The 57156-nt window shown below is 70.1% G+C and carries 46 protein-coding genes and 1 riboswitch (1 of these 47 only partly in view); of the genes, 23 read left to right on the top strand and 23 right to left on the bottom strand.

Translation table 11 applies throughout. The features are described from left to right. Both ABE505_RS11740 and ABE505_RS11735 read left to right on the top strand, forming a co-directional pair. Positions 1–376, top strand: partial view of an RNA polymerase sigma factor gene (locus ABE505_RS11740; protein WP_346444440.1) — the 3' portion only. It extends 185 nt beyond the left edge of the window; the window shows 376 of its 561 coding nt (coding positions 186–561); its start codon lies beyond the left edge, outside the window; its stop codon occupies positions 374–376. Then, positions 373–1434, top strand: a complete 1062-nt coding sequence (locus ABE505_RS11735) for a FecR domain-containing protein (RefSeq protein ID WP_346444441.1) — start codon at positions 373–375, stop codon at positions 1432–1434. Before ABE505_RS11740 ends, ABE505_RS11735 begins: the two co-directional genes overlap by 4 nt. 36 nt (positions 1435–1470) lie before the next feature. Here the strand turns inward: ABE505_RS11735 and metE are convergent, their stop codons facing one another. Both metE and ABE505_RS11725 read right to left on the bottom strand, forming a co-directional pair. Then, positions 1471–3789 (bottom strand): 5-methyltetrahydropteroyltriglutamate--homocysteine S-methyltransferase, encoded by a 2319-nt coding sequence (metE, locus tag ABE505_RS11730; RefSeq protein ID WP_346444443.1) that lies wholly within the window; start codon positions 3787–3789, stop codon positions 1471–1473. A gap of 209 nt (positions 3790–3998) precedes the next feature. After that, a riboswitch (cobalamin riboswitch) is annotated at positions 3999–4231 on the bottom strand. A gap of 18 nt (positions 4232–4249) precedes the next feature. Beyond that, the gene (locus ABE505_RS11725) at positions 4250–4960 is read right to left on the bottom strand and encodes an NAD(P)H-dependent oxidoreductase (protein WP_346444445.1); all 711 of its coding nucleotides are present in this window, start codon (positions 4958–4960) and stop codon (positions 4250–4252) included. A gap of 112 nt (positions 4961–5072) precedes the next feature. Here ABE505_RS11725 and ABE505_RS11720 point away from each other — a divergent pair, with 112 nt between their 5' ends. After that, positions 5073–6002, top strand: a complete 930-nt coding sequence (locus ABE505_RS11720; protein WP_346444447.1) for a LysR substrate-binding domain-containing protein — start codon at positions 5073–5075, stop codon at positions 6000–6002. 15 nt (positions 6003–6017) lie between these two features. On the opposite strand, the gene ABE505_RS11715 is transcribed toward ABE505_RS11720, so the two are convergent. The 12 genes from ABE505_RS11715 to ABE505_RS11660 form a co-directional block, all read right to left on the bottom strand. After that, complete coding sequence (locus tag ABE505_RS11715; RefSeq protein WP_346444449.1) at positions 6018–6197, bottom strand: oxidoreductase-like domain-containing protein; 180 nt, start codon at positions 6195–6197, stop codon at positions 6018–6020. A 31-nt stretch (positions 6198–6228) separates the two neighbouring features. Continuing rightward, on the bottom strand, positions 6229–7068 hold the full coding sequence (locus ABE505_RS11710; RefSeq protein ID WP_346444451.1) for a phosphatase PAP2 family protein: 840 nt from the start codon (positions 7066–7068) through the stop codon (positions 6229–6231). 1 nt (position 7069) lies between these two features. Beyond that, positions 7070–8038 (bottom strand): transaldolase, encoded by a 969-nt coding sequence (locus ABE505_RS11705; protein WP_346444452.1) that lies wholly within the window; start codon positions 8036–8038, stop codon positions 7070–7072. A gap of 31 nt (positions 8039–8069) precedes the next feature. Continuing rightward, the gene (locus ABE505_RS11700; RefSeq protein ID WP_346444454.1) at positions 8070–9260 is read right to left on the bottom strand and encodes a CoA transferase; all 1191 of its coding nucleotides are present in this window, start codon (positions 9258–9260) and stop codon (positions 8070–8072) included. A gap of 128 nt (positions 9261–9388) precedes the next feature. Continuing rightward, positions 9389–11299: a beta-L-arabinofuranosidase domain-containing protein gene (locus ABE505_RS11695; RefSeq protein ID WP_346444456.1), complete on the bottom strand. Its 1911-nt coding sequence runs from the start codon at positions 11297–11299 to the stop codon at positions 9389–9391. Then, positions 11292–13493: an SUMF1/EgtB/PvdO family nonheme iron enzyme gene (locus ABE505_RS11690; protein WP_346444457.1), complete on the bottom strand. Its 2202-nt coding sequence runs from the start codon at positions 13491–13493 to the stop codon at positions 11292–11294. The genes ABE505_RS11695 and ABE505_RS11690 overlap by 8 nt, the downstream gene beginning before the upstream one ends. A gap of 27 nt (positions 13494–13520) precedes the next feature. Continuing rightward, complete coding sequence (locus tag ABE505_RS11685; RefSeq protein ID WP_346444459.1) at positions 13521–14474, bottom strand: PfkB family carbohydrate kinase; 954 nt, start codon at positions 14472–14474, stop codon at positions 13521–13523. Between the two features lies 1 nt (position 14475). After that, positions 14476–15756 carry a serine hydrolase domain-containing protein gene (locus ABE505_RS11680; protein WP_346444461.1) on the bottom strand — a complete coding sequence of 427 codons (1281 nt, stop codon included), beginning with the start codon at positions 15754–15756 and terminating at the stop codon, positions 14476–14478. A 23-nt stretch (positions 15757–15779) separates the two neighbouring features. Then, positions 15780–18002: a TonB-dependent receptor gene (locus tag ABE505_RS11675; protein ID WP_346444462.1), complete on the bottom strand. Its 2223-nt coding sequence runs from the start codon at positions 18000–18002 to the stop codon at positions 15780–15782. 204 nt (positions 18003–18206) lie between these two features. Then, the gene (locus tag ABE505_RS11670; protein WP_346444464.1) at positions 18207–19109 is read right to left on the bottom strand and encodes a LysR family transcriptional regulator; all 903 of its coding nucleotides are present in this window, start codon (positions 19107–19109) and stop codon (positions 18207–18209) included. 104 nt (positions 19110–19213) lie between these two features. Then, positions 19214–21616 (bottom strand): sodium:solute symporter, encoded by a 2403-nt coding sequence (locus tag ABE505_RS11665; protein ID WP_346444466.1) that lies wholly within the window; start codon positions 21614–21616, stop codon positions 19214–19216. Next, positions 21603–22490 (bottom strand): CoA ester lyase, encoded by an 888-nt coding sequence (locus ABE505_RS11660; RefSeq protein WP_346444468.1) that lies wholly within the window; start codon positions 22488–22490, stop codon positions 21603–21605. Before ABE505_RS11660 ends, ABE505_RS11665 begins: the two co-directional genes overlap by 14 nt. Before the next feature lie 258 nt (positions 22491–22748). Between ABE505_RS11660 and ABE505_RS11655 the strand changes: the two genes are divergently transcribed. Then, positions 22749–23468, top strand: coding sequence for a response regulator transcription factor (locus ABE505_RS11655; protein WP_346444470.1), 720 nt, complete (start codon positions 22749–22751; stop codon positions 23466–23468). Between the two features lie 4 nt (positions 23469–23472). Here ABE505_RS11655 and ABE505_RS11650 read toward each other — a convergent pair whose 3' ends face one another. Next, on the bottom strand, positions 23473–24837 hold the full coding sequence (locus ABE505_RS11650; protein WP_346444472.1) for an ATP-binding protein: 1365 nt from the start codon (positions 24835–24837) through the stop codon (positions 23473–23475). Positions 24838–25003: 166 nt separating this feature from the next. Here ABE505_RS11650 and ABE505_RS11645 point away from each other — a divergent pair, with 166 nt between their 5' ends. The 9 genes from ABE505_RS11645 to ABE505_RS11605 all read left to right on the top strand — a co-directional run bounded on the left by ABE505_RS11645 (position 25004) and on the right by ABE505_RS11605 (position 35390). Continuing rightward, positions 25004–27457 carry a YadA-like family protein gene (locus ABE505_RS11645; RefSeq protein WP_346444473.1) on the top strand — a complete coding sequence of 818 codons (2454 nt, stop codon included), beginning with the start codon at positions 25004–25006 and terminating at the stop codon, positions 27455–27457. 47 nt (positions 27458–27504) lie between these two features. Beyond that, a complete protein-coding gene (locus ABE505_RS11640; protein WP_346444475.1) occupies positions 27505–29460 on the top strand; it encodes a S8 family peptidase in 1956 nt (651 codons plus the stop codon). Between the two features lie 182 nt (positions 29461–29642). After that, entirely contained in the window at positions 29643–30965 is a 1323-nt protein-coding gene (locus ABE505_RS11635; protein WP_346444477.1) for a M20 family metallopeptidase, read from the top strand. Further along, positions 30962–31765: a DUF4261 domain-containing protein gene (locus ABE505_RS11630; protein WP_346444478.1), complete on the top strand. Its 804-nt coding sequence runs from the start codon at positions 30962–30964 to the stop codon at positions 31763–31765. The genes ABE505_RS11635 and ABE505_RS11630 overlap by 4 nt, the downstream gene beginning before the upstream one ends. 43 nt (positions 31766–31808) lie before the next feature. Next, a complete protein-coding gene (queF, locus tag ABE505_RS11625; protein WP_346444479.1) occupies positions 31809–32639 on the top strand; it encodes an NADPH-dependent 7-cyano-7-deazaguanine reductase QueF in 831 nt (276 codons plus the stop codon). A gap of 73 nt (positions 32640–32712) precedes the next feature. Continuing rightward, the gene (locus ABE505_RS11620; protein ID WP_346444480.1) at positions 32713–32985 is read left to right on the top strand and encodes a LysM peptidoglycan-binding domain-containing protein; all 273 of its coding nucleotides are present in this window, start codon (positions 32713–32715) and stop codon (positions 32983–32985) included. 36 nt (positions 32986–33021) lie between these two features. Beyond that, positions 33022–33492: a hypothetical protein gene (locus ABE505_RS11615; protein WP_346444482.1), complete on the top strand. Its 471-nt coding sequence runs from the start codon at positions 33022–33024 to the stop codon at positions 33490–33492. Positions 33493–33753: 261 nt separating this feature from the next. Continuing rightward, a complete protein-coding gene (locus tag ABE505_RS11610; RefSeq protein ID WP_346444484.1) occupies positions 33754–34023 on the top strand; it encodes a helix-turn-helix domain-containing protein in 270 nt (89 codons plus the stop codon). Next, entirely contained in the window at positions 34020–35390 is a 1371-nt protein-coding gene (locus tag ABE505_RS11605) for a HipA domain-containing protein (RefSeq protein WP_346444485.1), read from the top strand. The genes ABE505_RS11610 and ABE505_RS11605 overlap by 4 nt, the downstream gene beginning before the upstream one ends. A gap of 71 nt (positions 35391–35461) precedes the next feature. Here the strand turns inward: ABE505_RS11605 and ABE505_RS11600 are convergent, their stop codons facing one another. Together ABE505_RS11600 and ABE505_RS11595 are read right to left on the bottom strand one after the other, a co-directional pair. Continuing rightward, positions 35462–36166 (bottom strand): aspartate/glutamate racemase family protein, encoded by a 705-nt coding sequence (locus ABE505_RS11600; protein ID WP_346444486.1) that lies wholly within the window; start codon positions 36164–36166, stop codon positions 35462–35464. A 381-nt stretch (positions 36167–36547) separates the two neighbouring features. Continuing rightward, a complete protein-coding gene (locus tag ABE505_RS11595; RefSeq protein ID WP_346444488.1) occupies positions 36548–39163 on the bottom strand; it encodes an AAA family ATPase in 2616 nt (871 codons plus the stop codon). 589 nt (positions 39164–39752) lie between these two features. On the opposite strand from ABE505_RS11595, the gene ABE505_RS11590 reads away from it, so the two are divergent. From ABE505_RS11590 to ABE505_RS11580, 3 genes are all read left to right on the top strand, one after another. Then, positions 39753–40445 (top strand): hypothetical protein, encoded by a 693-nt coding sequence (locus tag ABE505_RS11590; RefSeq protein ID WP_346444490.1) that lies wholly within the window; start codon positions 39753–39755, stop codon positions 40443–40445. 110 nt (positions 40446–40555) lie between these two features. Continuing rightward, on the top strand, positions 40556–40879 hold the full coding sequence (locus ABE505_RS11585; protein ID WP_346444491.1) for a SymE family type I addiction module toxin: 324 nt from the start codon (positions 40556–40558) through the stop codon (positions 40877–40879). A 318-nt stretch (positions 40880–41197) separates the two neighbouring features. Beyond that, the gene (locus tag ABE505_RS11580; protein WP_346444515.1) at positions 41198–43429 is read left to right on the top strand and encodes an NADP-dependent isocitrate dehydrogenase; all 2232 of its coding nucleotides are present in this window, start codon (positions 41198–41200) and stop codon (positions 43427–43429) included. Between the two features lie 353 nt (positions 43430–43782). On the opposite strand, the gene ABE505_RS11575 is transcribed toward ABE505_RS11580, so the two are convergent. Both ABE505_RS11575 and ABE505_RS11570 read right to left on the bottom strand, forming a co-directional pair. Further along, positions 43783–44808 carry an NADP-dependent oxidoreductase gene (locus ABE505_RS11575; protein ID WP_346444493.1) on the bottom strand — a complete coding sequence of 342 codons (1026 nt, stop codon included), beginning with the start codon at positions 44806–44808 and terminating at the stop codon, positions 43783–43785. 75 nt (positions 44809–44883) lie between these two features. Next, positions 44884–45834 carry an aldo/keto reductase gene (locus ABE505_RS11570; RefSeq protein ID WP_346444495.1) on the bottom strand — a complete coding sequence of 317 codons (951 nt, stop codon included), beginning with the start codon at positions 45832–45834 and terminating at the stop codon, positions 44884–44886. Between the two features lie 167 nt (positions 45835–46001). Here ABE505_RS11570 and ABE505_RS11565 point away from each other — a divergent pair, with 167 nt between their 5' ends. From ABE505_RS11565 to ABE505_RS11555, 3 genes are all read left to right on the top strand, one after another. Further along, positions 46002–46853: a methyltransferase gene (locus tag ABE505_RS11565; RefSeq protein WP_346444496.1), complete on the top strand. Its 852-nt coding sequence runs from the start codon at positions 46002–46004 to the stop codon at positions 46851–46853. Between the two features lie 99 nt (positions 46854–46952). Then, positions 46953–47495 carry a pseudouridine synthase gene (locus tag ABE505_RS11560; protein WP_346444497.1) on the top strand — a complete coding sequence of 181 codons (543 nt, stop codon included), beginning with the start codon at positions 46953–46955 and terminating at the stop codon, positions 47493–47495. A 118-nt stretch (positions 47496–47613) separates the two neighbouring features. Beyond that, positions 47614–48822 carry a HAMP domain-containing sensor histidine kinase gene (locus ABE505_RS11555; protein WP_346458279.1) on the top strand — a complete coding sequence of 403 codons (1209 nt, stop codon included), beginning with the start codon at positions 47614–47616 and terminating at the stop codon, positions 48820–48822. Positions 48823–48835: 13 nt separating this feature from the next. On the opposite strand, the gene ABE505_RS11550 is transcribed toward ABE505_RS11555, so the two are convergent. Then, a complete protein-coding gene (locus ABE505_RS11550; protein WP_346444500.1) occupies positions 48836–50509 on the bottom strand; it encodes a M28 family peptidase in 1674 nt (557 codons plus the stop codon). A gap of 90 nt (positions 50510–50599) precedes the next feature. Here ABE505_RS11550 and ABE505_RS11545 point away from each other — a divergent pair, with 90 nt between their 5' ends. Next, a complete protein-coding gene (locus ABE505_RS11545; RefSeq protein ID WP_346444502.1) occupies positions 50600–51340 on the top strand; it encodes an ABC transporter ATP-binding protein in 741 nt (246 codons plus the stop codon). A 23-nt stretch (positions 51341–51363) separates the two neighbouring features. Next, a complete protein-coding gene (locus ABE505_RS11540; protein WP_346444517.1) occupies positions 51364–52821 on the top strand; it encodes a glycine betaine ABC transporter substrate-binding protein in 1458 nt (485 codons plus the stop codon). Positions 52822–52824: 3 nt separating this feature from the next. Here the strand turns inward: ABE505_RS11540 and ABE505_RS11535 are convergent, their stop codons facing one another. Together ABE505_RS11535 and ABE505_RS11530 are read right to left on the bottom strand one after the other, a co-directional pair. Continuing rightward, positions 52825–53424 carry a hypothetical protein gene (locus ABE505_RS11535; protein WP_346444504.1) on the bottom strand — a complete coding sequence of 200 codons (600 nt, stop codon included), beginning with the start codon at positions 53422–53424 and terminating at the stop codon, positions 52825–52827. Between the two features lie 43 nt (positions 53425–53467). Beyond that, entirely contained in the window at positions 53468–54082 is a 615-nt protein-coding gene (locus ABE505_RS11530; protein ID WP_346444506.1) for a hypothetical protein, read from the bottom strand. 358 nt (positions 54083–54440) lie between these two features. On the opposite strand from ABE505_RS11530, the gene ABE505_RS11525 reads away from it, so the two are divergent. Together ABE505_RS11525 and ABE505_RS11520 are read left to right on the top strand one after the other, a co-directional pair. After that, on the top strand, positions 54441–55736 hold the full coding sequence (locus ABE505_RS11525; protein ID WP_346444508.1) for a HipA domain-containing protein: 1296 nt from the start codon (positions 54441–54443) through the stop codon (positions 55734–55736). After that, complete coding sequence (locus ABE505_RS11520; protein WP_346444510.1) at positions 55717–56043, top strand: helix-turn-helix transcriptional regulator; 327 nt, start codon at positions 55717–55719, stop codon at positions 56041–56043. Before ABE505_RS11525 ends, ABE505_RS11520 begins: the two co-directional genes overlap by 20 nt. 22 nt (positions 56044–56065) lie before the next feature. Here ABE505_RS11520 and ABE505_RS11515 read toward each other — a convergent pair whose 3' ends face one another. Further along, positions 56066–56884, bottom strand: a complete 819-nt coding sequence (locus tag ABE505_RS11515; RefSeq protein ID WP_346444511.1) for a rhomboid family intramembrane serine protease — start codon at positions 56882–56884, stop codon at positions 56066–56068. Positions 56885–57156 lie beyond the last annotated feature (272 nt).

The raw sequence follows: 57156 nt of genomic DNA, 5'->3' as shown, positions 1-57156 counted from the left end.
CGCCCCCCGTCTGGCCGGATTGGCGAACGTCGAGGCGTTCGTGATGCGCATCGCCTCCAATCTGCTGCGCGACCGCTTTCGCCGCGACCGCAGCCATCGCAAGTCCGATCATGTGCCGATCGAGGCGGTCGCCGCGGCCTGGCAGAGTGAGGAGCCGTCGTGCGAATGCGTCTACGCAGACAAGGCGCGTCTGCAACGGTTTCTGCAGGCGCTCGATGCGTTGCCGCCGCGCTGCCGCGAGGTCTTCTTGCTGCAGCGATATGATGGGCTGACCTACAGCGCCGTCGCCAAGCGGCTCGGCATCAGCGTGAGCGCGGTGGAGAAACACATGATGCGGGCCCTGATGCACCTGGATGCGACCCTGGACGAGGCATGAAGCCTGAGCTCGAGCTGATCGAAGGCGGCGATCCGATCCGGCGCCGCGCAGCCGCGTGGTTTGCGCGCCTGCGCGCCGACGACGTGCACGGCACCGACCTGCGCGCCTGGCAGGCGTGGATCGACGCCGACCCGCGCCATCGCGCCGCCTACGAGCGGCTGGAGCAGTTGTGGACCGGGCTGGGCACGCACGCGCCGCATCCCGAGATCGCACGCCGCCTGGACGCCGTCGCGGCGCCCCAGCGCGCGCCCCGCCCGCGCGCCCGCCGTCGCTGGCCGGTCGCCGCAGGTCTGGCCGCCACCCTCGCCCTCGCGCTGCTCGGCGCCTGGCAGCTGCTGGTGCCGGCCGCGCCGACCGAGCGTGTCTACGCCACCGGTGTGGGCGAGCGCCGCGAGCTGACGCTCGAGGACGGCACCCGCATCAGCCTGGACACCGACAGCCGGTTGCACGTCGCCTTCGGGCCGCGCGCACGCACGGTGGTCCTCGACCGCGGCCGCGCGTTCTTCCGCGTCGCCCGCGAGCGCCGGCCACTGACGGTGCACACCACGCACGGCGGCCTGCGCGTGGTCGGCACCGAGTTCGAGTTGAATCGCCGCGCCGATACGCTGGACGTCGCCCTGATCCAAGGCGAGGTCGTGCTGCTGCCGCTCGATGGCGGCAGCAACGGCCGGCCTGCCCCGTTGCTGGGCCTGGTCGCCGGCCAGACCGCGCGGCTCAGCCGCGATCTCGACACGCCGCAGATCGGCACCTTGCGCAAGCTCGCCGCGCCGGCCTGGCTGTCGGGCCGGCTGGTGTTCGAGGACGCGACGCTGGCCGAGGTCGTGGCCGAGTTCAACCGCTACAGCCACGAGCGGATCGTCATCGAGGACGCGTCGCTGACAGAGCTGCGCGTGACCGGTGTGTTCCGCAGCGATGCGCCGTTGGCCTTCGTCGGGGCGCTGTGCGAGGCCTATCCGATCGTGGCCGACGCCAGCACGCCCGGCCGCCTGCAACTGCGCCGCGACCCGGCCCAGCGGGCGACCGGCGATGCCGGGCGCCGCGACGTCGGCCGGCGCTGACGGCCGCGTCGCGACATCCGGCATCGGCCAGTGCGGTCAGGCCGGCACGGCGGGGGCCGCCTCGGTCCGGCCGCGATCGGCATGCGCACGCAGCGTGCGCGCCGCCGCGACCAGCGCTGACAGCGCCGCGCGTGTTTCCGGCCAACCGCGCGTCTTGAGCCCGCAATCGGGATTGACCCACAGCTGGGCGACCGGAATCGACTCGGCCGCCCGGCGCAGCAACGCGGTCATCTCCTCGACATCGGGCACGCGCGGAGAATGGATGTCGTAGACGCCCGGGCCGATGCCGTTGGGATAGCGGAACCGCACGAAGGCCTCGAGCAATTCCATGCGCGAGCGTGAGGTCTCGATCGAGATCACGTCGGCGTCCATCGCCGCGACCGCCTCGATGATGTCGTTGAACTCCGAGTAGCACATGTGGGTGTGGATCTGGGTGGTGTCGGCCACGCCCGAGGCGCTGATGCGGAAGCTCTCGACCGCCCAGTCCAGATACGCCGCCCAATCGGCGCGCCGCAGCGGCAGGCCCTCGCGCAGCGCCGGTTCGTCGATCTGGATCACGCCGATGCCGGCCGCCTCCAGGTCGGTCACCTCGTCGCGCAAGGCCAGTGCGATCTGCCGGCAGGTATCGGCACGCGACTGGTCGTCGCGCACGAACGACCATTGCAGCACTGTCACCGGGCCGGTCAGCATGCCCTTCATCGGCCGCGGGGTCAGCGACTGCGCGTAGCGCGACCAGCGCACGGTCATCGGCGCGGGGCGGGCGACATCGCCGTAGATCACCGGCGGCTTCACGCAGCGCGAGCCGTAGCTCTGCACCCAACCGTTCTTGGTGAACGCGAAGCCATCGAGCTGCTCGCCGAAGTACTCGACCATGTCGTTGCGCTCGAACTCGCCGTGCACCAGCACATCCAGCCCGAGGTCTTCCTGCACGCGCACGCACTGCGCGATCTGGTCGGCGATGAACGCATCGTAGTCGGCCTGGCTCAGCTTGCCGGACTTGTGCGCTGCACGCGCCTCCCGGACCTCGAACGTCTGCGGGAACGAGCCGATCGTGGTCGTGGGCCACAGCGGCAGCGGGCGCAGCGCATCCTGCGCGGTCCGACGCGCGGCATAGGGCGTCGCGCGACGCGACGCGGACGCGTCGAGTGCAGCCACCCTCGCGGCGACCTCCGGCCGCTGCACGCGGGGCGAGGCGCGCCGCGCGGCGATCGCATCGCGCGCCTTGGCCAGCGCCGGCTCGGCGGCATCGGGATCGGCCAGCGCCTCGGCCAGCAGGCGCAGTTCATCGAGTTTCTGCCGGGCGAAGGCCAGCCAGCCACGCAGTTCGTCATCCAGCGCGGTCTCGCCCGCCAGGTCCACCGGCACATGCAGCAGCGAGCACGACGGCGCCAGCCAGACCGCATCGTCGCCGCGCGCATCGATCGCGTAGCGCGCCAGCACCAGCGCATCGTCCAACCGCGTGCGCCAGATGTTGCGGCCGTCGACGAGCCCCAACGACAACGTGCGCCCGGCCGGCAGCGCGCCGAGCACCGCATCGAGTTGTTCGCGCCCGCGCACCAGATCGACATGCAGGCCGTCGACCGGCAAGGACGCGGCCAACGGCAGGTTGTCGTCCAGCGCGCCGAAGTAGGTCGCCAGCAGCAGCTTCGGCCGCGCGCCCTGCGCCAGCGTGGCGTAGGCCCGATCAAAGGCCGCGCGCACCGCGGGGTCGAGGTCGAGCACCAGCGCCGGCTCGTCGATCTGCACCCAGGCCGCGCCGGCGGCGTGCAGGCGTGCCAGCAACTCGGCGTACACCGGCAGCAGCGCATCGAGCAGCGCGAAGCGATCGCTGCCGTCGACGGTCTTCGACAGCCACAGCAGCGTGACCGGCCCGAGCAGCACCGGCCGGGTCTCGATCCCCTCGGCCTTGGCTTCCAGGTACTCGCGCACCGGCTTGTCGTCGCGCAGCGCGAAGCGCTGGCCGGCCTGCAGTTCGGGCACCAGGTAGTGGTAATTGGTGTCGAACCACTTGGTCATCTCCAGCGCATGCAGGTCGATGCCGTCCTGCTGATGACCCCGCGCCAGCGCGAAGTAACCGGCCAGCGGATCGGCATCGGCCAGCGCGCGGTAGCGCTCGGGGATCGCGTCGAAGCCGAAGGCGGCGTCGAGCACCTGGTCGTAGAGCGAGAAGTCGTTGCTCGGCGGCGTGGCGACGCCGGCCTCGCGCTGCAGGCGCCAATGGCGCAGGCGCAGGTCGCGCGCCACTGCCTGCAACTGCGCGGCGTCGGCCTCGCCGCGCCAGTGACGTTCGACGGCGCGCTTGAGCTCGCGTTTGCGGCCGATGCGGGGAAAGCCGAGATTGGTGATGCCGGTCATGGTGGATGCGTCCTCAATGCGTGGGATTGAGGAACGAAGGGTCCGCATGGCGTGCACCGCGCCTGCGCGCGCCCGCCTGCCACACGGCCGACCTTCGCCCCCTCGGGCGAACCGGAGCCTGCGTGCGGACGTGCGGGACCGGCCGCGACGTGCGCGGCGCGATGCCCGTGCACCTCCCCGCGGAGGCCCCAGGTCGTACGTGCGCGCCTGTCGGTGCGCACGGCCAAGGCAGGTCTTCGGGCTCATGGACGGGCCACCTGCGAGGTGGTGGGCCTACTGCCCGTCGCTTCCCGGCCCGGACGGGCGCCAGTGCGTTGACGGGGGTCGTTTCCAGTTACCGCTGCGGGGCAGCGCCGGAATTGCCGCCATGCGGCGCACCGGCTTCCCTTTTAATCATCGCTTCATTCGCATGAAGAGATGAACCTTGGCGGCGACACGGTAGCCCCGGCCGCACGGGCGGTCAAGCGGGCGTGGCCGCGGCGGCCGTCTCCCGCGCATCGGCCTGGTCGGCAAGGCGATCGACCAGCGCATCGACCGCGGCCTCGGCGCGCGCGATCGAGGCCGCGAGCCGGGCATCGGCGAACTCGTCGTATTCCACCGCGACCCGGTCGACGTCGGTGATGCCCATGTAGCGCAGCGGCGTCATCACGCCCTGCTCGACCAGGTTGTCGCCGGCGTTGCGACCACCGGGGTCATAGTCGTGATCGCCGCGCGCACCCAGCAGCACGGCGCGGCGGCCCTGACCGGCCAGCATCGGCCAGTACGGCGCACCGGCGCGCGCGCGATCGAAACCGAAGGTGCGGCCCACGCGCACGATGTTGTCGATCCAGGCCTTGACCGGCGCGGGCATACCGAAGTTGTACATCGGCACCCCCATCACCACGAGCGGGCTGCCGAGCAGCTCATCGATCAGCGCATCGCTCTCGGACAGCCGCTCGATCATCCACGGCGTGCGCTGCGCCAGCGGCGTGAACGCAGCATGGATCCAGCGTCCGTCGACATGGGTCGGCGGCGTCAGGGCGAGATCGCGATAGACGATGCGATCACCGGGGCGCCGCTGTTGCCAGCGCGCGACGAAACGGGCGCCGAGCCGGCGGGTATGGGAGCCGTGCGGGACCTCGCCCGAACAACCGGGACGGGCACTGCCGTCGAGATGGAGCAAGCTGAGCATGATTCACCTGGCGAAGCTGGGAGAGAATGCGCACTGCGGCGCTCCGGCATGATTGGCGCCGGCCCAGAGCCCGACAAACGATGTTTTCTCGTCCGATGGATGAATTGCGCTCATGCACGATCGCCCCGCCCGCCTGCCACCGCTGAGCGCACTGCGCGCGTTCGAGGCCGCCGCCCGACGCCAGAGCTTCAAGGCCGCAGCCGAAGAACTGTCGCTCACGCCCACCGCGGTCAGCCACCGCATCCGCCAGCTCGAGGACTGGCTGGGCCTGCGGCTGTTCGCACGCCAAGTACGCCAGGTGCGGCTGACCGAGGCTGGGCAACGCCTGTACCCGAGCGTGCGCGGCGGCTTCGATGGCATCGCCACCGCCGTCGCCGACCTGCAACGGCAGACGCGCCGCCCCGCGGTCACGCTGAGCACGACCCGGGGCTTCGCCGCCCGCTGGCTGTTGCCACGCCTGCCGGCGCTCGCTGCGGCCGCGCCCGAAGTCGATCTGCACCTGCACGCGGCCGACGACCCGGTCCGGCTGGCCGCCGGCGGCACGGAGCTGGCGATCCGCTACGGCCCCGCACCGGCTCCGCAGGTCGAAACCTGGCCGCTGCTGCCTGGACGTTTCATTCCGGTCTGCACCCCCGGCCTGGCGCTGGCCGGCCCGACGGCGCTGGCGACCGTGCCGCGGCTGCGCTACGCCTGGCGACTGCAGGACGCCCACACCCCCGACTGGCCGCGCTGGTGCCGAACGGCCGGCCTGCCGGACACGCACGGCGGCGAACTCGGCTTCTCCGACGAAGCGCATGCCATCCAGGCCGCGATCGCCGGCCAGGGCATCGCACTGGCGAGCGTCGCCCTGGTCGCCGACGCCCTGGAAGACGGCGTGCTGCGGGCCCCGTTCGGCCCCGCGCTCGACGGCCACGACTTCCGCCTGCTGGCCGCGCCCGGTACCACGCACACACCGGCCGTCGCCGCCGTCGGCGCCTGGCTGCGCGCCGAAGCCAACGCGTTCCTGGACCGGCACGCCGCGCGCTTCGCAGCGGTCGCGTAAACCCGGCCGCGCGCGTCAGTCGACCCCAGGATGGCGCACGCGCCACGCGGCCAGCCGGGCGCGGTAGTCGGCCATCGCATCGGCGTGCAGGTCGTAGACGCAGATCGGGCAGCCGCTGTCGCAGCAGTCGCTCGGCAGCGGGGCCTCGGGCGGTTCGGGCCGCGGATCGGGGTCTGGGACAGGTGTCGTACTCATCGCGCGGCCATTGTCGCGCAGCTCGCCGGCCTCAGCGATCGTCGGCGGCCGGCAGCGGCGACAGGCGCAACGCGGCGGTCTGCGCGTCGCAGCCCTCGGGCCGGGCGCCGCGCGCACGTTGGGCGGCGACCTCGTCGCGCGCCGCCGCCAGGTCGGCCAGGAACGCCGGTTCGGCCTGCAGCCGCGCGAAGGTCGCGGCGCCGACCACCTGCCCCTGCACGATGTCGCTGTACCAGTGCACGTTGCAGACCAGTCGGCTCTCGCCGAAGCTGCGTCCGCGTTGCAGCAGCGGATCGGCGCGATCGGGGGCGACGGCGGTCAGCGCCAGCGCCCAGGTCCAGCCGATCGCGGTGTGGCCCGACGGGTACGAGCCGCTATCGCGCAGCTGCGGGACCTCGTCTGGCGTACACACCGGCGCGCCGTTGGCCAGGAACGGCCGGCGACGCTGCCAGTGCAGCTTGGCGGCGCGGCCGTCGATCGCGGCGTCGGCGAGGCTGCGTCGTAGCAACCGCACCAGATGCGGGGTATGGGTCGTGTCGATCGGCACGCCGAGCGCGCAGGCGTAGAGGTCGGCCGCCTGGGGAAAGTCGAGGTCGGCGTCGATCGCCGCCTGCCGCCAGCGCGGGGTCTCGCGCAGGGCCAGCGCACGCGCAGCGATGGCCTCATCGAGGGCCCGCGCGGCCGAATCGGGCGCCGGCGGCGCGGGCAGCAATGCGCGGCTGTCGAAGCCGGGCGCATCGAGGTAGCCGATGCTCGCCCCGGGGCGATGCTCGGGCACGACCACCGGCGCGGCCGCAGTAGACCGCGGGCCGCCGGCACAGCCGGCGACCAACAGCGCCGCCAGCACGCCCACGGCGCGCCGGACGCGCATCTCAGCCGGCCTGCAGCCGCTGGGCGATCGTCTGGCGCAGCGCGGCGAGATCCTTGGCGAACGCGGCGATACCGTCGCGCAGCTTCTCGTCGGCCATCGGATCGGCCTTGAGATCACGCGCGAAGCGTTCGGCGTCGACCGGCGGGTCGATCCGGCCATCGCCCTTGCCCGGCGTCAGCGCGCGCGCCAGCGGGCCGTGCTCGGCATCCAGCGCTTCGAGCAGGTCGGGCGAGATCGTCAGCCGGTCGCAGCCGGCCAGCGCTTCGATCTGCGCGGTCGAGCGGAACGAGGCGCCCATGACCACCGTCGGCGAGCCGCGACGCTTGAACCCAGCATAGACATCGCGCACGAAACGCACGCCCGGATCGTCGTCGATCGTCGCCGGCACCTCGCCGCGCGCGACGTGCCAGTCGAGGATGCGGCCGACGAACGGCGAGATCAGGAACACGCCGGCCTCGGCGCAGGCGATCGCCTGGCTGCGGTTGAAGATCAGCGTGAGGTTGCAGTCGATATCCTCGCGCTGCAGCTGCTGCGCGGCGCGGATACCTTCCCAGGTCGCGGCGATCTTGATCAGCACGCGATCGCGGCCGACACCGGCGTCCTCGTACATGTCGATGAACTGGCGCGCCTTGGCGAGCGTGGCCTCGGTGTCGTGCGACAGGTCGGCATCGACCTCAGTCGACACCCGGCCCGGCACCAGGCCGGCGAGCTTGCGGCCGACGCCGATCGTCAGGCGGTCGACGACCTGGCGGACCACCGCGTCGGCATCGCCGTCGAGCCCGCGCGCGCGCTCGAGCTCATGCTCGATCAGCTCGGCGTAGATCGGCAGGTCCAGCGCCTTGCGCACCAGCGTCGGGTTGGTCGTGCAGTCGACCGGCTTGAGCCGCGCGATCGCGTCGGCATCGCCGGTATCGGCGACGACGACGGACATCGTGCGCAGTTGGTCGAGCTTGGATGCGGCAGCGGACATGAACACCTCGGGTTGGGACGTGGACCGCCGCTCAGGCGGAATCGCCATTGTCGCGTCCCACGGCGCCCAGGGCCACCCTGACCGCCTCGGAATGCTGGCCCAGCGTGGGCGCGGCAAATGGGGCAGGCCCCGGCGTGCGGCCGAAGCGGATCGTCTGGGCGACGCCGCGGTAGCTGCCCAGGGTCGGATGCGCGATCGTGCTGACGATGCCCTCGGCCAGCACCTGCGGATGTTCGAACATGTCCTCGACCGCACGCGCGGCCGCGCACGGCACGGCATCGCCGAAATGCGCCTCCCAGTCCACCGCATCGCGCGCGGCCAGCGCCGCGTGCAACTGCGGCAGGATGTCGTCCGCATGCTCGGCACGCTTGCGCACAGTGTCGTAGCGCGGATCGGCGGCCAGCGCCTCGAGCCCGGTCAGCGCACACAGCGCCTGCCAGAACCGCGGTGTATTGGCCGAAATGTAGAGCCAGCCCGCACGCGTGGGATGCAGCCCGGTCACCCCGCCCGAGCGCATGTCGCGGCCGATGTCGAGCGCTTCGCCCTCGGCCCAGACCATGCGTGCGGACTGCATCGCCAGCGCGCTGCGCAGCAGCGAGACGCCGACGAACTGGCCTTCGCCACTGCGCTCACGCTCGTACAGCGCCGACGACACCCCGGCCGCCAACAGCGCTGCCGCGTAGTAGTCCACCACCGAGCCGTAGACCAGCTCCGGCGGCCCGCCGCGCTTGCCCTGCAGGGTGCAGATACCGGTCATCGTCTGCAGCACCTGGTCGTAACCGGCCTTGTCCTTCAACGGGCCGGTCTCCCCGTAGCCGGTGACCGCGCAGTAGATCAGCCGCGGGTTCATCGCCGACAGTGTCGGGAAATCGATCGCCAACCGCTCCGGCACGCCGGGCCGGAAGTTGTGCACCAGCACGTCGGCCTCGCGCACCAGCCGGTAGAGCACCGCGCGGTCGTCGTCGGCCTTGAGGTTGAGGGTGACGCCGCGCTTGCTGCGATTGATGCCCAGGAACGCCCGGCTCTCGGCGGCCAGCGTGGAGGGGTAGTTGCGCAGGTTGTCGCCATCCGGCGGCTCGACCTTGATCACGTCCGCGCCCTGGTCGGCCAGCAGCGCGCAGCCGTAGGGGCCGGCGATGTAGGCACTCAGGTCGAGTACGCGAACGCCGCTCAACGGGCCGGGCGCGCCAGCGCGACCATGGGCGAAAGGGGAATCCGTCATCTCGTCCGATATCCATTCAACGCGACAGCGCAGGTCCGGGGCAGTCTGCGCGACGCATGCGCCGCGAGCCATGCGCCCGGCCTATGTTCTCCCGCCACAGAAACTTGTTTGCGCATCGCACGCATCGTTCAGAGCGCGCCGCAATCGCCAGCGTAGGCACCGTCGTGCGACGGCGCCAGCCCGAGCCAAGTGGTGCGCCAGATGCGGTCACGGCGCTCGCCGATGCCGTAGTAGGGCGCGAAATCGATCGGCGCACGCTCGGCCAGATGCAGCCGCAGGCCCACCGCCTCGCCATCGCCCGCAGGCGGCAGTTCCTCGATCCGGATCTGTGCATCGTCATCGGGCAGGCGCACGGTCTCGGCGGTGCGATAGCCGTCGATCAGCCCGGTCGCATAGACCAACGGCCCACGACCGAAGGCGATGTAGTCCTGGCGCAGCACCTGCTGGCGCACCGGCGAGCCGTCGGGCGCGCGCGATTCCTGCACGTTGCGGTAGACGCGGCGATGCACCCGCGGGCGCAGCGGCAGGGTCAGCGCGACACTGTCGCCGCTGGCCCAGGTGCGTTCGATGCGCACGTAGTCGCCGACAACCAGCGGTTCGGGCCACGACTCACCGGCAACGGTGAGGGTCGCACCCTGCGCCCAGGCGGGAATGCGCACGCGCAGCGCGAAATGCGCCGGCTGCGCCAGGCGCAGTTGCAGGCCGATGTCGCCTTCGAACGGATAGCGCGTGTCCTGCACGACGGTCACCTCGCCCGCCCCGGGCAGCGTACACGTCGCCTCGCCCGGCCCGAGCAGATTGACGACGAGGCCCTCGGCATCGGTCGCGTACGCCACTGCCGGCAATTCCTCGATCGCCATCGCGCCGCTGGACTTGCAGCAGCGCCAGTAGTTGGTATGGATGCGGCGGCCGTTGGCGTAGGAGTAGTAGCACCAGCCCTCGCCGTCGGGCGCCTGCGCGCCGAGCAGGTCGTTGTAGGCGGTGCGCTCGATCTCCTCGGCATAGCGCGCCTGCCCGGTGATCGCCAGCAGTTCGCGGTTGAGCTGCAGCCAGGCCAGGATCGAGCAGGTCTCGACGTACGCCTGCGGGTCGAACACGAACGCAGGATTGAACACCTCGCGCGAGCGGTGGCCGATGCCACCGAACGGGCCGCCGCCCAGGCTCAGGTGGTGGTCGCGGATCGCCTGCCACTGCGCATCGAGCGCCTGGCGATGGCGCGGATCGCCGCTCGCACGCGCCAGCTTCGCCAGCCCGACCAGGTTCCAGCACAGCTGGTAGGCCTTGCCGGTGGCGATCTCCGATGGATCGGCGCCGGCCAGCGCGCGCTCGAGCAATGCCAGCCGCGGGTTGGCATCGGCCTGGGCGAGGATGCGCCGGGCCAATTCGAGGAACCGCGCGTCGCCGGTCGCGGCGTGCAGGTCCATGACCGGATCGAGCAGCACCGTCGCCGACATGCCGTGGTGGTTGCCGACCGTGGTGATGTCCAGCCCTTCGATGCAGAACGTGCGCCAGCACAGCAGGCCGATCCGGCGCGCGGTCTCCAGCGCACCCGCCTGCGGGAACCGCCGGTGTACCTCGAGCAAGCCCAGCAGCAAGTAGGCGTGGGTCCACACGTCCCAGGTGCGCAGTGCCGGCTCGCCGTTCCAGCTCTCGGGCTTGGGCGGCTGCGGCACCATGAAGCGCCGGTGCGGCGCGTAGGTGCCGAGGTACCCATCGTCTTCCTGCACCTGGGCCAGGTACGTGGCGACGGCGCGCACGCTCGCCTCGAGCGCGGCGTCGCCGCTGCGCGCGGCGGCCTTGGCCGCGGCCGCCAGCCACTTGCCGGCGTGCTCGCCGTACCAGTCGCCCTCTTCGTTGCCGGCGCGATGCGCCGGATCGAAGATCGCGATCGCCGGGCTGTCGGGCCCGGTGACGAAATGCGACAGCCGACCGCGGCGATTGGCGTCCAGCGCCGCGCCCAGCAGCCCGCGCAACCGCACCTGGGCGGGCGCTGGCGGACGCTGCGCGTCGCCAGCGGCGATGTCCAGCGCCTCAGCCATGGGGGCGCTCCGCATCGACCACGCAACGGAAGCCCACCGTGCCCGAGCGGTCCTTGCCCGGCGCCATCAGCAGGTACTTGCCGTGCTGGTCGAGCCGGTAGGCCTGCGGGAAGTACCAGTGCGAGGTCTGCGGCTGGTAGCTGCTGCCGCCGCGCAGGATCGCCGCACGCGTGTGGGTGTCGATGTACTCATCGGTCCATTGCCAGACGTGGCCGATCAGGTCCTCGACCCCGAACGGCGAGGCGCCCTGCGGATGCGCACCGACGTCGGCCGGCGGCAGCAGGCGGCGACCGCGGTTGACCCGCGGCACGCAGGTGTCGTGCCAGGTGTCGCCCCAGGGATAGCGACGGCCGTCGTGGCCCTGGGCGGCGTACTGCCATTCCCATTCGCGCGGCAGGCGCTTGCCGGCCCACTGCGCGTACGCGCGTGCGTCCTCCAGCGACACCCAGGTCACCGGCTTGTGCGCCCATCCCGGGCGCGGTGCGCCGTCGACCCAGTGCCGCAGGAAATTATGCGCATCGCGCGGCGCGTAACCGCTGTCGGCCAGGAACCGCGCGAACTGCGCGTTGGTCACCGGATGGCGGTCGATGTGGAACGTGGCCAGCGTCATGCGGCGGCGATGGTGCCGGCGCGGGCACGCTTCCCACGGGTACTGCACGTCCAGGCCTGACCAGTCGAAGCCCTCGATCTCGACGCCGCCGACACGGAACAGGAACTCGCCACCTGGGATCGTCACCATGCCCTCGGGCGCGGCGGCCCGCGGCGCGGTCGGCGCCACGTCGACGATCGCCTGCGGCAACGCCTGCCAGGTGGCCGAGTGCGCGCCGATCGGCGTGCGCGCCTGCGCGGCGAGCGTGGCCAGAATCGCGTCGAGGCCGTCGCTGTCGGCGCCCGGTGCCAGCGCCAGCAGCGCGCCGAAACCACGCCCTTCGAGCGGCAGCTCGATCACTGCCTCACCGTCGATGAGGCGCGGGGCGATCGGCTGTCCGCGCCACAGGTCGTAGTAGCGGGTGCCGTCGATGTGCGGCAGCGCGAGCTGCTCGCCGTCGATCGGGTACTCGTGGCGGTTGATCAGCGTCCACAGCGTGCGGTGCGCGCCGGGGAAGCGGCTGGCGAACACGCCGCGTTGCAGGCAGGGCTGGTACGGCGCCCAGTCCAGGCTCACCACCAGCTCGGGGAACGCACGGTAGATCGTCGCGATGCGCCGCAGCACTTCGGCATTGCGCGGGGTGAACTGGTTCCAGATGCCCCAGATGTTCTCCCAGGCGTTGTAGCCGATGCCGTTGAAGAAGCAGTACTGCAGGTCGTGCGTGCGGTCGCGGCCCCAGCGGTTCTCGTAGTTGACCATGTGCCGCGGCTCGAGCCACTTCCATTTCGACACCGGCGGCACCGGACCGTCGGGGGCCTTCTTGCCCCAACTCTGGACGTTCCAGATCAGCTGTTCTTCGGAGCTGATCGTCGATTCGGGCTGCAACACGACCGGTCGGCCGTGGCGCTCGCAGGCGTCGAGGAACGCGCGCGGCACGCCATTGAAGGTGTCGCCGTTGATGCCATCGGCGCCGACCGCCGCGACGATCTCAGCAAGGCCCTCCCAGTGGCTGGTGCCCGGGTCGCGGGTGCCGTGGTCCCAGGGCTTGGCGGGCAGGAACACCCGCACCCCGCGCGCCTGGAACGCCTGCACCGCGCGCCGCAGGCCGTCGAGCCCGCCGGGCAGGTCGTGCGCCAGGTCGAACTGGTTGCGGTCGTCGATGCCGATGTTGGGATACACGTACCAGATCAGCACCGAATCGATGCCGCCAAAGCGCGCGATCAGATCGTCGAGATAGCGGTCGACCGTGTACTCGGCGCGCTCGGCATCGTAGAAGTAACGGTCCTCGACCATCATCTGCGCGTGCACGAAATTGCGCTGCGCCCACAGCAGTTCGGGCCGGCGGTAGTTGGCGTCGTCGTAGCCGATCCGCACCAGATGCTCGCGGCGCCAGTCGCGCAGTTCGGCCAGCCAGTCGGCGGCGCTTTCGTTGGCGTCGATCATCCAGCCGCCGATGTCGGCGAACGGCCAGCCGGGCGCCTTGCCCGGTGTGGGCAGGTAGCGGCCGGTGGTGACGTGGGAGAACTTGTACTCGCTGCGCAGCGGCGCGGGGCCGTGGTCGGCCTGCTCGGCGTCGTCGAGCGTCTCGTAGGGGGAGGCGGTCATCGGGGGCATCTCGTCATGAAAGGGGGATCAGGGCGCCAGGCCGCAGCGTGCGGCCAGGGCGGCGCGGCCGTGTGCATCGCCGTTGCCGGCCAGCAGTGCCTGGACCTGCGCACGGGCCGGCACGCTCGCCTGCGCGCCGAGCGCGCTGCAGGCCAGCGCCGAGGCGGCGGCCGCGTCGCGCAGCGCGGCCGGCAAGGTGTCGCCACGGGCGAGCGCGGCGACCAGCGCGCCGCAGAAGGTGTCGCCGGCGCCGGTGGTGTCCACCGCCTCGACCGGAAACGCCGGCTGCAGATGCAACGCGTCGCCTTCGCGCGCCAGGCAACCGGCCGCGCCCAGGGTCACCACCGCGCACGGCACCGGCAGGCGCGCGAGCGCGGCGGCGAGGTCGCCGTCCTCGCCGACAAGCGTCGCCAGTTCGCCCTCGTTGACCACCAGCACGTCGACCAGGCGAAGCAAGGCCTCGGGCAGCGCTTGCGCCGGCGCGGCGTTGAGCACCACGCGCACACCGGCCGCCTGGGCGCGCGCCGCGTACGCGGCCACGCTGTCGAGCGGCGTCTCGAGCTGCAGCAGCAGATGGCCCACACCGTCGAGCGCGGGCAGGTCGCCGGGCGCGAGCGCGGCGTTCGCGCCCGGCGCGACGGTGATCGCGTTCTCGGCGCCATCGGCCAGGCAGATGAACGCCACGCCGGTCGGCAGCGCGACCTGGCGGCGGATGTCCAGCGACACGCCGGCCGCGCGCAGCGAATCCTCCAGCGGGCGGGCATGCGCATCGTCGCCCAGCGCCAGCAGCATCCGGGTCGGCGCGCCGCCCGCGCGCGCGGCCGCGACCGCCTGGTTGGCGCCCTTGCCGCCCGGGAAGGTGCCAAAATCGCGGCCGAGCACGGTCTCGCCGGGCGCCGGAATGTGCGCAGCGCGCACGACGAAATCGAGGTTGGCCGAACCGGCGACGAGGACCGCAGCGGCGGCCGGCGACTCACTCATATCAAAGCCCTTGCTGGACGAGGTTGTAGAACGGGATCGCCAGTCGCGGCAGGTCGCCTGGGACCTCGCGCGGCAGATGCTGGGCGAGCAGGATCGCGATCGCGTGCTGCGCCGGGTCGATGACGAAGTGCGTCGAGGCCGCGCCCGACCAGCCGACCTGGCCCGGCGCACCGAGACGCCCACGCGCGGCCGGGTCGAGTTGCACCGCCAGGCCCAGGCCGAAGCCTTCGGCCGGGCTGAACTGCGTATGCGGCTGCGCCAGGTGGCCGAGCTGGTTGCGCAGCATCGCCGCGACCGTCGCTTCGCGCAGATAGCGACGGCCGTCGAGCGCGCCACCGCCCAGCAGCATGCGGCACAGCCGCAGGTAATCGGCCGCGGTCGAGTACAGCCCGCCGGCGCCACTGGTGTAGGGATTGAGCGGCGCGCCGGGACTCGTCGCGCTGGGGCCGTCGGCCAGGCGCAGGCGGCCGTCGTCGCCCATCGTGGTGATGTCGACCACGCGCGCGCGCGCATCGGCCGGCACCGCGAACCCGGTGTCGGGCATGCCCAGCGGCTCGAAGATGCGCGTCCGCAGGAACGTATCCAGCGATTGCCCCGACACCACCTCGACCAGCCGCGCCAGCACCTCGGTCGCCGCGCCGTCGTAGGCGAACGTCGTGCCCGGATCGTGCTGCAGCGGCAACGCCGCCAGCCGCTGCACGTAACCGGCGAGATCGGGCGCGCCGTGCAGATCGGCCGCCTCGCGCAGCTGCAGCGCCGGACCATCGCCGATCGCGATCCCGCTGGTGTGGGTCAGCAGATGGCGGATGGTCAGCGCGCGCGCTGGCGCACGTCGCGTGCCGTCGGCCGCGAGCACGCGCAGGCCGGCGAACTCGGGCAGGTGCCGGGCGATGTCGTCGTCCAGGCCGATCCGGCCCTCGTCGCAGAGCATCAGCACCGCGACCGACACCACCGGCTTGGTCATCGAGTAGATGCGGAAGATCGCATCGGCGCGCATCGGCCTGCGCTGCGCCAGATCCAGATGGCCGGCAACGTGGGTATGCGGCGGCCGGCCGTCCTGCCACACCGTCGCCACCACGCCGACGTAGCCGGCATCGGCCACGGCGGCGTCGAGAAAGCGATCCAGCGGCTGCCAGCGCACCCCCTGGGGCGCGGCGTCCTCAATGGCCCAGGCCGGCGCGATCGCCGCCAGCAGCGCCAGTGCGGCCACCCAGGCGACGCCGCGTCGCGCGCCGGCGACTGGCCGCCGCCTGGTGTCCTGCTGCACCCGCACGTCCCGCATGACTTGCACCCGCTCGCGTTCGATCAGAACGCAATCGTATGGGTGAGCGACACCATGCGCCCGCGACCGGCCCAGTAGTTCTGCCAACCCGGGACCTGCGACCAGCTGAGGATGTACTGCTTGTCGAACAGGTTCTCGATGCCGAGCGTGAGCTTGCCGTAGCGGCCGGTGTCGTAGTTCACGCCCAGATCGACCAGCGTATAGCCCTTGGTGTTCTCTTCGTAGCTGAAGGCCTTGCCGTCGTACTCGCGCACGTCGCTGCCCGACAGATGGCGATCGAAGAGCTTGGTCGCGCCCAGCGTCAGGTCGGCATCGGGGGCGAAGTTCCAGGTCACCGAGACCGCGAGCTTGTCGGGGTTGGCATCGAGCACGCCCATCGGCTTGTTGAGGCCGCCGGCGCCGTAGCTGCCGTTGGGCGCCTCGGCCCAGAACGCGGTCTTGCCGCGAATCCGCGAATAGATGCCCGAGATCTTCCACTGCGGGTTGAAGCGGTACTCGCCGTTGGCCTCGAAGCCGCGGATGCGCACCGGTGCGCGCGCCATCACGAAGTCGTTGCTGACCGGATCGACCGACAGCGTCGAGCCGAACGGCGACTTGGAGTCGTAGTAGGACGCGCCGAACGCCGCCGAGTCGCCGCGCCAGTTGAAGCCGACTTCCTTGTTGGTGACGATGATCGGGTCCAGATCGGCGATGCGATCGACCGACTGGCCCGGCACATTGATGTTGCGCAGCGGGATGCCGATGTTGGCCAGGCCGAAGCCCTCGCCGTAGGACGCGAACATGGACCAGGCATCGGTGATGCGCCAGATCGCGCCGAGGTTCTTCATCGTCTCGGTGTATTCCAGCCCGCCACCCTTCACGAACACGCTGTTGCGATAGGCGGTGGTGGTGTAGCTGTCGACATGCAGCTCACCGTCCTCGCGGCGCAGGCCGCCGCTGAGCGTCACCGGGCCCACGTCCCAGGTCAGCTGCGCGTACGGCGCGACGCTGCTGTACTCCATCGGCGGCACCCACACGCGGTTGGTCAGCGCCAGCCGCTGCGCGGCCTCGTCCTTGACCACGTCGATGCCGGTGCGCAGTTGCAGGCCCGGCACGCCGAACAGGTCGCCGCGGGTCCAGCCGGTACGCAGGCCGCGCTTCTTGGACACGATCTCCGACTGGTCGTAGATACGCTTGCTCTCGTCGAAGCTGGCATCGACCTTCACCAACTGGCGGTCGTCCCCGTCCTCGGGCAGGTAGCGCATGGCCTGGTCGGCCCAGTAGACGTCGGCGGTGAACGTGCCGCCGAACAGATCGCCGTGGCTGTAGTTGAGCGCCGCCTGCTGGAAGTCGTTGAACTCGGTCAGCGAGCCCGCGATCTGGCCGCGCTCGGAGGTATTGGTGCTCGGGATCGGGCAGTCGACCGGGTCGTAGCGGCAGCCTTCGACCTGCTTGTAGTTGCCTTTGCCCTCGATGCGGAAGTCGCTCAGGCTCAGTTGCAGGCGCTGCACGCCGCCCTCGCCGAAGTTGGCGCCCAGCTTGGCGTAGAGGTTGCGCGACTCCGAATCGGCCAGCGAACCACTGGTGTTCATGCCGATGCGGCGGCCATTGCCGTCGTAGGAGATGCCACGGTCGATGTAAGAGGCGCTGAGCAACGCATCGAAGTCGTCGCTCTTGTAGGCGTGGTTGACGCCCAGCTTCCAGCCCGCGCTGTCGCTGCCCGACTGGGTCGAGTAGCGCGAGATCACCGTGGTCTCGTGGCCTTCAGCCGTCGGCACCTTGGAGATGTAGTTGATGATGCCGCCGGCCGCGCCGATGCCCTCGGACGCGGACGGGCCGTTGATGACCTCGATGCGCCCGACCAGGCCCATGTCGGTGAACGTGCCGTTGCGGTTGCCCTCGCGCAGCGGCGAGCCCTGCGGGATGCCGTCGAACAGGCGCAGCGCAATGCGGCCGCGCAGCGTCTCGCCCGAGTTGCTCATCGCCTGCGAGGACTCGGCGTAGCCGGGCACCGTGCGCGCCAGCACCGCGGTCGCGTCCTCGGTCAGCGCCAGCGTGTGGGCGACCTGCTCCTGCGACACCAGGCTGATCGCGCCGGGGATCTTGTCGATCGAGGTGGCCACGCGCGTGCCGGTCACGACCATGCGGTCCAGGTTCACGGCATCGCGGTCGCGGGTGCGCTCGTCGGCGTCGTCGGCCTGCTGCGCCCAGGCGGCGGCAGGCAGCAGCAGGATGCAGGCGATCGCGGCGGAAAGCGGCTTGATCATGTCGAAGTCTCTGAAGGAGTGCGTGGCGGCCGGGCATGCCGGCGGCGGCCTGGAGGCTGTGGAACCGGCGGCGCGATGCGTCCTCCGGTGGCCACAGAGACTAGGCGCCGGCGCAACGCCGATGAATCGCCTGCACGTATGTTCAAAGCGAAGTTTTTATTGCTTACGAGGCAAGCAAATATGTGTTGCGCCGCAACATTTCCTTCACTCCGAGACCGTGCCCTCATCGCGCGTCGGCGCCTGGGACACGGTGCGGCACTGTTCGCGCAGCGCGCCGACCAGCCGGCTGCGCACGCTGGCGGTCGACCACACGATGCCGATGCGCCGGGGCTCGGTCGGTTCGGGCAACGGCAGCCGCGCCAGCCGCAGCCCGGCCGGCCACGGCTGCTGCCAGTCGGGCACCAGCGACACGCCCAGGCCGCGGTCGACCATGACCGCGATCGCGTTGAGCGCGTTGAGCTCGAAGCGCTCGCGCGGCACGATGCCGACCCGACGCAGGTAGTCGTCGGCCTGGCGCCCGCCCCATTGATGGCGGTCGTAGCGGATCAGCGGCTCCTCGGCCAGCAGCGCATGCGGATCGCGATGGGCCTGGTGCTGCGGCGCGAGCACGATCAGCGGTTCTTCGCGCAGCACCTCCCAGTCGCAGGTCTTGGGCAGCGCGAACGGCGCCTGCAGCACGATTGCCGCGTCCAGGTCGCCGCGCTCGACCTCGGCGTAGAGCTCGGCCGAATAGCCTGGCTTGATGAAGACGTTGATCTGCGGCAGCACATTGACCATGCGCGCCAGCACATCGGGCAGCATGCCGGCCAGCGCGGTCGGGCAGGCGCCCAGGCGCAGCTCGCCCGACAGCGCCCGGTCGTTGGCGACGCTGCGCAGGTCGGCCACGTCGCGCAGCAGGTCGCGGGCACGCTGCAGGATCCGCGCGCCCGGCTCGGTCACGCAGACCGTGCGCCCGGCGCGGGCGATCAACGGCGCGCCCAGCTCGCGCTCGAGCGTGCGGATCTGCTGGGCGACGGCGGCCGGGGTGATGTTGAGGTAGCGCGCGGCGGCGGCCATCGAACCGCGGTCGACCACGTGCACGAAGGTACTGAGGAACTGGGTGTCCAAGGGCGCGGTCCTGGGGGGCGTCGACGGCGACGCGCCAGCCTACCTGTACCGCCGCCGCGGGCGCCCCCGCCCAAGGGCCTGGACGCGCGCGGACGCCCGCCGGTTCAGGCGTCGGCCTTGCGGGTATGGATGGTCAGCCCCTCGAGCGAGCGCGTCGGCGGGGCGAAGAACAGGCTGGCCACGTAGCCGATCACGATGCACAGCATGATCGAGATGCCGAGATAGAAATACGGGTGCACCAGGTCGAACGACCAGGCCAGCAAGGTCAGCGCGATGCTGCCGCCAATGCCGATCGCGACCCCCGGCGAGTTCGCGCGCCGCGTGAACATGCCCAGCGTGTAGGCGCCGGCGAAGCCGCCACCGAGCAGGCCGGCCAGCTCGATCGACACGTCGAACAGCGAATGGATGTCGTAGCGCGAGAGCACCAGCGCCAGGCCCATGCCGGTCAACCCGACCACCACCGTCATCCATTCGGCGAAACGCACGCTGCCCTTCTCGGTCGGCGCCTTGGCCAGCCGCGAATAGAAATCCACCGACAGCAACGTGGCGACGCTGTTGATGATGCTCGACAGCGTCGACATCGCCGCGGCGAAGATGCCGGCGATGATCAGGCCGGTCACCCCCACCGGCAGCTCGGCGGCGATGAACAGCGGGAAGGTCGCATCGATCGGCAGCAGCGGGTCGAGCCGCTCGGGGTTCTGGCGGTAGTACATCCACAGCGCGGTGCCGATGCTGTAGAACACGAAACCGCCGGGAATCATGATCGCGGCGAACACCCAGATCGAGCGGCCCGCCTCCTTGTCCGAACTGGTCGCCAGCGTGCGCTGCATCAGCACCTGGTCCTTGGGGAAGGTCAGCACCACGTCGAACACGACCAGGAAGATGAAGCCCCAGACCGTGGCCTTGGTCAGGTCGAAGCTGAAATCCAGCAGCTTGGTCTTGTGTTCGATCGCGACCGCCTCGCGCACCGCGTCCAGGTCGCTGCCCAGCGACACGAGGATGAAGATGATCGCGAAGACCGCGCCCCCCATCTTCACGAACACCTGCACGAAATCCGTCCACACCACCGCGCGCATGCCGCCCATCGCGGTGTAGATGATCGTGAACACCCCCATGATCATGATGCTCCACACCACCGGGATGCCGGTGATCGTCGCGATCGCCAGCGCCGGCAGGAACAGGATCACGCTCAAGCGGCTGCCGACCTGCATCGCGATCGCCAGCGCGCTGGCCAGCATCCGGATCGCGGGGTGGAAGCGCGTCTCCAGGTACGAGAACACCGACATCAGGTCCAGCCGGCGCAGCAACGGCACGATCCATACCGCGACGAACATCAGGCCCAGGACCGCGATGAGGTTGTTGGTCAGGTACTGCCAGTTGGTCTCGTAGGCCTTGGCCGGGATCGCGATGAAGCTGATCGAACTGGTATTGGTCGCGTACAGGCTCACGCCGGCCACCCAGAACGGGATGCTGCGCCCGCCCATGAAGAAGTCCGACTCCGACGCGGTCTGGTCCTTGAGGTAGAAGTAGCCGCCGATGCCGAGCATCGCGACCAGATAGACCACGATCACCACCCAGTCCAGCCAGTGCAGCAGGTGCTTGCCCGAGCGCAACTGCGCCGCGTGCAGGCCCCCGTCCGCCGACGCCCAGACCAGGCCACTGCGCCAGCCCGCGGCCAGGCGCGCCTCGCCGTCGAGCGTGGTCGGCAACACCGCCCAGGATCCGGTGATGGTGTGGAAGGTCTGCAGCGCCGGCTGCGCGCCCGGCGCCGGCCGCAGCAGGTACAGCACATGCGCCTGGCCGATCGGCTGGGCCGAGCCGTCCACCACCGCGCCGGGCAGCGCGCCGCGGTCCTGCCAGCCCTCGGCGGGCGTCCATTGCCGGATATGGCCGTCGACCGCGGTCAGGTACAGCGCGAACTTCTGCGCCACCAGCGACGACGGCGCGCTGCCATGCAGCCACGGCGCCTGTGCGATCCAGCCGGCACCGGGCGTGGTGCGCGACAGCGCGAAGAACCGCGCCTGGCCGTCGGCGTCCAGGCCGGCGGCGTACAGCACCCCGGCCAGCACCGCCAGGCGGGCATGGGCGAGCGGCTCGGGCAACGGCGGCAACGGCTGCACGACCAATGCGCCCGACACCTGCGCCAGCGTCGCGGCCTCCCGGGCCATGCCGCCATCGCCCAGCAACAGGTGCGCCGCGGCGCCGTCGGGCGTCGACGCCTGCAGCCGCGCCACCGACACCCCGGCCGGCAATGCCATCGCCTGCCAGCGACCGTCCGCGCCCTCGCCGTCATAACGCCACGCGCGGTGGCCCGCGATCGCCAGCGGTCGCTCGCCGAGCGTCAACAACGCCTGCGCGCGCGCGCCTTCGGGCAGCGCCGTCAGCGACGTCGCATCGACCGAGGCCAGGCTCTCGGCCTGCACCGGCAGCACGGCGAACGCGGCCAGCAGCGCCAGCAGCACGGCCAGCAGCCCCGGACGCCGCCCCATGCGGTCAGCGCGCCGCATCGCGTTCCACCTGCGCCAGCACGCGCTCGGCGCGCTTGAGATACGGCGCATCGATCATGCGGCCCTCGACCACGCACACGCCCAAGCCCTGCGCGCGCGCGGCCTGCGCCGCCTCGACGATCCGGCGCGCGTCGGCCTGCGCCCGCGCGTCGACCGAGAACACCGCGTGCGCCAACGGCACCTGTCGCGGGTGGATGCAGCTCTTGCCGATGAATCCCAACTGCTGCGCCATCGTTGCCTCGTGCTCGAACCCGACATCGTCGCGGAAATCGGCATAAGCGCCATCGCAGGCGAATACCCCCGCCTCACCCGCGGCCAGCGCCACCTGCAGCATCACCGCCTGCACGTGCGCGGCCACATCGCGCCGGATGCCCGCCGGCTCGAACAGATCGCCCAACCCCAGTTGCAACCCAGCCACACGCGGATGCGCGCCGGCGATCTCGGCGGCATTGCGCAGCGCGCGCGGCGTCTCGATGTTCACCAGCAGCGCCGGCGCGCGCCGCGCCGGATCGGCCGGCAACGCCGCTTCCTGCGCCTCGATGCGCGCGACCGCAGCGCACAGCGCCTGGGCCGAGTCCACCTTGGGCAGGTTGATCAGGTCCGGCGCGACCGGCAGCACTGCGGCGAGATCGGCCTCGAAATCGGCGGTGTCGGGCGCGTTGACGCGCACGATCGCCAGCGGCGTCGAGCTCGGACGCACGCGATCGCGCGAGGCATGTTGGCGCAGAAATGCGGCGACCGCGGCGCGGGCCTCGGCCTTGCGCGTCGGCGCCACGGCGTCCTCCAGGTCGAACGACACCGCATCGGCGGGGCCGGACCAGGCCTTCTGGAACAGGTCCGGACGCATGCCCGGCACGAACAGTTTGCTGCGCATCGGCCCTCCCGCAGATTGCCGCCCGAAGTGTGCGCGATGCAGACATGCGGAAAAGTCGCTCACACGATCTTCAGACGATAGTTTTCGTGACGTGTGCGCACACAACCGCGCTGTGGCCTCTCGCCCGCCACGCGCTGCTGCCGCGCTTGCCAGTCCAGCGGCGTCGACCCAAGATGGCGACGCCGCGGCCACGCGCCGCGGCCCCGTTGCTCGTTGTCCCGGACCGCCGCGATCGCACCTTCCGTCCCGCCGACCGCCATGTCCCCAACCCCAGCCGACAGTGCTCGCCCGCTGTGCGTCGCCCTGCTCGAGGACGACGACGTCCTGCGCGAGCGCATCCTGGTCCCCGGCCTGCGCCGGCACGGACTCGATGTGCGGCCGCTGCGCACGGCGGCCGCACTCACCGCACTGCTTGCCCAGGCGCCGGTCGACCTGGTGATCCTCGACATCGGCCTGCCCGACAGCGACGGCTTCACCGTCACCCAGGCGCTGCAGGCCGGGCACCCGCATCTGGGCGTGGTGATCCTGAGCGGACGCGGCGAACCGCCCGACCGGCTACGCGGTCTGAGCGGCGGCGCCGATGCCTACCTGGTCAAGCCGGTCGAGATCGACATCCTCGCCGCCACGGTCTTCAGCCTTGCGCGGCGCCTGGCGCGCGCCCCGCAGAGGGCCGAGGACGGCTGGCAGCTGCAACCCGACGGCTGGTGCCTGTTCGCACCCAATGGCCAGTCGACGGCATTGACCGGTTCCGAGCGCCATGTGCTGCGCGCGCTGTGGGCACAACCCGGGCGGCTGGTGACCCGCGAGGCCATCCTGGGCGCTGTGCCCGGCCGCGCGCGCGACGAGAGCGGCAGCGACCCGCATCGGCTCGACGTGCTCCTGCACCGGCTGCGGCGCAAGGTGCTCACGCGCACCGGCCTGCCGCTGCCACTGGACGCGGTGCGCGGCGAAGGCTACGTGCTGCGCCCGGCCGGCTGAGCGCTCAGTCCACCTGCGGCAGATCCAGCGTGAACCGCGTGCCGCTGCCCGGCGCACTGTCCACGTGCAGCGTGCCACCCGCCTCGCAGGCCATTTCCCACGCCACCGCCAGCCCCAGCCCCGTGCCTTCGCCCGCCGGCTTGGTGGTGAAGAACGGCTCGAATGCCTGGCGCATCACCTCCGGCGTCATGCCGTGGCCGGTATCGGCGACGACGATGCGTGCGCGGCCATCGCCGATGGCGCGCAACGCGATCTCGAAGCGGCCACCGCCGGGCATCGCGTCGCGCGCATTGGCCGCGAAGTTGAGCATCACCAGGTCCAGCTGGCTGCGATCGAGAAACACCGGCACCGGCGCCGGCGGCAGCTCGAGCACCACCTCGACTCGGCCATCGAACAGCTGCCGCAGCATCGGTGCCAGCTCGGCCAGCGCGCGTGCCGCGTCGAAACGCGCCGGCACGGCCAGCTCGCGGCGGCTGAAGCTGAGCAGCTTGCGGCTCAGCGCGATGCCACGCTGGGCGGCCAGTTCGATGCCCTCCAGCGCCGCGCCCAGGCGACGCGCATCGGGCTCGGGGTCGAAATCGAACTCGTCCAGCCGGTGCCGCTCGGCGGTGTAGCCGACGATCGCGCCGAGCACATTGTTGAAATCATGCGAGACGCCGCTGGCCAGGTGGCCCACCGACTCGATTTTCTGCAGATGCAGCATGCGCTCGCGCATGTGCTCGCGCTCGACCATCTGCTCGCGCAGTTGCTGCGCACTGCGCTGCGCACGCCGCAGCGTTTCGCGCAGTGCGGCCACGGTCCGGTCGAGCACCAGCGCGATCATCAGATAGCTGAAAGCCAATGACGGCAGGTTCTGGAACGCATGGCCGCTGCGCCCGGCGTCCAGCCCCCACGGGCTGGCCATGCCCAGTGCGAACACCAGCGGGATGCAGGCGTAGACGATCCACAGCGCGCGCCGGCCGATCACCAGCGCCGCGATCGTCAGCATGATCATCGGATAGGGATCGAAGGCCTGCAGCTGGTAGCCGAAGGCGAGATTGGCCGCGACCGCGCAGGCCATCAGGATCGCCAGGAAGGCACCGACTCCCTCGCGGAGCAGGCCGCGCCGGATCATCCACACCGCGACGCAGGCCGCGCCGGCGATCGCGGCATCGGTGCCCAGATCGACCACCAAGCGCGTACCGGTCATCGTCACATGCCCGCTGAGCAGGTGATAGGCCTTGTTGAGCGGAATTTCGACGCCGAGGAACAGCAGCAGCACCTGCAGCGCCGGCGCATTGCGGCGGTCGACCGGATCGTCGATCGGGACGCGACGCAGCCAGGCGACCGCGCGACGGCCGAAAGCGGCGAGTGGCGAGGCATGCGACATCGGGACGGCGGCTCCGGGGGAGCGGCGGTCCCCTGACCAGAATGAGAGTGGAGTGTAAGTCGACGGTGAGAAGCGGTGCATTGAGTCCGGCCATCGCAGCGGCTTAGATCGCAGTTCCAGCGCCTGTCATGGCGTTGTCATCCCGCCGCTACCGGAAAGCCAGACGATGTCCCAGCGCACCCGCCTCCCGCTTCCCCACCCTGCCGCCCGCCCTGGCGCGACACGTCCCTGCCTGCTGACGGCCGCCCTGCTGCTGGCCTTGTCGGGGCATGCGATGGCCGCGCCGCAAGCCGCCCCGGCCCTCGAAAAGGACGCGGCCGATACCGGCGCTGCCAGCGCCTCGGAGGCCCGAAGCGACAGCACCGAGACGACAGCATCCAGCGCTGAGGAGACCGCCGACGAAGCGCGCGTGGCACCGGCGTACTCGCTCGACGCCGCGGCCTACTACGTCGCTGTCAACGGCGCACTGGACGGCAGCGACGATGCCAGCGCCGAAGGCGCACGCGCAGTCGCGATGGGGCCGCGCGCCGCCGCGGGCGGCGGCGACTCGGTCGCCATCGGTCACCGCGCACGCTCCACCACAGCTGCGTCCATTGCGATGGGCGACGGGGCATTCGCCGACGCCACGGGCGCGATCGCCATCGGCGGCAGCTTCTTCGGCAGCCAGTTCAGCGATTCCGACGGCGCGCAGAGCACCGGCTTCGGCGCGATTGCGCTGGGCGCGGCAAGCAAGGCCAGCGGCGGCACCGCCACCGCGATCGGCTGGTCCTCGCAGGCGACTGCCAACGATGCCGTCGCCGTCGGCGCCACCGCCAACGCCGGGGCCGCCGGCGCCGTGGCCATGGGCCGCGCGGCGACGGCGACCCAGATCGAAGCCATCGCCATCGGCTACGGCGCGCAGGCCAACGGCTTCGGTGCGGCTAGCCTGGGGGCCTACGCGAACGCGGGCGGCTACGCTGCGCTCGCACTCGGCAGCGACGCGCGTGCACCCGGCAATGGCGGCATCGCAGTCGGCGACGGTGCGCTGGCCGCCGGCCAACAGAGCGTGGCGATCGGCGCCAGCAATGCCGGGGTGCCGACCCAGGCCGGCGGCCTGGGCAGCGTCACCGTCGGCGCCGCTTCCTGGGCACTGTCCGACTACGCAACGGCGATCGGCTTCGACAGCCATGCCGACGCGACCCGCAGCCTGGCGGCCGGCGCCAACGCCCTGGCCATCGCCGAGGATGCCAGCGCGCTGGGCGCGGGCAGCTACGCCGGCGCCGACTACGCGACTGCGGTCGGTGCCTCGTCGGCGGCCTGGGGCCTCGGCGCGACTGCACTCGGCAGCGGCGCCTTCGCGCTGGAGGCCGACAGCCTGGCGCTGGGCTACAACGCCACCGCCACCGCGATCGGCAGCGTCGCGCTCGGTGCCGCTTCGGTCGCCGACCGCGACCATGTCGTGTCGATCGGCAGCGTCGGCAACGAACGCCAACTGGTGAACGTGGCCGCAGGCGTGCTCGCGACCGACGCCGTCAACAAGGGCCAGCTCGACACCGCCATCGCCACGGTCGGCAGCGACGTCGGCGCGCTCGATGCGGCCAGCGTGAAGTACGACGACCTCGCCGCGAAGGATGCGGTGACGTTCGCCGGCGCAGACGGGACGAGGTTGCGCAATGTCGCCGACGGTGCGCTCATCGCCGGCGGCCTGGACGCGGTCAACGGCGGCCAGGTGTTCGGTGTCGGTGCCTCGCTGGCGCAGGCGCTCGGCGGCGGCGCGGCGATGACGGCGACCGGCATCGCCGGCCCGTCCTACGCCATCCGGGGCGAGCGCTTCGGTTCGGTGGGCGACGCCTTCGGCGCCGTCGACCGCGAGTTCGATGCCATCCGTGCGCGCTTCGACGCGATCGGCAGCGGCAGCATTCCGGTGGGCAGCGGCGACGGTCTGGCGATCGGCGAGGACAGCGTTGCCGCCGGCCCGGGCAGCACTGCAGTCGGCAACCAGGCCCAGGCCGGCTCGGGCGGGACCGCGATCGGAGCAGGTGCGGTCGCGAGTGCCGATGGGTCGGTCGCAATCGGCCAGGGCTCGGTCGCCGACGCCGCCAACACCGTGTCGGTCGGCAGCGCGGACAACCAGCGACGCATCACCCACGTCGCGGATGGCGTGGCCGCCAGCGACGCGGCCACGGTCGGCCAGGTCCAGGCCAGCGCATCCGCCAGCCGCAGCTACGCCGATGCCGGCGATGCACGCACCTTGGCCGACGCGAAGGCGCATGCCAATGCCGGCGACGCCGCCACGCTTGCCAGCGCGCGCAGCTACACCGATGACGCGTTCGCACGCGCGCTCAGCCGCAGCGACTTCGACGCGTTCCGCAGCAATGTCGACGACCGCTTCCACCGCGTCGATCGTCGTCTGGACAAGATCGGCGCGATGGGCACCGCGATGTCGCAGATGGCGGTGAACACCGCCGGGCTGTCGGGCGCCAACCGTGTCGGCGTCGGTATCGGTCAGCAGGGCGGCGAAGAAGCCCTCGCAATCGGCTATCAGCGCGCGTTCCGCGACAACCGCGCCAGCGTGTCGATCGGCGGTTCGATGTCCGGTTCGGAAAGCTCGGTCGGCGTCGGCGGCGGCTTCAGCTGGTGACCACCGGCGTCGCCTCGCGTCCCTCTCTATTCCAAGGAATTCCAACCATGTCACTGTCCTCCCGCTTCGTCCGCCGCAGCCTGCTTGCCGCCGCCCTGGGTGCGGTGATCGCGCCCGCACTGGCGGCGCCGCCGGCCACATCGCTGTCGGTCATGTCCACCGCCGATCCCGACGCGCCGCAGGTCGCCTATGACGGCCTGCTGGTCACCTACAAGACGGGCACCCCCGAACGCCGCAGCGCGGCCGCCGGCGCATCGACCGTGCAACGGGTCCTGCGCGCGCCCGCCACCACGTCGCAGTTCGCCGCCGTCCACCGCGCTGCTGCCCCGGCGGTCGCCTCGACCCGGCGTCTGGCGATCGGCGCCGACTTGGTGCGCCCGAACCGGCGCTTGTCCGGAGGCGAACTCGACACGCTGATGCGCACCCTCGCCGCCGACCCTGCGGTCGCGTACGTCGAGCCCAACCGCTACTGGCAGCGTCTGCGCACCGTGTCCGCCGCCGCCGCACCGGCGCCGAACGATCCCGGCTTCGAGGTGCAGTGGCATTTTCGTGCGCCCGACGGCACGATCGAAACCCTGGCCCCGGACCCGGGCGTCGCCAACCGCGGCGGCATCGACGTCCTCAACGCCTGGCAGTACGGCCGCGGCGCGGGCGTGGTCGTCGCGGTGCTCGACACCGGAATCACCGACCATCCCGACCTCGACACCTCGCTGGCCAATGCCGGCTACGACTTCATCAGCGACGCGATCAACTCCGGCCGGGCGACCGACGGCCGCGCAGCGGGCGGCTGGGACACCGGCGACTGGAGCCACGAGGATCGCTTCCTGGTCGCGAACGGCGGCTGCGTCCTGCCCGGCCAGCAGCGCGAAAGCAGCTGGCACGGCAGCCATGTCGCCGGCACCATCGCGCAGATCACCGACAACGCGCTCGGCATGGCGGGCGTCGCACCGGAGGCGAAAATCCTGCCGGTCCGCGTGCTCGGCCACTGCGGCGGCACGACCGCCGACATCGCCGACGCCATCGTGTGGGCATCGGGCGGCCATGTCCCCGGCGTGCCGGACAACCCGAATCCGGCCGAGGTGATCAACATGAGTCTGGGCGGCTACGGCACCTGCCCTGCAGACAGCACCTACGCCCAGGCGATCGCTTCGGCGCGCCAGCGCGGCACGACGATCGTCGTTGCGGCCGGCAACAACAACAGCGATGCCGCACTGTTCACACCCGCGAGCTGCCCGGGGGTCATCAACATCGCTGCGACCGGCATCACCGGCAAGCGCGCCTACTACTCCAACTTCGGCAACAGCATCACCCTGTCGGCACCGGGCGGTGGCGTCTTCCCGGACGACGGCACCAGCGGCCAATCGGTGCGCAGCGGCTTCGTCTGGTCGGCGGGCAACCGCGGCGCGACGACGCCGGGCGAGCCTGCGTACGTCGGCCAGTCCGGCACCTCGATGGCCGCCCCGCACGTCGCCGGCGTTGCGGCGTTGGTCATCAGCGCGGCGATACAGGCCGGCCGCCCGGTGCCCACGCCGCAGGAGATGCGCGAGATCCTGACCCAGACCTCGCGCGACTTTCCGGTGCGGCCGTTGCGCCAGATCGGCGTGGGTATCCTCGACGCCGCAAAGGCAGCCGCCCGCGGCGCCGGCAGCGCGGCCGGCGGCGACGAACCGACCGCGATCCGGATGGCGCGCGCGGTGCCGGTCACCGGCATGTCGGCCGCAGCCGATGCCGGTGTGCTGTACCGGATCGACGTGCCCACCGGTGCGCGCAACCTGCAGATCCGCACCTACGGCGGCCGCGGCCAGGCCAAGCTTCTGGTCCGTGTCGGCCGATCCCCGGCGCCGGACGGCAGCAATGCGTCCCTGCGCTCGTCGCGCCCCGGCACCACGCAAAGCGTGCAGGTGACGCTCCCGCTCAGCGACAGCTACTTCGTGCGCGTGGTCGGCGGCACCGGCGGCTTCCAGGGCGTGAACATGATCGCGACCTACTCGCCCGCGCCCTGACCCACTGCGCCGCGCGCACCCCTCCCTCGCACTCGCGGGGAGCGGGCGTCGCCGGGGCCACTGGCCGCGCCCTGGTCGAGCCCTCCCCCGCGCGCGGGGGAGGGTTGGGTGGGGGCCGCCCCGTCCGTCCGCAGCCAGAATCGCCTAGGATCGGGGTTCCCATCGCATCCAAGAGCCTGTCGATGACGCGACTCGCCGCCGCACTGTTGTGCGCCTGTACCGCCCTCCCCATCGCCGCTCACGCGCAGAGCGCGCAACGCCCCGAGGTCGCGCGCGCCGCGACATCGCTGCAAGCCAGCGTCGTCGACTGGCGGCGCGACATCCACCAGCATCCCGAACTCGGCAACCGCGAGACCCGCACCGCGGCCAAGGTCGCCGAGCACCTGCGCAGCCTCGGCCTCGACCCCAAGACCGGCATCGCCCACACCGGCGTGACCGCCGTGCTCAAGGGCGGCCGGCCCGGCCCGCGCATCGCGCTGCGCGCCGATATGGACGCGCTGCCGGTGACCGAGCGCACCGGCCTGCCGTTCGCTTCGACCGCGACCGCCGAGTACCGTGGCCAGACCACCGGCGTGATGCACGCCTGCGGCCACGACGCCCACACCGCGATCCTGATGGGCGTGGCCCAGGCGCTGGTGGCGATGCGCGACGAGTTGCCGGGCGAAGTGCTGTTCGTGTTCCAGCCCGCCGAGGAAGGTCCGCCGGAGGGCGAGGACGGCGGCGCCTCGATGATGCTGGCCGAGGGCATCTTCCGCGACTTCCGCCCCGACGCCGTGTTCGGGCTGCATGTGTTCTCGACCCTGCAGGCCGGCCAGATCGACGTGCGCGGCGGCCCGCTGATGGCCGCCTCCGACCGCTTCTCGATCGACGTCATCGGCCGCCAGACCCACGGCTCGCGGCCCTGGGGCGGCATCGACCCGATCGTCGCGGCGGCCGACCTCATCGGCACCGCGCAGACCATCGTCAGCCGCCGCACCAACATCTCCACGCTGCCGGCAGTGGTGTCGTTCGGCGCGATCGACGGCGGCATCCGCTACAACATCATTCCCGACAAGGTCGAACTGGTCGGCACCATCCGCACCTTCGACGAGGACGTGCGCAAGGCGATCTTCGCCGACCTGCAGAACGTCGCCACCCATGTGGCCGCCGCGCACGGCGCCACCGTCCAGACCCGCATCCCGGCCGAGGACGGCAACCCGGTCACCGCCAACGACCCCGCGCTGACCGCCCGCCTGCTGCCCAGCCTGCAGGCCGTGGCCGGCGCCGACAACGTCGTCGACCCGTCGCTGACGATGGGCGCCGAGGACTTCTCCTATTACGCCCGCGAGGTGCCCGGCCTGTTCTTCTTCGTCGGCGCCACGCCCAAGGGCCAGGACCCGATGCGCGCCCCGAGCAACCACTCGCCGGAGTTCGACCTCGACGAATCCGCGCTCGACCTGGGCCTGCGCGCCCTGCTGCAGGTCAGCCTGGATTATCTGCATGGCGACGCGGAGGCCGGCGCATGACCGCCAGCCTGGCCATGCTGCTGCAAGACCGGCCCGATCCCGCACTGACCGCCGAGGCACTGGTCGCGCAGATGCGCGCCGACTGGCCCGACCTCGACGCCGAACGCCTGCGCGCCGAGCCGCGGGATTTCGACATGCCCGACGGCCCGCTGAGCATCGACTACGGCGACGTGTCGATCCTGCTGATGCCCATCGCCGCCCCGATCGGCGACGACATCGCACAGATCGCCGAACACAGCCGGCTGTGGCCCAGCGCCGAACCCGCGCCGGTGGACTACACCGCGCATACCATCGTCACCGTCATGGCGTTCCCGCCCGAAGGCGCAGACCCCACGCTCGACGCGCTCGGCCGCGCCGCGTTGCTCAGCCGCGTGCTGGCCTCGGCGACCGCGCTGCTGGACACCGTGCGCGCGGTCTACTTCGGCAGCGCCAACCACATCGTCCTGCCGGCGCTCTTCCGCGAACTGGCAATGGCCCAGCTGCCCGAACCGATGCCGCTGGCGTGGGTGGCGTTCAACATCGGCGCGCACCCCGACGGCACCATGACCGGCCACACCCTGGGCATGGACATGCTCGGGCTGATGGACATCGAGATTCCCGAGACCGACGACAGCGCCGAGGACGTCTTCGACCAGCTGACCGGCATCTGCGCCTACCTGCTCGAGCATGGCCCGGTCATCGAGGACGGCGACACCCTGGGCGAGACCGAGGACGAACGCACCCTGGTCGAGTACGCGCCATCCGCCTACGGTGACGGCCGTCAGGTCATGCAGCTGCGCAGCGAACCCACGCGCCACTGAACGCGGCGCCGGGCGGTGCGGCCGGCGGCGGTAGAATCGGCGCATGTCCGATGTCCCCGCCGCGGCCGCGCCGCCCATCCCGCTCGGCCGCGAGGTCGCCTATCCGCGCCACTACGACCCGGGCCTGCTGTTCCCGATCGCACGCACCCTCGGCCGCCGCGAGATCGGCCTGGGCGACGCGCTGCCTTTTGTTGGCCACGACCGCTGGCACGCCTACGAACTGAGCTGGCTCGACGGCCGCGGCAAGCCCGTCGTCGCCACCGCGACCGTGCTGGTCCCGGCCGCCTCGCCGCAGCTGGTGGAATCCAAGTCGCTCAAGCTCTACCTCAACTCGCTCAACCACACCCGCTTCGACACCCCCGAGGCGGTGCGTGCGCGCATCGCCGCCGACCTCTCGCAGGCCGCCGGCGCCGAGGTCACGGTCGCCTTCGGCCTGCCGCCGATGGCCGACGACGCCGCGCAGGGCACGTCGATCGACGCCCTGGACATCGAGATCGCCCATTACGGCCCGCCCGATGCCGCGCTGCTGCGCGCCGAACCCGGCGAGATCGTCCAGGAACAGCTGACCTCCGCGCTGCTCAAGTCCAATTGCCCGGTCACCGGCCAGCCCGACTGGGCCAGCCTGCACATCGCCTACCGCGGCCCACGCATCGCCCGCGACGCGCTGCTGCGCTACCTGGTCTCATTCCGCGACCACGCCGAGTTCCACGAGCAATGCGTGGAGCGGATCTTCGTGGACCTCGTCGCCCGCTGCGCCCCGCTCGAGCTGTCGGTCAAAGCGCGCTACACCCGCCGCGGCGGCCTGGACATCAACCCCTGGCGCGCAACCCCCGGCCTCGCCCCGCCGACGATGCTGCGCGACACCCGTCAGTAGCCCCGGCGCGCGATGGATTCTTAACGCGGCAGGTGGGAGGCTGGCGGCGTCCCCGTCCTTGGAGGCTGCCGCGATGTCCCCGTCCAGGCCCCCCGGCCACGATGCCCCCGATTTCTCGCGCGTCACCGGCGGCGTGCGCAGCGTGGCCGAGGACGACGCGCAGGCCGGCGCGCCCGCGCCCGTGCGCACCCACGTCGTGCGCAAGGGCGATACGCTGTCGACCATCGCCGAACAGGTCTACGGCCGCGCCAGCCGCTGGCAGGCGATCTACGCCGCCAACCGCGACGTCCTCGACGATCCCGACCGCATCCAGCCCGGTCAGGTGCTGCAGTTGCCCGCGGACTGAAGCACGGCTCGCGCCCTTTCCTCTTCCGGAGTGCCCATGACCCGTCCCGTCGTTCCCGCCGCCTTGACCGTCGCGATGCTGAGCACCGTGCTGCTCGCCGCCTGCAACCGCGACGCGCCCGCCCCCGTCGTCCCCGCGCCCCAGGCCCCGGCCCCCGAGGCCCCGGCCGCGCCCGAGCCGCCGGCGCCCGCGCGCGTGACCAGCGTCGAACTGGGCAATGCCATCGACGGCGACAACCGCGTCGCCGCGCCGGCCTCCGAATTCGCGCCGACCGACACCATCTACGCCTCGGTCGGCGTCGACGGCGAGAGCGCCGCCAAGCTCACCGCGCGCTGGACCTACGGCGAAGGCCAACTGGTGCGCAATACCGACACCGACATCGTCCCCGGCCCGGACGTCATCGCATTCGACATCCAGCACCCCGACGGCTGGCCGACCGGCACCTACAAGCTCGAAGTGCTGCTGGACGGCACCGTGGTGGAGACGCGGGAGTTCGCGGTGCGGTAAGCGCGCCGCGACGCGACGGACTGAATGAAAAAGCGTCGGGCTTGCCCGGCGCTTCTTTATTGACGCCTGTCAGTCGGACCCTCGGTCTCGTTTGCCCTCATCCGGGGGCGTCGCAAACCAGACCGGTACAGCTCGAATCCTCATGAGCGTGAGGATTTCTGAACAAAACCCTGAAATTCGCGCGGAATCCTTGCGTTCATAAGGATTTTTCGGTTCGCGCGCGCTACTCTACGCGGAATCCTCACGATCGTCAGGATCCGCATGAAAGTCACGCTCAGGCATTCCGACGAACTGGGGCCTCTGGTCCGCGCCACGCGCAAACACCAAGGCATGCGCCAGGACGACACTGCCGAGAGTATCGGCGTCAGTGAGAACTTCCTGGCCAAGGTCGAGCGCGGCGGCGGCACCGTGCAGTGGGAGAAACTGTTCCAGGTGCTCACCGAACTGGGACTGCGCGTCGAGATCGACGTCCCGGACGCCGCCTGGACGCAGCTGCAGACCCAGGAGAAAAAGCGCGAGGCGCAATCATGAGCCCAGCGCCCATCGACTCTGCGCCGTCCGATCAGAGGGTCATCACGCTGGACGGCTTGGCGTACCCGGAGCGCGCATTGGTCGCCACACTGGACGGTCAGGCCGTGGGCACGCTGTTCGAGCATCGCAACCTGTGGCGATTCGCCTATGCACCATCGTGGCTCGAAGCACCACGAAGCTTCGACCTGTCGCCTTGGCTGCGCCGCGACCAGGGCACCATTCTTGACGGCAGCACCTCGCGCCCGGTGCAGTGGTACTTCGACAATCTGCTGCCGGAAGACCAGCAGCGCACCCGCATGGCGCAGGACGCCGGCCTGCGTGGCAGTGACGACTTCGCATTGCTGACCCATTACGGCGCCGAGTCTGCAGGGTCGTTAACCCTGCTCCCCCCGCACGTGACACTCGCACCCGGTGGTCGGGTCCCGCTGTCGGATGCCGACCTCTCACAACGCATCCGCAATCTGCCACGCCACTCGCTGGCCGGCGGCGCCGAGAAGCGCATGTCACTGGCCGGCGCACAGCACAAACTGGCGGTCATCGAAGATCGAGGCACGCTGTACCAGCCGACGGGCAGCGAGGCCTCCACCCATGTCCTGAAACCCGACAGCACCGATCCCGACTATCCGCACACCGTCATCAACGAGTACTTCGTGATGCGTCTGGCCCACGCAATGGGGCTGCTCGTGCCGCGGGTGCAGCGACGTTACGTGCCGGAGCCTGTATTCCTGATCGAACGCTTCGACCGTGTCGTCAACGATGCGGGGACGCGCCGCGTACATGCCATCGACGCATGCCAATTGCTCAACCTCCACCGTGGCGACAAGTACGCGGCAGGCAGTGTGCAAACGTTGGCAACCGTGATCACGCAGTGCCGTCAGCGACTGAACACACGCAGGCGACTGTTCGATTGGCTGGTGTTCAACCTACTGACCGGCAACGACGACGCCCACCTGAAGAATCTCAGCTTTCTGGTCAGAGCCGACGGTATCGACCTGGCGCCACACTACGACCTGCTCAGCACCGTGGCAGGACGCAGCTTTGCCTACAAACAGGCGGACGCGACCTGGCCCCAGGCGTCGACACTCGCCTGGGCGCTCCCCGGCATACAACGCTTTGCGGAAGTCACACCGGCCCGACTCGTCGATGCAGGCGTGCAGTTGGGTTTGCCGCCACGCATGGTGCAGCGGCGGCTTGTCGACATGGTCGCCAACATCGTGCCGTTGGCCGACTCGGTGATGCTGGAGATCGAAGCGGAGAATGCGCAATGGGCGCATGTCGCCGGAATTCGATTGCAGGGCGAAATGCGCATGGTGCGCACGATCATCGAGTTAGTTATCAAGGACATGGCGCGGCGGGTGAGCGCCTGAGCCCTGCGCTTGCTCCGGATCGGAAGCGGAATGTGCGCCGAGGTGCCTGCCGTGATGGAATCGGGCAGACATCACGAAGACGGCGACAGCGCCCACGTCGCGGCATGCACCGCATGCAGATGCGTCGTATCGAACAACGGCACCTGCGGCACGTGCTGCGGCTCGACCAGCAACGAAATCTCGGTGCAGCCCAGGATGATGGCCTGCGCACCCTCGGCCACCAGACGATCGATGATCGCCAGATACGCCGCGCGCGATACCTCGCGGACGCGGCCCAGGCACAACTCGTCGTAGATCACGCGATGCACCACCTCGCGATCGTCGGGCGCCGGCGTCAGCACCTGCAAGCCGTGCCGCGCCTCCAGCCGCGCGCGATAAAAATCCTGCTCCATCGTGAAGCGCGTCCCGAGCAGGCCGACACGATGCAGGCCCTGCGCCTTGATCGCCTCGGCCGTCGGATCGGCAATATGCAGCAACGGAATCTCGACCGCCGATTCGATGTGCCCGGCCACCTTGTGCATGGTGTTGGTGCACAAGACCAAGCCGTCCGCACCTGCCGCCTGCAGACGCTGTGCCGCATCCGCCAGCAACGCGCCCGCGGCCTCCCACTGCCCCGCATGCTGCAACCGCTCGACCTCGTGGAAGTCGACACTGAACAACACGATCCGGGCCGAATGCAGACCGCCCAATCGCTGCTTGATGGTCTCGTTGATCGTGCGGTAGTAGGGGATTGTGGATTCCCAGCTCATGCCGCCGAGCAGGCCGAGTGTCTTCATGGCAGTCCTCGATATGTGGCGCGCGGCGGAGGGCGCCATGTGCGCGTCGATGATAGGGCAGCCGGGGGCGCGTGACCTTCGGGCCATCAGTTGCCCTGCAGCGTGCGAAGGCCTCTGCGGGACTACGGCGCGATCGATCAGGTCGGTCTAGGTTCCCAAGCGCTCACCGCACAAATGTACGGCACGCTAAGTTCAGTCGTTACCTACCGGGCGAGTCCGCTCCCGACCCGAAGCGGCCATCCGAAATCACACTCTGACCCGAGTGTTCGGACCGAGTTCTCGCTCCAACAGAGGCGGCTTGTAGGTTCGGGTTACCTCTGCCCTGAGCATCTGAGGCATCTGCCCCATTGCGAAGTGCGCGTTGCCAAGCTGGGGACGAATTCAGCCTCTGCGTCTGCGGATACCTTGAAACAACGCATCTATCGCGTCAATGTCCTGCAGCAGCTCGGCTGGCTGCGTCACCGCACGCTGCTGGCCTGCGGCGTGGGAATGCGCCCGGACGTTTCGGCAGCACTTGTCATGCAGGCGTTGAACCTCGCGGTACTCTGCATCCTGAACGATAATCACGCCGTCGAGTCGGCCGACCGAGATGTTGTCGCGGAACCTCACGACGGTCTCATTGAGAATCGTGTCCTCGATTCCGACCTCGATCGTCACCCGAAGGTCGTCGTAAGCGTTGCGGATCGCAAGCCGCTCGGTGTCTCCCGGTGGGTTGTTGAAGTTGGCGGCGATCTTCTGATGATCGGCACGATGCTGCGCGATACGTTCGCGGTGTCGCCGCATGTCGTAAGGCAATCCTGCGCCGATGTATCCGGGGCCCTCGGCGCGATAGCTGATCGATTTCACGCTGGGCGCCCGCCCGGCGTCCCCGCAAAGCGTGTTCAGTTCTCCGAAGAACACCGCGTCGTGGGTGAAGACGATGACTTGCCGGACCGCCGACTCTTCGACGATCCTTCTCGCCACGGCGGTTCGGTGGTTGTGGTCGAGGCTCGACACCGGATCGTCGAATACGATTCCGGAAGTGGATCCCGATTGTTGGAGTTCCGCGAAGAAGTACGCGAGCGCGCAGATGCGCTGCTCGGCTTCGCTGAGCACGAGGTGTAGGTCGAGCTGGCTGTCGGGAAGGAGAATGCCGAGACGTACCGAACCGGCGTCGCCGGTTGAACTGACGCCGACGCGGATATGGTAGAGATCCAGCTTCCTCAGCTCATCGTTCATTCTGTCGGCCAGCGCTTCGCTGATGTAGGTCCTGGCGAGCTGGCCTGCGAACAGGCTGATCTGGCGAGTGTTACTAATATCCTCAAGGCACTTCTGAAGCTTCGCCTTGTGGCCGAAATTGCCGACCACCTGGGCAATGCTGTCGATGTGCTCCGAGAGCAGTCGCCGCGCTTCCAGTTCCTTCAGGCGAAGCCGCTTCGTCGCTAGGGCTGCGGCGTCGAGGTTGGCGCGCAAGGCACTCGCCTCGGCGCGCAAGTTGTCCGCGATCTGGCGGATCGAAGCGGTCGGAATCGCGCCGCGGTACGTCGGCCTGCCCAGCCATTCCCCGTTCGCCACCGCGGCCCTGAGCCACTGAAGGCGAGAGAGCAAGTCTTCCTGGAAGATTCGGATATCGCCAGGCAGCGTCTCAATGCGCCCGCTGAGGCTGTCGGACATGACCGGAGAGACGGTAAACGTGACCGTCGCCTGCGCAACGTCGCGGACGAGCTGTTGCCAAGCGTTGCGCGCGGCTTGGGCCGCTTCGGACGCCGTGTCCCGGACATAGCGATCGAAACGCTGCAAACGATCCCTTGCTGCCGGCGTCAGTTCCTGCTGGCAAAGCACGCATTGCGCGCCTTCGCCGGTGACCGGGAAGGCTTGTTCCGGATATGCCGCGCCGGTCGAATACTCGCGTGCGGCTTTGAACAGGAGCGCCCAAGGGCCTTGGCCTGTGCCTGAAAGCAGCGGCGTGGTCTCTTCGGCCTGCAGTAGGTCCGATGCGGCTCGCTCGGCCGCCTCCGCGTCGAGTAAACTTCGATGCGCCGACTGTGCGGCGTCGATCGCATCATCAGATACAACGCCGGCAGCGGTGCCGATAGCGTTGCCCAGGTCGTCGACCTTCGTCGCGGCGGTCTCCAGCAGCGTTGCCTTGGCCGTGGGGTCCGCCTCGCTGATCTCCTGCGGCAGGCGTGCAAGCTGCGCTTGCTCGTCTGCGGTGAGTTCCGCAAGTGCACGCGCCCGCGCCAGATCGGTTGTGGCGCTGATCGGATGTACGGCCCGGCCCGCCGCGGTGTCGGCGGGAATGACGTTGAACGGTGTGACATCCACCGCGAGCCCAGTGATCTCAGCCTGAAGCCGCGGACGCAGCGCCTGATTCAGGCCGTTGGCCAGTTGATGAAGATAGGTGAGGGCGGTCGGCTGAAAGGTGGCCGCTTCCCTTGCCTGAAGGTAGTGGCGCGCGCAGTCGCTGTCCAAGACGGAGATGCCGCGGAGTTCGGGCCGCGAGACGTGGCCGCGTTGACCGCTCCAGTGTGCTTGATCCGGGGTCCCGTCCAGCTCGAAGGCAATGGTGGCGCTAGGTGTGAGCTGCGGGAAGTTCGGGTCGTAAGCATTGGCGTAGACGGTGCCGGGGCTCCTGGTACGGCACGCCTGCTTTAGCACGCGCGCATAGCCTGACTTTCCTGTGCCGTTGCCTCCGTACGCGATGGTGAGACCTTGCGACTGGAACTCCAGGGTCTGGTCTCTCGGAATTCTCCCGACATTGACCAGCGTGTGCAGGGACGTCAGAACCACGGTTTCGTCATGGTTCGCTTCGGCGGGAAAATGATCTCTGGCGAACGGGGTCGGCTGCGGTGCAGGGTCTAGCGCGCTGCCGATTCCGTGGTGTTGCTTGGCAAGATCTAGAATCTCAGCAAGATCGGCATCGTCCCATCCTCCTTGGACACAAAGGCGCCGCAGTGCATCCTGACGCCACGGCGGCAGCCTGTCCGCCCATGCCAGCACTTCCTCATATATCGCCATGTCCCGGCCCCGAGTTCACCGAGACCAAGCATAAGAGCCAGCGACGCGCCCGGCCATCCGTCGCCGCGAGACGCCGGGTGATCGAGAAATGGGGCTGCGAGAACTCACTATTGGGACCGTTCTTGCGTCCTCGACTCAGTCCGCCGGCGCTTCCATTTCGTCGCGTTGGTCACGTGTGCGATGGTGCGCTCCAGCGTCACCGCGATCTTAAAGGGGCGCACGACTAGGCCACGGAGCGTTGCTGGTTCTTGACCGGGCATTGGACTTGGGATGGAGATATGAGCGCTCGCCAATGTCCGCTCCTGACCGAAAGCAGACGGGTCACTTGACAAGCGCACAACCCCCTCGCACAATCGACCACGGGGCCTAGAAACTCCTCTACGAGCGGTACCCACCTCCGAAAAACCGGTGGGTTTTTTGTGTCCGAATCTTTCGGCCACAACCGACGTGTTGCCTGCGTCGGGAGGGCGGCTAATACAACACCCTTCGGGGGAATACGCCCGCCGGCTCGTAGCGGTTTCTAGCCTCCCGACTTCCCGTCGCCATCTTCGGTGGCGGGTCACTTCGATGGACTGAAGGAGGCAACATCATGTCGAACCACGACACGCACGACACCGAGCGGGCTGGCTACTTTCTGCCGGAGGACGACCGCACGCGGCTGACGAAGCTGCGCGACCACATGGAGTTTCTGTCGCGTCTGGCGGAGCCGCGCACGCGCGATGAGGAACTGGACGACCCACCCGAAGTCAGCCACGGCGAGCTGGCGACGTGCCTGGCCATGTTGGCCGAGCAGGCCGAACTGGTGCTGGAGGCCATGGCGTGGCGGCCGCGCCCGGACGCGCCGTCCAAGGCACGTGCCGCAACGGCGAGCGACGACGCTGCCACGCCACCAGACGAGCCTGCGGCCGACCCGGAAGATACGCCGTATGCGACGCCGTACGCCACGGCGGATTCGCCGGCGCGTGCAATCGATATCCCGGAGGCGTACGTCTTCGGCGTCACCATCGATCAGGCAGACGCACTCGACCGGCTGGTGCAAACGCTGATGGCGCATGGCGACGTGCTGGCGTCGGGCCACGAGGACGATCTGGCCGATGCCACGGTGCCGACGCTGGGGTTGGCGATCTCGGAGGGTGCCGATGCCGTCCGAGAAATCCTGGAGCAGGTGCAGGATCAGCTGATCGAGCGCAGCGCCAAGCCGCATAGCGGCGTGCGCGAGGACCGGCCGGCGTACGGCGTCGCAGCGCCTGCGCGTGTGTCGGAACAACTCGCGCTGCACTAATCGGCTGACGGGTCGGGTTCGCCGCTGCGCTGCTGCGCAGCGGCGGGCCCGCTCCCGTTGTCACTGCCGTTCGCGTTCGCACGAACGCCCGTTCGTCATGGAGGATTCCCATGTACCGCCATACCGACACCCTCGGCATTTCCATCAGCGGAGCCCGAGCCGGCACGCCCTCATCACTTACCGATGCGAGCACCGCACGTCATTTTGGCCACGACCACACCACCCAGCCCCGTCGCTCGCGCCGGCCCCGGCGTTGCACGGTGGGCTATCACCACTACGCAGTGCGCGATCGTTACCGGGGCGACGACGAGGTGCCCTACCTGCGCTTGAGCGGGCTTTGGCTTGACGCGCTGGGCTTCAACGTCGGCACGCGTCTGCGGATCACGGCCGGCAAGGGCGTATTGATGCTCACGGTCCATGGTGCCGAGACCTGACAAGCGCCGTCCACCTGACCTAAGCCATCGGTCTCGGTCAGGTGGACCGCTTCGCGACGCCGATCGTTTCATCGTCGCGAGTAAAAATGTGCTGCCGTCGATCGCCGAGGCGCCATCCTGTCCCGTATGTCCCCCACCCGCCCCGTCGCCTTTCGCGCCCCCGGCAAACACGCGACAATGCGGGGCGCTGCGTCGTTCGCGACGCGCGTGCCATGGCCTTGTCCCCTTGCGGATGCAGCGCCACGGGGCAGCCGCGGGCTGCGCCGGGTGGCCATGGTGCGTTTTCTCCCCGACGACTTCCGACGAGACACGCCCGACATGGTCGATACCCCCAAGATCCTCTACACGCTCACCGACGAGGCCCCGTTCCTCGCCACGCAGTCGCTGCTGCCCATCGTCGAGGCGTTCACGCGCACGGCGGGCATCGCGGTCGAGACCCGCGACATCTCGCTGGCTGGGCGCATCCTGGCGCAGTTCCCGGAGCGGCTGACCGACGCGCAGAAGATCGGCGACCACCTGGCCGAGCTCGGTGCGCTGGCCACCACGCCCGAGGCCAACATCATCAAGCTGCCGAACATCAGCGCCTCGGTGCCGCAGCTCAAGGCGGCGATCGCTGAACTGCAGGCGCAGGGCTTCGACCTGCCGGCCTACCCCGATACGCCCAAGGACGATGCCGAGCGCGACGCCAAGGCGCGCTACGACCGGGTCAAGGGCAGCGCGGTCAATCCGGTGCTGCGCGAGGGCAACTCCGATCGCCGCGCGCCGGCGTCGGTGAAGGCCTACGCGCGCAAGCATCCGCACCGCATGGGCAAGTGGTCGTCGGATTCGAAGACCCACGTTGCGCACATGGACGATGGCGATTTCTACGGCAGTGAGCGCTCGGCGACGATCGCCAAGGCCGGTGCGCTGACGATCGAGCTGGTCGGCGCCGATGGCGCGGTCACCGCGCTGCGCGATCCGGTGAAGGTGCAGGCCGGTGAGATCGTCGATGCGGCGGTGCTGTCGCGCAAGGCGCTGGCGACGTTCGTCGCGGCGCAGATCGCCGATGCGAAGGCGCAGGGCGTGCTGTTCTCGCTGCACCTCAAGGCGACGATGATGAAGGTCTCCGACCCGATCATGTTCGGCGTGGTCGTGGGCGAGTTCTACCGCGATGTGCTGACCAAGTACGCCGATGCGCTGGCCAAGGTGGGCTTCGATCCGAACAACGGCATCGGTGATCTGTACGCGCGCATCCAGTCGCTGCCGCAGGACCAGCAGGACGCGATCCGCGCCGATATCGATGCGCTGTGCGCGCAGCGCCCGGCGCTGGCGATGGTCAACTCCGACAAGGGCATCACCAACCTGCATGTGCCCAGCGACGTGATCGTCGATGCGTCGATGCCGGCGATGATCCGCGACTCGGGCGGCATGTGGAACGCCGCTGGCAAGCTGCAGGATGCCAAGGCGGTGATCCCGGACCGCTGCTACGCGGGCGTCTACCAGGCGGTGATCGAGGATTGCCGCGCGCACGGCGCGTTCGACCCGGCGACGATGGGCTCGGTGCCCAACGTCGGCCTGATGGCGCAGAAGGCCGAGGAATACGGCTCGCACGACAAGACGTTCCAGATTCCGGCCGACGGCACGGTGCGGGTGAGCGACGCTGACGGCAACGTGGTGTTCGAGCACGCGGTCGAGAGCGGCGACATCTGGCGCATGTGCCAGACCAAGGACGCGCCGATCCAGGACTGGGTGAAGCTGGCCGTGAGCCGTGCACGCCTGTCGGCGACGCCGGCGGTGTTCTGGCTCGACAGCGCGCGTGCGCACGATGCGCAGGTGATCGCCAAGGTCGAGACCTATCTCAAGGATCACGACACCAGCGGCCTGGACATCCGCATCCTGCCGCCGGTCGAAGCGACGGCGTTCTCGCTGGCCCGCATCCGCAAGGGCGAGGACACCATCTCGGTGACCGGCAACGTCCTGCGCGACTATCTGACCGACCTGTTCCCGATCATGGAATTGGGCACGAGCGCGAAGATGCTGTCGATCGTGCCGCTGATGGCCGGCGGCGGGCTGTTCGAGACCGGGGCCGGCGGTTCGGCGCCCAAGCACGTGCAGCAGTTCGTCGAAGAGAACTATCTGCGCTGGGATTCGCTCGGTGAGTTCCTCGCCCTGGCCGCCTCGCTCGAGCACCTGGGCCAGACGCGCGACAACGCCAAGGCCAAGGTGCTGGCAGCGACGTTGGACACGGCCAATGGCCGCATCCTCGACGAGAACCGCTCGCCGGCGCGCAAGGTGGGCGAACTCGACAACCGCGGCAGCCACTTCTACCTGGCGCTGTACTGGGCGCAGGCCCTGGCCGCGCAGGACGATGATGCCGAGCTGAAGGCGACGTTCGCGCCTCTGGCCAAGGCGCTGTCGGACAACGAAGCGGCGATCGTTGCCGAGCTCAACGGCGCGCAGGGCAAGCCGGTGGAGATCGGCGGCTACTACCACCCTGATCTGGCGAAGATCGCCCAGGCCATGCGCCCCAGCGCCACCTTCAACGACGCGCTGGCGACGTTGCAGGGCTGAGTCGGTCGTCCGGGCTGCATTCGCCCCCTCCCCGGCCCTCCCCCGCAAGCGGGGGAGGGAGAAGAGCGCAGGCGGCGGTTTGGGAGAGAGTTGCTTGCTCTCTCCCCCGCAGGCGGGGGAGGGAGAAGAGCACAGGCGGCGGTTCGGGAGAGAGCTGCCATTGCTCCCTCCCCGCAAGCGGAGGGAGGAAACGGAGCACAGGCGACTGTTCGGAAGGGAGTTGCTTGCTCCCTCCCCCGCAGGCGGGGGAGGGAGAGGAGCGCAGGCCGCTGCGCGGAATGGGGCTGTCATTGGCCCCACCCCGCGCGCGGGGTGGGGAACTTCGGCGCGCGTGGGAGCGGTCAGACGCAGCCTCAGTCGGTGAGCTTCACGACGAGCTTGCCGAAGTTGCGGCCTTCGAGCATGCCGATGAAGGCGTCGGGCGCGTTCTCCAGGCCGTCGACGACGTCCTCGCGCCAGCGGATGCGACCGTCGCGCAGCCAGCCGCCCATCTCGCGCAGAAACTCCGGGTACAACGCGATGAAATCGCGCTGGACGAAGCCGCGCACGGTCAGGTGTCGCGACAGGATCAGGCTCATCAACTGCGAAAGGCGATCGGGGCCGGGCGGTGGCGTGCTGTCGTTGTAGTGCGCCACGAGGCCGCAGACCGGCACGCGGGCGAAGTCGTTGAGCAGCGGCAGCACGGCGTCGAGCACCTTGCCGCCCACGTTCTCGAAGTAGACGTCGATGCCGTCCGGGCACGCCGCCTGCAACTGCGCGGCGAAGTCGTCGGCGCGGTGGTCGAGGGCGACGTCGAAGCCCAGGTCGTCGCGCACATGCGCGACCTTGTCGGGGCCACCGGCGATGCCGACCACGCGGGCGCCCTGGAGCTTGGCGATCTGCCCGACGGTTGCACCGACCGGGCCGCTGGCTGCGGCCACGACCAGGGTCTCACCATTCGCCGGCTTGCCGATCTCGCGCAGGCCGGCGTAGGCGGTGAAGCCCGGCATGCCGTAGACGCCCAGCGCCAGCGACGGCGCCGGGCCGTCCCGGTCGATCTTGCGGCGCAGGCCCTCGCCGTCGACCACGGCATGGGTCTGCCAGCCGGCGTGCGCGAGCACCAGGTCGCCGGGCGACCAGGCCGGATGCAGCGACTCGACCACTTCCGAGACGGTGCCGCCATCCATGACCTCGCCGACTTCGATCGGGGCGACATAGGAGCGGCCGGCATTCATGCGGCCACGCATGTAGGGGTCGAGCGAGAGCCAGCGGTTGCGCAGCAGCACCTGGCCGTTGCGCGGGGCCGGCAGTGGGGCCTGCTCGATGCGGAAGTTGGCAGCGGTCGGCGCGCCTTCGGGGCGCGCGGCCAGAACGATGCGGGTGGTGGTGGTGGGCTTCATCGGCGCATACCTCTGGATGGAAGGGGGTGTCATACCGCATCGGGGCGGTATGCCCCGTCGAGACGATGGAATGGCTCAGCCGGCGCTGGCGCCGTCGAGTGCAGCGATGTCGGCCTTGGACAGCAGCAACGTGCGCGCGGCCGCCAGTTCGCGCAGTTGCGCGAGGCTGGTGGCGCTGACGATCGGTGCGGTGATGCCAGGGCGCGCGATCAGCCAAGCCAGGGCGACCTGGGCGACGGTCGCCGCATGGCGGCAGGCGACATCGTCGAGCGCGCCGAGGATGCGCTTGCCGCGCGGGTTGAGGTACTGCTGGACCACCTGCGCGCCGCGCGCGCTGGACTTGGCGGCGTCGGCCTCGCTGCGGTACTTGCCGCTGAGGAAGCCGCTGGCCAATGCGTAGTAGCTGATCACGCCCAGGCCGTGCTCGCGCACCAGCGGCTCGAGCTCGCGCTCGTAGCCGGCGCGATCGACCAGGTTGTACTGCGGTTGCAGCGTCTCGTAGCGCGGCAGCCCGTGCCGGCGCGAGATCGCCAGCGCTTCGGCCAGACGCGGCGCGGTGTAGTTCGAGGCGCCGATCGCGCGCACCTTGCCCTGCTCGATCAGCCGCGAGAACGCGCCGAGGGTGTCCTCCAGCGGCACCATGGGGTCGTCCTCGTGGGCCTGGTAGAGGTCGATGACGTCGGTGCCGAGCCGGCGCAGCGAGTCGTCGCACGCGGCCTGGATGTTGGCCGGCGACAGGCCCGGGCGCTGCGCCCACTTGGCGACCTTGGTCGCGATGGTCACCGCCTGGCGTTTGCCGCTGCGCTGCAGCCACTTGCCGATCAGCGTTTCCGATTCGCCGCCGGCGTTACCCTCGGCCCAAGCGGAGTAGACGTCGGCGGTGTCGATCAGGTCGATCCCCAGCGCGACGCATTCGTCGAGCAATGCGAACGAGGTCGCCTCGTCCGCGCTCCAGCCGAACACATTGCCGCCGAACGCCAGCGGCGAAATGCGCAGTCCGGACTGTCCGAGTTCGCGTTCGGCCATGGTCGAATTTCATCCAGAGAAGAGGTTGCCAGCATAGGCAGCGCGCGGCGACGTGCGCGTCCATGCGCTGCAAAGCAGTGTTCCGGCCACGTGTGTCCGGACCGTGCGGGCCCGCAGCGGCGCGGCTTGTGGCACGCTGGCGGCACCTGTCCACCGGAGTTCCACCCATGCAACGCAGCTTGTCGTTGTGCGCCGCCGTCCTGCTCGCGCTGACTGCCTGCGGCGGTGCGCAGATCCGGGCCGATACCTCGGCCGACCTCGACGCCGCCAACGTGGCGCGCTTGGACGCGGCGATCGCCGGCGACGGGCGCACGCCCGAGAACGCCGCGCGCGATGGCGCCCGCCACCCGCGCGAGACGCTGCAGTTTTTCGGTGTCCGTCCGGGCCAGACCGTGATCGAGATCACGCCCGGCAGCGGCGCCTGGTACAGCGAGATCCTGGCGCCGTACCTGCGCGGCAGCGGCCGCTATGTCGCGGCGATGGTCGACCCGGCGGCGGTGCCCGCCGGCCGCGGGCGCGACTACCAGCAGGCCCAGCGCGACGGCCTGCAGGCACGCTTCGCGCGTGATCCGGCGCACTTCGACCGGGCGCAGATCGTGAGCTACGACCCGGCGGCGCCGCAGCTGGGACCGTCGGGTTCGGCCGACGTCGTGCTGACGTTCCGCAACGTCCACAACTGGCGCAGCAGCGGCCAGGCCGAGGGCATGTTCAAGGCGTTCTTCGATGTATTGCGCCCCGGCGGCGTGCTGGGTGTGGTCGAGCATCGCGCGGCCGGCGATGTGCCCACCGACGACCGCAGCGGCTACGTCGGCCAGGCGCAGGTCATCGCGCTGGCCCAGGCGGCCGGCTTCCGGGTCGACGGCAGCAGCGAGATCAACGCCAACCCGCGCGACACCCGCGACCATCCCAACGGCGTGTGGACCCTGCCCCCGACCAACCGCCACGAGCCGGGCGATGCGGCCCGCTATACGGCGATCGGCGAAAGCGACCGGATGACACTGCGCTTCGTGAAGCCCTGATCGACCGGGATTGAGGATCGGCCTTGGCGTTAGGGACGCGCAGCCGCGTCCCGCCGTCCGCCTGCCGTGCCCCCGCCCAAGTTCCGACCCTTCGTTTCCATGCTGATCGCCTTCAACAAGCCTTTCAACGTGCTGTGCCAGTTCACCGACCGCAGCGTGCCGCCGCGGGCGACGCTGGCCGGGTTCGGGTTGCCGGCCGGGGTGTATCCGGCCGGGAGGCTGGACCACGACAGCGAAGGTCTGCTGCTGTTGACCGACGACGGGCCGCTGGCGCACCGGATCACCGACCCGCGGCACAAGCTGCCCAAGACCTACCGGGTGCAGGTCGAAGGCGCGCCGACGGCCGCGCAACTGCAGGCGCTGCGCGACGGCGTGACGCTCAAGGACGGGCCCACCCGGCCGGCGCAGGTGGCCTTGCTCGATCCACCGCCCGCACTGTGGCCGCGCGATCCGCCGGTGCGCTTCCGCAAGTCCGTGCCCGACGCCTGGCTGGAGTTGACGATCCGCGAGGGACGAAACCGCCAGGTCCGTCGGATGACCGCTGCGGTCGGGCTGCCGACGCTGCGGCTGGTGCGCGTCGCGATCGGTCCCTGGCAACTGGCCGAGCTGCCTCCGGGCGGATGGCGAGCAGAAGCGGGCTGAACGACGCCGCCCCTGTACCGGCGCCCATCACGTCACGTGCATTTCTGTTAACGTCTGGGTCGTTTTCGGCGTGAACTTGCACGCGTCCCCGACCCGCCAGGCTTTTCCACGGAGCTCCATGCCGTACTCCAGTCCCGTCAGCGGCCGCATCCTGGTGGTCGACGATCAGCCGGCGAACCTGCGCGTGGTCAGTTCGTTGCTGAGCCGTCACGGCTACGAGGTGACGACCGCGGCCGATGGGGCCGAAGCGCTGGCGCTGCTGTCGGACCTGCGTCCGGACCTGCTGCTGCTTGACATGCTGATGCCGAACATGGACGGCTTCGCGCTGCTGGGCGAGATCAAGCAGATCCCCGAGTTGCTGCGGCTGCCGGTGGTGTTTCTGACCGTCGCCCAGGACCGCGACCTGTTGTTGCGCGCATTCGATGCCGGCGCGGTGGACTACGTCACCAAGCCATTCATGCCCGAGGAACTGTTGGCGCGCGTGAATGCCCACGTCGGCCTGAAGCAGACCCGCGACCGGCTCGAACGCATCGCCCGCGAACGCCAGGAGCTGGTGAACCTGGTCGCGCACGACCTGAAGAACCCGTTGTCGAGCATCTGGTTCGCCAGCGACATGCTGCTCAAGGGCGAAACCAAGCCCGAGCGCGTGCCGCGCTACCACCGGATGATCCACGACAGCGCCGAGGACGCGCTGGGCTACATCCGGCGTTACCTCGAGACCCAGGACACCTCGCGCAAGGGTGAGGCGGCCGACAGTGCCACCGCACTGCGCGAGGTCGTCGACTGGCTGGTCGACCGCTACGCGCTGCAGTTCGAGGACCGCGGGGTGTCCTTGCAGACCCGGCTGCCGTCGGCCTCGCCGATGGTCGCGGTCGATACGCTGGTGCTGCGCCAGGTGGCCGAGAACCTGATCACCAACGCGATCAAGTACGCGCCCTCGAGCAGCGTCGACATCTCGCTGCGCGGCGGCGGTCCGGGGTTCTGGCAACTGTTGATCGAAGACCGCGGGCCGGGCATCGCCCGCGACCTGCAGCACGCGCTGTTCCGGCCGTTCCAGCGGCTGGCCCACGCGGGCAAGGACGACGGGCGCTCCAGCGGGTTGGGGCTGTCGCTGGCCAAGCAGATCATCGTCAACCTCGGCGGGCAGCTGTGGTACGAGGACCGCGAAGGCGGCGGTGCGCGCTTCATCATCGCGCTCCCCGAAGTCGCCGCCGAGCGCGCGCGGCCGACCGCCGCCAACTACGCCGCGCGGTCGCGCACGCGCGGCTTTGGCCCTGTTAAAAACGGGGGTCAGTGTGCAATTTCGCCTTGCGAATTTGCACTCTGACCCCGGTTTTTGTTCATTTTTCATCCCCACGCGATGTCGCAAAACGCGTACCGAACACATCGCCCTCGTTCCACCGCGGCGGCGTGTCGTCGTCGCCGATCAGGCGCGTGATCGCGGCGCTCACCCGCGCCAGGCGGGCGGCGTCGCCGTACTGGATCGGCAGGTCGACGTTGTCGCAGGGCCGGTGATAGCAGTTGCGCAGGAACCAGGTCGCCGCGACCCGCGGGTCCTGGCCCGCACTGGCCGACGTGACGCCGCCGTCGAGGTACAGCGCCGGCACGCCGGCGCGCACGAAGGCGTACTGGTCGCTGCGCACGAACGTCGCCTCCTCCGGGAACGGATCGGGCGACAGCGTAACGCCGACCTCCGCCGCCGCGCGCTCGGCCGCTGCCTTCAGGCTCGAATGCTCGACGCCGATGGCCACGATGTCGCGCGTGGGCGCGGTGAGGATCGGCATGTCGATGTTGAGATTGGCGACCGCACGGCCGGCAGCCGACGGCGGTCGGCGCGCCAGCCAGGTGGCGCCAAGCAGGCCCTGCTCCTCACCGGTCACCGCGGCGAACACGGTCGAGCGCCGTGGCGGCCGGCCGTTGTGCGCCAGTTCGTGCGCGGCCTCGAGCATGATCGCAACCCCCAGTGCGTTGTCGAGCGCGCCGTTGTGGATGCCCTCGCCGTCCGCGCTGGCTCCCAGGTGATCGAGGTGCGCGGTGTGCACGACGCTCTCGCCGGCCAGCGCCGGATCGCGGCCCGGCAGCCGGCCGACGACGTTGTGGCCCTCGCGCGTGTCAATGCGCGTGCGCGCGGCCAAGGTCAGCGTGCCGGGCAATGCGAACGGCGTCGCGGTGCCGGCGCGCGCGGCGTCGGCCAGTTCGGCCGCGGTGCGCGGGCCGTCGGCGAACACCAGGTCGGCGGCGGCCGCGGACACCACCGCCATCGCACGCAGTGGCGGGCCGTCGTCGAACGCGCGGCCGTCGTCGCCGCGCAAGCGCATCGCCGGCTGCAGCCCGCGCTCGAGCGTGCGCGCCCAGGGCGTGCCGGCCTCGTCGGCGGCGGTGTGCACCAGCACCAGCGCGATCGCGCCGTGGGCGGCGACCGCCTCGACCTTGCTGCGCAGGCTGCCGTAGTGCGCAGCCTGGGTGCCCGGGAAGCGGGCGGGCGCGCCGCCGAATGCGACTGCGATGCGCCCGCGCAGGTCGACGCCGCGAAAGTCGTCGTGGTCGAGCTCGGGGGCGTCGATCGCCTGGCCGACGAAGACCGCCGGCGCGCTGGCCTCGCTGCGCGGCGCGGCGAAATCGGGCAGCGGCAGGAACTGCTCGAACGGCCGCAGCGCGATGCGCCGCCCGCTGCGCTCGACCTCGAGCCGCGCACCGTCGCGCTCGACGCTGGCGCGCAGCAACGGTACGCGTTGCTGCCAACCACCGTCGTCTCCCGCCGGTTCCAGGCCAATCTGGGCAAAGCGCGCGGCGACATGCTCGGCGGCCCGCGCATAGCCCGCGCTGCCGGTGAAGCGGCCTTCCATGCGGTCGTCGGCCAGGGTGCGCACGTCGGCCTCGATGCGCTGGCCGGCCGGCGTGTCGTTGGCGACCGCGGCGGTGGCGGGCATCGCCTCGGCCGAGGCCGGGGCCGGCTCGCGTCCGCAGCCGGGCAGCAGTGCGAGCAGGCAGACGAGCAGCGCGAAACGGGGCATGACACGGGTCCGAGCGGGCGAGGCCGGACCGTAGCACAGGCCGCCGGCGCGGCCGCGAGGCCTGCACATCGGGCTTGCTAGCCTGCCGCGATGTACGACCTCGATCAGGTACACCGGCGCTACGGCGCGACCACCGCGCTCGACGGCGTCGACCTGCAGATCGCGCCCGGCGCGACCACCGCGCTGATCGGGCCCAGCGGCGCGGGCAAGTCGACGCTGCTGCGGATGCTCGTCGGCCTGGAATGGCCCGATGCGGGCGAGGTGCGTTTCGACGGCGCGCCGCTGCGCCGCGACACGTTGCCGGCGCTGCGCCGACGGATCGGCTACGTGATCCAGGAGGGCGGGCTGTTCCCGCATCTCGATGCCGCCGGCAACGTCGCACTGCTGGCGCGCACGCTGGGCTGGTCGCGGGCGCGGATCGAGGCGCGCATGACCGAGCTCGCCGCGCTGTGCCAGCTGCCGGCCGATGCGCTGCGACGCTATCCGGCGGAGCTGTCGGGCGGGCAGCGCCAGCGTGTGGGGCTGATCCGTGCGCTGATGCTCGATCCCGACGTGCTGCTGCTCGACGAACCGCTGGGCGCGCTCGACCCGATCGTGCGCCACGACCTGCAGGCGCAGATGCGCGCGCTGTTCGCGCGCCTGGGCAAGACCGTGGTGCTGGTGACCCACGACATCGCCGAGGCGGTGTGGTTCGCCGACACGGTGGTGCTGCTGCGTGCCGGCCGCATCGTGCAGCAGGGCCCGCCGCGCGCATTGCTCGACGCGCCCGCGGACGATTTCGTGCAGGCCTTCATGCGCGCCCAGCGCAGCGTCGACGAGGCGGCGCGGTGAGCGCGCGGCGCGCGCTGTTCGCGATGCTGGCACTGCTGGTCGGTCTGTTGCTGCCGATCGTGGCCGCCGCGCAGGCCGCCACGATCGGTTCGAAGAACTTCACCGAAGGCGTCGTGTTGGGCGAGATCGCCACGCTGGCGGCGCGGCAGGCCGGCGCCGAGGTCACCCATCGCCGCCAACTCGGCGGCAGCCGGATCCTGTGGCGCGCGCTGCTGGAAGGCGAGATCGATGCCTACGCCGAGTACACCGGCACGCTGGCCGACGAACTGCTGCGCATGCCGCGTGCGCAGCGCGCCGAATTGGACGCCGCGCTGGCCGAACGCGGCCTGGCGATGACCGCGCCGCTGGGGTTCGACAACAGCTACGCGATCGGCATGCGCCGGCAGCAGGCCGCGCAATTGGGGATTGCGCGGCTGTCGGACCTGGCCGGGCACCCGCAGTTGCGGCTGGGCCTGAGCAACGAGTTCATGTCGCGCGGCGACGGCTGGCCGGGGCTGCGCACCGCCTATGCACTGCCGCAGCGCCCCGATGGGCTCGACCACGATCTCGCGTATCGGGCGCTGGCCAGCGGGGCGATCGACGCCACCGACCTGTACGCGACAGACGCCGAGATTCCGCACTACGACCTGGTCGTGCTCGACGACGACCGCCACTACTTTCCGTCGTATGCCGCGGTCTATCTGTACCGTGCGGATCTGGGCACGCGCGCACCGGCGGTGCTGGCCGCGCTGCGCGGGCTGGAAGGCCGGATCGATGCGGCGACGATGCAGCGGCTCAACGCGCGGGTGAAGCTCGACGGCGTGCGCGAGGCGACGGTCGCGGCCGACTGGCTCGGGGTTGCGCCGAGCGCGGGCGATGGCCGCATGGCGCGCATCGCCCGGCGCACTGGCGAGCATCTGGCGCTGGTCGGCATCTCGCTGGGCGCGGCGCTGCTGGTCGCACTGCCGCTGGGCGTGGTCGCCGCGCGCCGGCCGCGGCTGGGCCAGGGTGTGCTGGCGCTGACCGGCGTCTTGCAGACGCTGCCGTCGCTGGCGGTGTTCGTGTTCATGATCCCGCTGTTCGGCATCGGCGCGGGGCCGGCGATCGCCGCGCTGTTCCTCTACAGCCTGCTGCCAATCGTGCGCAACACGCACGCCGGACTGACCGGCATCGCGCGCGAGTTGCGCGAGACCGCGGCGGCGATCGGGCTGCCACCGGCGACCCGGCTGCTGCGGGTGGAACTGCCGCTGGCCTTGCCGACGATCCTGGCCGGCATCAAGACCGCGGCGGTGATCAATGTCGGCACCGCGACGCTCGGTGCCCTGATCGGCGCGGGCGGCTACGGCCAGCCGATCCTCACCGGCATCCGGCTCGACGACCTGGGCTTGATCCTCGAAGGCGCGGTGCCCGCTGCGTTGCTGGCACTGGCGGTGCAGGGCGTGTTCGAACTGGCCGAGCGCGCGCTGGTGCCACGCGGCCTGCGGCTGGCCGCGCGGCGCTGAGCCTCAACCCGCGCGCAGGCGGAAGACGATGACAGTCGCGATCGTGACCACCGACGCGCCGCCTACGATCCAGAGCAGGTTGTAGAGCGTGAAGCGCCGGTTGCGCAGCGCCTGCGGGTCGCCGCAGGCGGCGTTGGCGGCCAGTTGCAGCCGGACCAGGCTGGCGCAGGCCAGCGGCATCAGCGCGATCCCCGACCAGTCCATCCACGGCGTCGTCGCCGGCCAGCGCTCGGCCACCGACGGACCGACGAACGCGGTACCCCAGGACACCGCCTCGCACAGCGCAAACACACTCGCCACCGCCATCGGCCACCAGCGCCGCGCACTGCCCGACGCGCGCAGCGCCTCGTCGATCCGACGCGCCAGCGCATGCACGGTCAGCCACGCGAACAACGCGCGCACGACCGGGCGCAGCTTGACGCGATGCACGGCCTGCCAGCGGCTCCAGTGCCGGTAGAACCAGTACATCTGGTAGAGCCCGAACGTCGCGACGTAGAGCACCACCAGTTTCAGCGGCGAGACCACGTAGAACGCATCGCCCGTCACTGCGGGTGCGCGCACGTCGGACTGCGGCGGGGCGAACGGATCGTCCGGCGCGTGCATGCCGGTCAGCCGCCGCCGGCGCGCGTCGCGCGCAGCATCGGGTTCATTGCGACAGATCCACGACGAAGGCCGGCAGCAGGATCGCCGCGCCGGCCAAGGCCCAGATCAGGCCGAAGATCACGATCCACGCCCCGTTGGCCCAGGTGAAGCGCCGGTTGCCCGCGCCGTCGGGATCGCCGCAGGCGGCGTTCGCGGCGCGCTGCATCGCCAACATCGACAGCGCGATCGGCACCAGCGCCAGCAGCGAGATGTAGTCGGTGATCGGCACGCCGATCCCGCCATCGGCCAATAGCGAGGTCACCGTGCTGCCGATCTGACACACGACGTAAACGGTCGCCGCCAGCGCCGGCGACCAGGCGCGCACGATGCCGAGCGCGCGCAGGCGCTGATCGATGCGCCGGGCCAGCGCATGGGCAAAGAAGATCGAGAACAGCGCGCGCGGTACCGGCCACACGGTCTCGTTGTGGGCGCGTCCCCACCGGCGCCAGTGGACGTAGAACCAGTACAGGACGTAGAGGCCGAAGGTGACGAAGAACAGCACGCAGAACTTCGTCGCCGAGACGACGTAGAACGGTTGCGCGTCGGCGGCGGTGGCCGGCATCGGCGCCACGTCCGCGGTGGGGGGCGCGTACAGATTGTCCGCAGATGCATCCTGCATCGGTGATGTCCTGTTTCGAGGCCTCGCGCATGGTAACGCGAGCACCTGAGGACGCTGTCCGCCGCGAGGGCTCGGCAGCGCACTCGGGCTGGCACCCATAGCGGGTCGGGGGGCGGACGCGCGCTGGGTGTGGCGCCACGTCCCTTCGAGGCGCCCGGGTACGACACCTGGCGCGATCTACCGGTGCGACCCCATGCGCAGTCGACAACTGGCCGGTCAGGCGCGAGCTGGGCGGAAAGGCTGGTCGAGGCAATGACGCCACATCAAGGCGCACCATTGAGCAATTTGGACTACTTAGATGTTCCATTTACTGCCAAACTAGCTTGAAATGTCTACTTTGATAGACCATTATCGACCGATGGACAGCGCCATCGAGCTCTATATCAACGGCACATGGCACTGCGCTGCCCGTATCGCGGTGAACGAACGCGCCGTGCGCTTTGAGTACCTGCCCGACTATGTCTTCGGCCACCTTGAGCACGCGCCGCCCGTGGCGCTTTCGCTCCCGGTCAGTATGGAGATCCACACCTGGTCGGGCGCTTCGCAGACGCCTCTGGCCTTCCTGTGGGATCTGGTGCCGCAAGGGCGCGGCCGCGAGCACCTGGCCGGCCTGCTGGGGGTTTCGGCCCAGGACGCCACACAGGATTTTTTCCTGGCCCAACACGGCGCCTTTGCGCCCATTGGACGTCTTCGTCTCGACACCGCCGTCGAGTTCTACCAGCGTCAGACCGGCGGCGCTCCGGCGGAGGGCTTCACGACGCGAGACATCAGCGAACGAACCGATGCATTTCTTGCGCAGCTCGCGTTGCACAACATGCTTGCGGCCGGCACACCCGGCGTGCAGGGCGTGGCCCCGAAGTTTCTGCTGACTCAGGACGAAGAAGGGCGTTGGTATCCCGATGCAGCGCTGCCCGATGCGCGGGCACGTGAGCACTGGATCATCAAGCTGCCGCGAGGCCGGGACCCGAGCGATCAGCGGATTCTTCGCCACGAATCCATCTATCTGCAGGCCGTTGGCGCCTGTGGCCTGCGTACGATCGACACGCCCGTCTTCAAGGACGGCATGCTGTTCCTTCGCCGGTTCGACCGACAGGTCGGCCCCGATGGTGTCGTCCATCGTCTCCATCAGGAGACGCTGTCGGCACTGGCCGGGTTACTGGGCTTCGGCCGCAACGCATCGCTCTTTGCGCTCACCGAACGATTGGCGGACATGGCGTCGAATCCGGCCCAGGCCGTCGCGGAATTCCTGTGCCGGGACGTCCTCAACCGGGCGCTGCGCAACCCGGACAACCACGTGCGCAACACCTCCGTGCAGCAATGTCCGGACGGGACCGTGCAACTGACCCCGCTGTACGACATCGGCCCGATGTATCTCGATCGCGAGCTGATCACCCGCACCTGCGACTGGCGTCTGCCCGAGGGCAGGATCACCGACGATTGGAACGTGATCCTGGAGCGATTGGCGCTGCACGACGACGTCAAAGTGAAAGTCGCCATCGCGCTCAAGACCTTCGGCGAGGAACACCTGCCGAAACTCGCCCAGGAACTGCGCATGCGAGATGCCGATGCGGATATCGTCGAGGCGTGCGAGACCGCGATCGGATTTCAGATCACCAAGCTTCAGGCCATTGCCCATGCAACGCCGACGCCCTGACAGCCAGACGGTCCGCCTGCTCAGAGACGCGCTGGCGGTCGACATTGCCTACGGTCGTCTCGACCTTGCGCAAGCCGTCAAGCGCATGCGCAAGATCAGCGGATTGACCCAGGTGCAGTTCGCCAAACATCGCGGCATGAGTCTACTGACGCTCAAGCGTATCGAGAGCGGTAAAGGAAACCCGACGGTCGAGACGCTCGAAAGCATCGGACATCTCTTCGGGCTTCGCGTCGCCTTCGTGCATGCGGATCCCAAAACGACCGCCCATTGGCTCGAACACGAAGACGCGCGCGACAACGCTCGTTGAGCGCTGGCAGAACGGGGCGCGCCTAACGCGACGCGGGCGGCGTGTCGTCGTCAAGGTCGCGCGCCCGGGGGCGCGCCGGGAACGGCAGCACGACGCCGCGCGTGTCATCGGCCGGCGGGCGCTGCCACAGCACCGGCACATCGTGCGGGGCTGGCGGCTCCAGCGTTTCGGCCTGCAGGCACGCAGCGCGTTCGGCCTCCGCCTCCTCGATCTCCCAGCTGTAGCGGCGGCGCGGCGGCTGCGGGTCGGCACGGCGGAACCAGAACGCCGCCAGCACGCCACCCAGTGCGCCGCCCAGGTGCGACTGCCACGACACGCCCGGCTCCTGCGGCAGGATCGTCAGCAACATGCCGCCGTAGAACAGGAAGGCGATCATGCCGGCGGCGACCGACGGCCGGTCGCGGCGCAGCAGGCCGAGCACGAAGATGAGGAACATCAGGCCGTGGGTCACGCCGCTGGCGCCCAGGTGGTGCGACCCCGGATCGCCGAGCAGCCAGGCGCCCAGCCCCGAGCCCAGCCACATCAGCGGCAGCCCGCGCAGCGTGGCCTTGGGATACACCGCGAGCGCCAGCGTGCCGAGCACCAGCAGCGCGCTGGCGTTGGCGATCAGGTGGCCCGGCGAGCCGTGCAGCAGCGGCGCACCGAGCAGGCCCATGAGGCCCGCCCATTCGCCGGGGCGCACCGCCAGCGCGCGCCAGTCGGCCATTGCCTGGATGCCGAAGGCGATGACCAGCAGCAGCACGAAGCCGATGCTGGCCTGCAGCGCGCGCGACAGCCGCTGCCGGTCGCGCGCGCGCTGGGCGGGCGAATCCTCGGGCGCTTCGGGCATGTCCAGATGCATCGGTCCAAGGTGGCGACAGATCGCGAGAACGCAAGCGACGGAAGCGATCGCGACAGAGGCCGCGTCCGACGAGCGCGCGGCAGCGGAGCGGAGACGACGCCGCGAGCGCGCTGGATGCTTGCTCGCGCCAGGCCCGTGCCCCCTCCCGACGCCTGCGGCGTCGACCTTGTAAGTTGCTTTTGCGGTCCGGGAGTTGGCATTTTTCGGATCGCCCCGTGCCAGACCGTCCGACCTTTGATCGATCAGATCGTGGGGGAGCTTGGGTCGGCATC

The organism is Luteimonas sp. TWI382, from assembly GCF_039674545.1.
Lineage (GTDB): Bacteria > Pseudomonadota > Gammaproteobacteria > Xanthomonadales > Xanthomonadaceae > Luteimonas.
This window is presented reverse-complemented; position numbering and strand designations above follow the sequence as displayed.

What these genes read in the sequence shown, in the direction of transcription:
- ABE505_RS11540 (WP_346444517.1), top strand. Translation starts at nt 51,364, where the DNA reads ATGCTGGCACTGCTGGTCGGTCTGTTGCTGCCGATCGTGGCCGCCGCG.
- ABE505_RS11650 (WP_346444472.1), bottom strand. Translation starts at nt 24,837, where the DNA reads ATGTCGCATGCCTCGCCACTCGCCGCTTTCGGCCGTCGCGCGGTCGCC.
- ABE505_RS11705 (WP_346444452.1), bottom strand. Translation starts at nt 8,038, where the DNA reads ATGTCCGCTGCCGCATCCAAGCTCGACCAACTGCGCACGATGTCCGTC.
- ABE505_RS11560 (WP_346444497.1), top strand. Translation starts at nt 46,953, where the DNA reads ATGCTGATCGCCTTCAACAAGCCTTTCAACGTGCTGTGCCAGTTCACC.
- ABE505_RS11715 (WP_346444449.1), bottom strand. Translation starts at nt 6,197, where the DNA reads ATGAGTACGACACCTGTCCCAGACCCCGATCCGCGGCCCGAACCGCCC.
- ABE505_RS11720 (WP_346444447.1), top strand. Translation starts at nt 5,073, where the DNA reads ATGCACGATCGCCCCGCCCGCCTGCCACCGCTGAGCGCACTGCGCGCG.
- ABE505_RS11735 (WP_346444441.1), top strand. Translation starts at nt 373, where the DNA reads ATGAAGCCTGAGCTCGAGCTGATCGAAGGCGGCGATCCGATCCGGCGC.
- ABE505_RS11545 (WP_346444502.1), top strand. Translation starts at nt 50,600, where the DNA reads ATGTACGACCTCGATCAGGTACACCGGCGCTACGGCGCGACCACCGCG.
- ABE505_RS11645 (WP_346444473.1), top strand. Translation starts at nt 25,004, where the DNA reads ATGTCCCAGCGCACCCGCCTCCCGCTTCCCCACCCTGCCGCCCGCCCT.
- ABE505_RS11565 (WP_346444496.1), top strand. Translation starts at nt 46,002, where the DNA reads ATGCAACGCAGCTTGTCGTTGTGCGCCGCCGTCCTGCTCGCGCTGACT.
- ABE505_RS11600 (WP_346444486.1), bottom strand. Translation starts at nt 36,166, where the DNA reads ATGAAGACACTCGGCCTGCTCGGCGGCATGAGCTGGGAATCCACAATC.
- ABE505_RS11530 (WP_346444506.1), bottom strand. Translation starts at nt 54,082, where the DNA reads ATGCAGGATGCATCTGCGGACAATCTGTACGCGCCCCCCACCGCGGAC.
- ABE505_RS11525 (WP_346444508.1), top strand. Translation starts at nt 54,441, where the DNA reads ATGGACAGCGCCATCGAGCTCTATATCAACGGCACATGGCACTGCGCT.
- ABE505_RS11580 (WP_346444515.1), top strand. Translation starts at nt 41,198, where the DNA reads ATGGTCGATACCCCCAAGATCCTCTACACGCTCACCGACGAGGCCCCG.
- queF (WP_346444479.1), top strand. Translation starts at nt 31,809, where the DNA reads ATGTCCGATGTCCCCGCCGCGGCCGCGCCGCCCATCCCGCTCGGCCGC.
- ABE505_RS11620 (WP_346444480.1), top strand. Translation starts at nt 32,713, where the DNA reads ATGTCCCCGTCCAGGCCCCCCGGCCACGATGCCCCCGATTTCTCGCGC.
- ABE505_RS11635 (WP_346444477.1), top strand. Translation starts at nt 29,643, where the DNA reads ATGACGCGACTCGCCGCCGCACTGTTGTGCGCCTGTACCGCCCTCCCC.
- ABE505_RS11570 (WP_346444495.1), bottom strand. Translation starts at nt 45,834, where the DNA reads ATGGCCGAACGCGAACTCGGACAGTCCGGACTGCGCATTTCGCCGCTG.
- ABE505_RS11610 (WP_346444484.1), top strand. Translation starts at nt 33,754, where the DNA reads ATGAAAGTCACGCTCAGGCATTCCGACGAACTGGGGCCTCTGGTCCGC.
- ABE505_RS11690 (WP_346444457.1), bottom strand. Translation starts at nt 13,493, where the DNA reads ATGACCGCCTCCCCCTACGAGACGCTCGACGACGCCGAGCAGGCCGAC.
- ABE505_RS11515 (WP_346444511.1), bottom strand. Translation starts at nt 56,884, where the DNA reads ATGCATCTGGACATGCCCGAAGCGCCCGAGGATTCGCCCGCCCAGCGC.
- ABE505_RS11685 (WP_346444459.1), bottom strand. Translation starts at nt 14,474, where the DNA reads ATGAGTGAGTCGCCGGCCGCCGCTGCGGTCCTCGTCGCCGGTTCGGCC.
- ABE505_RS11665 (WP_346444466.1), bottom strand. Translation starts at nt 21,616, where the DNA reads ATGCGGCGCGCTGACCGCATGGGGCGGCGTCCGGGGCTGCTGGCCGTG.
- ABE505_RS11655 (WP_346444470.1), top strand. Translation starts at nt 22,749, where the DNA reads ATGTCCCCAACCCCAGCCGACAGTGCTCGCCCGCTGTGCGTCGCCCTG.
- ABE505_RS11595 (WP_346444488.1), bottom strand. Translation starts at nt 39,163, where the DNA reads ATGGCGATATATGAGGAAGTGCTGGCATGGGCGGACAGGCTGCCGCCG.
- ABE505_RS11520 (WP_346444510.1), top strand. Translation starts at nt 55,717, where the DNA reads ATGCAACGCCGACGCCCTGACAGCCAGACGGTCCGCCTGCTCAGAGAC.
- ABE505_RS11630 (WP_346444478.1), top strand. Translation starts at nt 30,962, where the DNA reads ATGACCGCCAGCCTGGCCATGCTGCTGCAAGACCGGCCCGATCCCGCA.
- ABE505_RS11640 (WP_346444475.1), top strand. Translation starts at nt 27,505, where the DNA reads ATGTCACTGTCCTCCCGCTTCGTCCGCCGCAGCCTGCTTGCCGCCGCC.
- ABE505_RS11695 (WP_346444456.1), bottom strand. Translation starts at nt 11,299, where the DNA reads ATGGCTGAGGCGCTGGACATCGCCGCTGGCGACGCGCAGCGTCCGCCA.
- ABE505_RS11550 (WP_346444500.1), bottom strand. Translation starts at nt 50,509, where the DNA reads ATGCCCCGTTTCGCGCTGCTCGTCTGCCTGCTCGCACTGCTGCCCGGC.
- ABE505_RS11555 (WP_346458279.1), top strand. Translation starts at nt 47,614, where the DNA reads ATGCCGTACTCCAGTCCCGTCAGCGGCCGCATCCTGGTGGTCGACGAT.
- metE (WP_346444443.1), bottom strand. Translation starts at nt 3,789, where the DNA reads ATGACCGGCATCACCAATCTCGGCTTTCCCCGCATCGGCCGCAAACGC.
- ABE505_RS11615 (WP_346444482.1), top strand. Translation starts at nt 33,022, where the DNA reads ATGACCCGTCCCGTCGTTCCCGCCGCCTTGACCGTCGCGATGCTGAGC.
- ABE505_RS11575 (WP_346444493.1), bottom strand. Translation starts at nt 44,808, where the DNA reads ATGAAGCCCACCACCACCACCCGCATCGTTCTGGCCGCGCGCCCCGAA.
- ABE505_RS11660 (WP_346444468.1), bottom strand. Translation starts at nt 22,490, where the DNA reads ATGCGCAGCAAACTGTTCGTGCCGGGCATGCGTCCGGACCTGTTCCAG.
- ABE505_RS11725 (WP_346444445.1), bottom strand. Translation starts at nt 4,960, where the DNA reads ATGCTCAGCTTGCTCCATCTCGACGGCAGTGCCCGTCCCGGTTGTTCG.
- ABE505_RS11680 (WP_346444461.1), bottom strand. Translation starts at nt 15,756, where the DNA reads ATGCGGGACGTGCGGGTGCAGCAGGACACCAGGCGGCGGCCAGTCGCC.
- ABE505_RS11605 (WP_346444485.1), top strand. Translation starts at nt 34,020, where the DNA reads ATGAGCCCAGCGCCCATCGACTCTGCGCCGTCCGATCAGAGGGTCATC.
- ABE505_RS11535 (WP_346444504.1), bottom strand. Translation starts at nt 53,424, where the DNA reads ATGCACGCGCCGGACGATCCGTTCGCCCCGCCGCAGTCCGACGTGCGC.
- ABE505_RS11710 (WP_346444451.1), bottom strand. Translation starts at nt 7,068, where the DNA reads ATGCGCGTCCGGCGCGCCGTGGGCGTGCTGGCGGCGCTGTTGGTCGCC.
- ABE505_RS11675 (WP_346444462.1), bottom strand. Translation starts at nt 18,002, where the DNA reads ATGATCAAGCCGCTTTCCGCCGCGATCGCCTGCATCCTGCTGCTGCCT.
- ABE505_RS11700 (WP_346444454.1), bottom strand. Translation starts at nt 9,260, where the DNA reads ATGACGGATTCCCCTTTCGCCCATGGTCGCGCTGGCGCGCCCGGCCCG.
- ABE505_RS11590 (WP_346444490.1), top strand. Translation starts at nt 39,753, where the DNA reads ATGTCGAACCACGACACGCACGACACCGAGCGGGCTGGCTACTTTCTG.
- ABE505_RS11585 (WP_346444491.1), top strand. Translation starts at nt 40,556, where the DNA reads ATGTACCGCCATACCGACACCCTCGGCATTTCCATCAGCGGAGCCCGA.